Annotated in this window: 52 protein-coding genes and 1 tRNA gene (2 of these 53 cut by a window edge); 31 read left to right on the top strand and 22 right to left on the bottom strand. The window is 72.0% G+C overall.

The annotated features are described in order from the left end of the window. Positions 1-548 carry the 5' portion of a DUF2470 domain-containing protein gene (locus tag QSK10_RS04310; protein ID WP_285661260.1) on the bottom strand. It extends 178 nt beyond the left edge of the window, so 548 of the gene's 726 nt are visible here — the first part of the coding sequence; the start codon lies at positions 546-548; its stop codon lies beyond the left edge, outside the window. A 72-nt stretch (positions 549-620) separates the two neighbouring features. On the opposite strand from QSK10_RS04310, the gene rpsD reads away from it, so the two are divergent. Next, entirely contained in the window at positions 621-1,229 is a 609-nt protein-coding gene (rpsD, locus tag QSK10_RS04305; protein WP_285661259.1) for a 30S ribosomal protein S4, read from the top strand. 73 nt (positions 1,230-1,302) lie between these two features. Here the strand turns inward: rpsD and QSK10_RS04300 are convergent, their stop codons facing one another. Next, a complete protein-coding gene (locus QSK10_RS04300; RefSeq protein WP_285661258.1) occupies positions 1,303-2,046 on the bottom strand; it encodes a 3-oxoacyl-ACP reductase family protein in 744 nt (247 codons plus the stop codon). Between the two features lie 268 nt (positions 2,047-2,314). Here QSK10_RS04300 and QSK10_RS04295 point away from each other — a divergent pair, with 268 nt between their 5' ends. After that, positions 2,315-2,872 (top strand): hypothetical protein, encoded by a 558-nt coding sequence (locus QSK10_RS04295; protein ID WP_285661257.1) that lies wholly within the window; start codon positions 2,315-2,317, stop codon positions 2,870-2,872. A gap of 7 nt (positions 2,873-2,879) precedes the next feature. Here the strand turns inward: QSK10_RS04295 and QSK10_RS04290 are convergent, their stop codons facing one another. From QSK10_RS04290 to QSK10_RS04280, 3 genes are read right to left on the bottom strand one after another with little or no spacing between them, the layout of a single operon-like run. After that, on the bottom strand, positions 2,880-3,131 hold the full coding sequence (locus tag QSK10_RS04290) for a hypothetical protein (protein ID WP_285661256.1): 252 nt from the start codon (positions 3,129-3,131) through the stop codon (positions 2,880-2,882). A 14-nt stretch (positions 3,132-3,145) separates the two neighbouring features. Then, positions 3,146-4,666 carry a hypothetical protein gene (locus tag QSK10_RS04285; protein ID WP_285661255.1) on the bottom strand — a complete coding sequence of 507 codons (1,521 nt, stop codon included), beginning with the start codon at positions 4,664-4,666 and terminating at the stop codon, positions 3,146-3,148. Next, positions 4,663-6,057: a hypothetical protein gene (locus QSK10_RS04280; RefSeq protein ID WP_285661254.1), complete on the bottom strand. Its 1,395-nt coding sequence runs from the start codon at positions 6,055-6,057 to the stop codon at positions 4,663-4,665. The genes QSK10_RS04285 and QSK10_RS04280 overlap by 4 nt, the downstream gene beginning before the upstream one ends. 130 nt (positions 6,058-6,187) lie before the next feature. On the opposite strand from QSK10_RS04280, the gene QSK10_RS04275 reads away from it, so the two are divergent. Further along, positions 6,188-6,970 (top strand): N-acetylmuramoyl-L-alanine amidase, encoded by a 783-nt coding sequence (locus QSK10_RS04275; RefSeq protein WP_285661253.1) that lies wholly within the window; start codon positions 6,188-6,190, stop codon positions 6,968-6,970. Here QSK10_RS04275 and QSK10_RS04270 read toward each other — a convergent pair. Then, positions 6,967-7,596, bottom strand: coding sequence for a nucleoside/nucleotide kinase family protein (locus QSK10_RS04270; RefSeq protein WP_285661252.1), 630 nt, complete (start codon positions 7,594-7,596; stop codon positions 6,967-6,969). The genes QSK10_RS04275 and QSK10_RS04270 overlap by 4 nt on opposite strands. Positions 7,597-7,723: 127 nt before the next feature. On the opposite strand from QSK10_RS04270, the gene QSK10_RS04265 reads away from it, so the two are divergent. After that, positions 7,724-7,796, top strand: a tRNA-Arg gene (locus QSK10_RS04265). Between the two features lie 245 nt (positions 7,797-8,041). Here QSK10_RS04265 and QSK10_RS04260 read toward each other — a convergent pair. The 3 genes from QSK10_RS04260 to QSK10_RS04250 form a co-directional block, all read right to left on the bottom strand. Then, positions 8,042-8,791 (bottom strand): SDR family NAD(P)-dependent oxidoreductase, encoded by a 750-nt coding sequence (locus QSK10_RS04260; RefSeq protein WP_285661251.1) that lies wholly within the window; start codon positions 8,789-8,791, stop codon positions 8,042-8,044. Positions 8,792-9,211: 420 nt separating this feature from the next. After that, positions 9,212-10,024, bottom strand: coding sequence for an ArsR/SmtB family transcription factor (locus QSK10_RS04255; protein WP_285661250.1), 813 nt, complete (start codon positions 10,022-10,024; stop codon positions 9,212-9,214). Positions 10,025-10,167: 143 nt separating this feature from the next. Beyond that, positions 10,168-10,623: a single-stranded DNA-binding protein gene (locus QSK10_RS04250; RefSeq protein ID WP_285661249.1), complete on the bottom strand. Its 456-nt coding sequence runs from the start codon at positions 10,621-10,623 to the stop codon at positions 10,168-10,170. 313 nt (positions 10,624-10,936) lie between these two features. On the opposite strand from QSK10_RS04250, the gene QSK10_RS04245 reads away from it, so the two are divergent. Both QSK10_RS04245 and QSK10_RS04240 read left to right on the top strand, forming a co-directional pair. Further along, on the top strand, positions 10,937-11,530 hold the full coding sequence (locus QSK10_RS04245) for a uridine kinase family protein (protein WP_285661248.1): 594 nt from the start codon (positions 10,937-10,939) through the stop codon (positions 11,528-11,530). A gap of 190 nt (positions 11,531-11,720) precedes the next feature. Then, positions 11,721-12,626, top strand: coding sequence for an LPXTG cell wall anchor domain-containing protein (locus QSK10_RS04240; RefSeq protein ID WP_285661247.1), 906 nt, complete (start codon positions 11,721-11,723; stop codon positions 12,624-12,626). Positions 12,627-13,596: 970 nt separating this feature from the next. Here the strand turns inward: QSK10_RS04240 and QSK10_RS04235 are convergent. From QSK10_RS04235 to QSK10_RS04225, 3 genes are read right to left on the bottom strand one after another with little or no spacing between them, the layout of a single operon-like run. Beyond that, positions 13,597-14,949, bottom strand: a complete 1,353-nt coding sequence (locus QSK10_RS04235) for a dipeptidase (RefSeq protein ID WP_285661246.1) — start codon at positions 14,947-14,949, stop codon at positions 13,597-13,599. Positions 14,950-14,953: 4 nt separating this feature from the next. After that, positions 14,954-15,487, bottom strand: coding sequence for a hypothetical protein (locus QSK10_RS04230; RefSeq protein WP_285661245.1), 534 nt, complete (start codon positions 15,485-15,487; stop codon positions 14,954-14,956). Next, entirely contained in the window at positions 15,484-16,269 is a 786-nt protein-coding gene (locus QSK10_RS04225) for an SURF1 family cytochrome oxidase biogenesis protein (protein WP_285661244.1), read from the bottom strand. Before QSK10_RS04225 ends, QSK10_RS04230 begins: the two co-directional genes overlap by 4 nt. A gap of 124 nt (positions 16,270-16,393) precedes the next feature. Here QSK10_RS04225 and QSK10_RS04220 point away from each other — a divergent pair, with 124 nt between their 5' ends. The 5 genes from QSK10_RS04220 to QSK10_RS04200 all read left to right on the top strand — a co-directional run bounded on the left by QSK10_RS04220 (position 16,394) and on the right by QSK10_RS04200 (position 21,339). Continuing rightward, positions 16,394-17,752, top strand: coding sequence for a cobyrinic acid a,c-diamide synthase CobB (locus QSK10_RS04220; protein WP_285661243.1), 1,359 nt, complete (start codon positions 16,394-16,396; stop codon positions 17,750-17,752). A 106-nt stretch (positions 17,753-17,858) separates the two neighbouring features. Continuing rightward, positions 17,859-18,785 carry an ABC transporter ATP-binding protein gene (locus tag QSK10_RS04215; protein ID WP_285661242.1) on the top strand — a complete coding sequence of 309 codons (927 nt, stop codon included), beginning with the start codon at positions 17,859-17,861 and terminating at the stop codon, positions 18,783-18,785. Then, entirely contained in the window at positions 18,778-19,671 is an 894-nt protein-coding gene (locus QSK10_RS04210) for an ABC transporter permease (protein ID WP_285661241.1), read from the top strand. The genes QSK10_RS04215 and QSK10_RS04210 overlap by 8 nt, the downstream gene beginning before the upstream one ends. Further along, entirely contained in the window at positions 19,668-20,588 is a 921-nt protein-coding gene (locus QSK10_RS04205; protein WP_285661240.1) for an ABC transporter ATP-binding protein, read from the top strand. The genes QSK10_RS04210 and QSK10_RS04205 overlap by 4 nt, the downstream gene beginning before the upstream one ends. Positions 20,589-20,619: 31 nt before the next feature. After that, complete coding sequence (locus QSK10_RS04200) at positions 20,620-21,339, top strand: ABC transporter permease (protein WP_285661239.1); 720 nt, start codon at positions 20,620-20,622, stop codon at positions 21,337-21,339. A 61-nt stretch (positions 21,340-21,400) separates the two neighbouring features. Here the strand turns inward: QSK10_RS04200 and QSK10_RS04195 are convergent, their stop codons facing one another. Next, a complete protein-coding gene (locus QSK10_RS04195) occupies positions 21,401-23,554 on the bottom strand; it encodes a transglycosylase domain-containing protein (protein ID WP_285661238.1) in 2,154 nt (717 codons plus the stop codon). 134 nt (positions 23,555-23,688) lie between these two features. On the opposite strand from QSK10_RS04195, the gene cobA reads away from it, so the two are divergent. The 7 genes from cobA to QSK10_RS04160 all read left to right on the top strand — a co-directional run bounded on the left by cobA (position 23,689) and on the right by QSK10_RS04160 (position 33,321). Beyond that, complete coding sequence (cobA, locus tag QSK10_RS04190; protein WP_285661237.1) at positions 23,689-24,900, top strand: uroporphyrinogen-III C-methyltransferase; 1,212 nt, start codon at positions 23,689-23,691, stop codon at positions 24,898-24,900. 94 nt (positions 24,901-24,994) lie between these two features. Next, complete coding sequence (locus QSK10_RS04185) at positions 24,995-27,550, top strand: fibronectin type III domain-containing protein (protein WP_285661236.1); 2,556 nt, start codon at positions 24,995-24,997, stop codon at positions 27,548-27,550. A gap of 12 nt (positions 27,551-27,562) precedes the next feature. Further along, entirely contained in the window at positions 27,563-28,534 is a 972-nt protein-coding gene (locus QSK10_RS04180) for an AAA family ATPase (protein ID WP_285661235.1), read from the top strand. Between the two features lies 1 nt (position 28,535). Beyond that, on the top strand, positions 28,536-29,672 hold the full coding sequence (locus QSK10_RS04175; RefSeq protein ID WP_285661234.1) for a DUF58 domain-containing protein: 1,137 nt from the start codon (positions 28,536-28,538) through the stop codon (positions 29,670-29,672). After that, positions 29,669-31,876 carry a transglutaminase TgpA family protein gene (locus QSK10_RS04170; RefSeq protein WP_285661233.1) on the top strand — a complete coding sequence of 736 codons (2,208 nt, stop codon included), beginning with the start codon at positions 29,669-29,671 and terminating at the stop codon, positions 31,874-31,876. Before QSK10_RS04175 ends, QSK10_RS04170 begins: the two co-directional genes overlap by 4 nt. A gap of 32 nt (positions 31,877-31,908) precedes the next feature. Next, positions 31,909-32,502 carry a TIGR03086 family metal-binding protein gene (locus QSK10_RS04165; RefSeq protein ID WP_285661232.1) on the top strand — a complete coding sequence of 198 codons (594 nt, stop codon included), beginning with the start codon at positions 31,909-31,911 and terminating at the stop codon, positions 32,500-32,502. Between the two features lie 132 nt (positions 32,503-32,634). Then, positions 32,635-33,321 (top strand): trypsin-like serine protease, encoded by a 687-nt coding sequence (locus QSK10_RS04160; protein WP_285661231.1) that lies wholly within the window; start codon positions 32,635-32,637, stop codon positions 33,319-33,321. Here QSK10_RS04160 and QSK10_RS04155 read toward each other — a convergent pair whose 3' ends face one another. Continuing rightward, positions 33,322-34,923 (bottom strand): serine/threonine-protein kinase, encoded by a 1,602-nt coding sequence (locus tag QSK10_RS04155; RefSeq protein WP_285661230.1) that lies wholly within the window; start codon positions 34,921-34,923, stop codon positions 33,322-33,324. A gap of 110 nt (positions 34,924-35,033) precedes the next feature. Between QSK10_RS04155 and QSK10_RS04150 the strand changes: the two genes are divergently transcribed. After that, positions 35,034-35,765, top strand: coding sequence for an alpha/beta hydrolase (locus tag QSK10_RS04150; RefSeq protein ID WP_285661229.1), 732 nt, complete (start codon positions 35,034-35,036; stop codon positions 35,763-35,765). A gap of 39 nt (positions 35,766-35,804) precedes the next feature. Here the strand turns inward: QSK10_RS04150 and QSK10_RS04145 are convergent, their stop codons facing one another. Next, the gene (locus tag QSK10_RS04145; RefSeq protein WP_285661228.1) at positions 35,805-36,329 is read right to left on the bottom strand and encodes a PadR family transcriptional regulator; all 525 of its coding nucleotides are present in this window, start codon (positions 36,327-36,329) and stop codon (positions 35,805-35,807) included. A 111-nt stretch (positions 36,330-36,440) separates the two neighbouring features. Between QSK10_RS04145 and QSK10_RS04140 the strand changes: the two genes are divergently transcribed. The 4 genes from QSK10_RS04140 (at position 36,441) to QSK10_RS04125 (ending at position 41,569) form a co-directional block, all read left to right on the top strand. Next, positions 36,441-37,922, top strand: a complete 1,482-nt coding sequence (locus QSK10_RS04140; RefSeq protein ID WP_285661227.1) for an MDR family MFS transporter — start codon at positions 36,441-36,443, stop codon at positions 37,920-37,922. 90 nt (positions 37,923-38,012) lie between these two features. After that, the gene (locus tag QSK10_RS04135) at positions 38,013-40,001 is read left to right on the top strand and encodes an N-acetylmuramoyl-L-alanine amidase (protein WP_285661226.1); all 1,989 of its coding nucleotides are present in this window, start codon (positions 38,013-38,015) and stop codon (positions 39,999-40,001) included. A gap of 192 nt (positions 40,002-40,193) precedes the next feature. After that, positions 40,194-40,826, top strand: coding sequence for a DedA family protein (locus tag QSK10_RS04130; RefSeq protein WP_285661225.1), 633 nt, complete (start codon positions 40,194-40,196; stop codon positions 40,824-40,826). A 236-nt stretch (positions 40,827-41,062) separates the two neighbouring features. After that, complete coding sequence (locus tag QSK10_RS04125; protein ID WP_285661224.1) at positions 41,063-41,569, top strand: winged helix-turn-helix domain-containing protein; 507 nt, start codon at positions 41,063-41,065, stop codon at positions 41,567-41,569. Here QSK10_RS04125 and egtA read toward each other — a convergent pair. From egtA to QSK10_RS04110, 3 genes are all read right to left on the bottom strand, one after another. Next, entirely contained in the window at positions 41,556-42,752 is a 1,197-nt protein-coding gene (egtA, locus tag QSK10_RS04120; RefSeq protein WP_285661223.1) for an ergothioneine biosynthesis glutamate--cysteine ligase EgtA, read from the bottom strand. The two genes, QSK10_RS04125 and egtA, sit on opposite strands and share 14 nt — an antisense overlap. A gap of 134 nt (positions 42,753-42,886) precedes the next feature. Next, positions 42,887-43,393 carry a DoxX family membrane protein gene (locus tag QSK10_RS04115; protein ID WP_432705314.1) on the bottom strand — a complete coding sequence of 169 codons (507 nt, stop codon included), beginning with the start codon at positions 43,391-43,393 and terminating at the stop codon, positions 42,887-42,889. Positions 43,394-43,907: 514 nt separating this feature from the next. Next, positions 43,908-44,450 (bottom strand): DoxX family membrane protein, encoded by a 543-nt coding sequence (locus QSK10_RS04110; RefSeq protein WP_285661222.1) that lies wholly within the window; start codon positions 44,448-44,450, stop codon positions 43,908-43,910. A 193-nt stretch (positions 44,451-44,643) separates the two neighbouring features. On the opposite strand from QSK10_RS04110, the gene QSK10_RS04105 reads away from it, so the two are divergent. Both QSK10_RS04105 and QSK10_RS04100 read left to right on the top strand, forming a co-directional pair. Beyond that, a complete protein-coding gene (locus tag QSK10_RS04105) occupies positions 44,644-45,408 on the top strand; it encodes a TerC family protein (RefSeq protein WP_285661221.1) in 765 nt (254 codons plus the stop codon). Beyond that, complete coding sequence (locus tag QSK10_RS04100; protein WP_285661220.1) at positions 45,405-46,022, top strand: LysR substrate-binding domain-containing protein; 618 nt, start codon at positions 45,405-45,407, stop codon at positions 46,020-46,022. The genes QSK10_RS04105 and QSK10_RS04100 overlap by 4 nt, the downstream gene beginning before the upstream one ends. Positions 46,023-46,060: 38 nt before the next feature. On the opposite strand, the gene QSK10_RS04095 is transcribed toward QSK10_RS04100, so the two are convergent. Then, a complete protein-coding gene (locus QSK10_RS04095; RefSeq protein WP_285661219.1) occupies positions 46,061-47,242 on the bottom strand; it encodes an MFS transporter in 1,182 nt (393 codons plus the stop codon). Positions 47,243-47,283: 41 nt separating this feature from the next. Beyond that, positions 47,284-48,456, bottom strand: coding sequence for an MFS transporter (locus QSK10_RS04090; protein WP_285661218.1), 1,173 nt, complete (start codon positions 48,454-48,456; stop codon positions 47,284-47,286). Between the two features lie 151 nt (positions 48,457-48,607). On the opposite strand from QSK10_RS04090, the gene QSK10_RS04085 reads away from it, so the two are divergent. The 6 genes from QSK10_RS04085 (at position 48,608) to QSK10_RS04060 (ending at position 55,416) form a co-directional block, all read left to right on the top strand. Then, entirely contained in the window at positions 48,608-49,744 is a 1,137-nt protein-coding gene (locus tag QSK10_RS04085) for an ROK family transcriptional regulator (protein ID WP_285661217.1), read from the top strand. A gap of 72 nt (positions 49,745-49,816) precedes the next feature. Continuing rightward, positions 49,817-50,785: a GNAT family N-acetyltransferase gene (locus QSK10_RS04080; RefSeq protein WP_285661216.1), complete on the top strand. Its 969-nt coding sequence runs from the start codon at positions 49,817-49,819 to the stop codon at positions 50,783-50,785. Between the two features lie 12 nt (positions 50,786-50,797). Further along, positions 50,798-52,246: an MFS transporter gene (locus QSK10_RS04075; RefSeq protein ID WP_285661215.1), complete on the top strand. Its 1,449-nt coding sequence runs from the start codon at positions 50,798-50,800 to the stop codon at positions 52,244-52,246. A 10-nt stretch (positions 52,247-52,256) separates the two neighbouring features. Continuing rightward, positions 52,257-52,709 carry a GNAT family N-acetyltransferase gene (locus tag QSK10_RS04070; protein ID WP_285661214.1) on the top strand — a complete coding sequence of 151 codons (453 nt, stop codon included), beginning with the start codon at positions 52,257-52,259 and terminating at the stop codon, positions 52,707-52,709. A 67-nt stretch (positions 52,710-52,776) separates the two neighbouring features. Beyond that, positions 52,777-53,982 (top strand): right-handed parallel beta-helix repeat-containing protein, encoded by a 1,206-nt coding sequence (locus QSK10_RS04065; protein ID WP_285661213.1) that lies wholly within the window; start codon positions 52,777-52,779, stop codon positions 53,980-53,982. Between the two features lie 159 nt (positions 53,983-54,141). Beyond that, entirely contained in the window at positions 54,142-55,416 is a 1,275-nt protein-coding gene (locus QSK10_RS04060; protein WP_285661212.1) for an ABC transporter ATP-binding protein, read from the top strand. Here the strand turns inward: QSK10_RS04060 and QSK10_RS04055 are convergent. Both QSK10_RS04055 and QSK10_RS04050 read right to left on the bottom strand, forming a co-directional pair. Next, entirely contained in the window at positions 55,402-56,331 is a 930-nt protein-coding gene (locus tag QSK10_RS04055) for an SAM-dependent methyltransferase (protein WP_285661211.1), read from the bottom strand. The two genes, QSK10_RS04060 and QSK10_RS04055, sit on opposite strands and share 15 nt — an antisense overlap. Next, a protein-coding gene (locus tag QSK10_RS04050) for a DUF362 domain-containing protein (protein ID WP_285661210.1) crosses the window boundary here: on the bottom strand, positions 56,328-57,132 show its 3' end. Its footprint extends 989 nt past the window's final position; only the last 805 of its 1,794 coding nucleotides appear in the window; its start codon lies beyond the right edge, outside the window — the gene reads right to left on this strand; the stop codon is at positions 56,328-56,330. Before QSK10_RS04050 ends, QSK10_RS04055 begins: the two co-directional genes overlap by 4 nt.

Below are 57,132 nucleotides of genomic sequence, written 5' to 3'. Positions count from 1 at the left end.
GCCGCCAGCCGCTTCCCGGCGAAGGCGCCGATCTGCTCGGCGTGGTGATCGGCCAGGTCGGCCAGCAGCTCGGCCTCCCAGGCGGCGACCGGATCGGGCTCGGCGGCCAGGTAGGCGTCCACGTCGACCTCGGCGAGCCCGGCCGAGCGCTCCAGCCGGACCTCGGCGACGTCCAGGCGGTGCAGCGTGTAGCCCTCGCCGAGCGACAGCAGGTCCCCGGCGGGGTTGACCTCGGCGAACTCCACGGCGGCCGCGCGGGCCTCCTCGCCCTCCAGCGGGCACGCCCAGCCCGACAGCCACAGGCGGCCCAGGCTCGGTGAGCCGGTGAGCGGCGGGACGTCGTCCACGCACAGCACGGCCGCCACGTCATCGCCGGGCCGGGCCAGGGACTCCGCAGCGGCGCCGCCGTCGCGGACCAGCATCAGCGTGGTCCCGTCGCGGAGGGTGGCGTGCCGCAGCCGCGCGGGCGCGTTGCGGGGCGTGCGGACGTAGCCGCCCAGCCTTCCGGTGGCGAGTGTGCGGGTGATCTCGGCCGGGCTCGGGTGCATGGGACCGCCTCCTTTGCTAAGTTAGGTCAGGCTAACCTAAGCATCGAACATCCGTCGAGGAGGAGGAACCGGGTGAACCAGTCCAGGCCCAAGGTGCGGCTCTCACGCGCTCTCGGGATACCGCTCACGCCCAAGTGCGTCAAGTACTTCGAGAAGCGCCCGTACCCGCCGGGCGACCACGGTCGCGCCCGCCGCAAGGCCTCGGACTACTCGGTGCGGCTGCTGGAGAAGCAGCGCCTGCGGCATCAGTACAACATCGGCGAGCGCCAGCTCCGCCGCGTCTACGCCGAGGCCGTGCGCAAGCCCGGCAAGAGCGGCGAGAACCTGGTCACGCTGCTGGAGCGCCGCCTGGACGCCGTCGTGCTGCGCTCCGGGCTGGCCCGCACCATCTACCAGGCGCGCCAGCTCGTCGGGCACGGCCACATCGAGGTCGACGGCCGCAAGGTCGACATCCCGTCCTACCGGCTCAAGCCGGGCCAGGTCGTGGGCGTGCGGGAGAAGAGCCGCGCCAAGCTGCCCGCGCTGACCGCCGCCGCCGGTGGCTACGCGCCGGCGAAGACGCCCGGCTACCTGTCGGTGGCCCTGTCCGACCTGCGCGTGACGCTGCTGCGCGAGCCGGAGCGGGCCGAGGTGCCGGTGCTGTGCGAGGAGCAGCTGGTGGTGGAGTTCTACTCCCGCTGAGTCTTGATCCGGAGAACAGAAGGGGAGCCCCGGCCACAGGGGGCTCCCCTTCTTATTGCGCCTTGAGGGCCGGTCAGGCGGCGGTTCCGCCGTCGACCGCGATCGCCGCCCCGGTGATGTAGCTCGCGGCCTCGGAGGCCAGGAAGGCGACGGTGCCCGCGATCTCCTCCGGGCGGCCGTAGCGTCCCAGCGAGGTCAGGCCGCTCTGGTACTCGGCGGAGGGGCCGTCGGCGGGGTTCATCTCGGTGTCGATCGGTCCCGGCAGCACGATGTTGGCGGTGACGCCGCGGCCGCCGAGGTCGCGGGCCAGGCCCTTGGTCATGCCGATCAGCGCCGACTTCGTCATCGTGTACAGGGTCAGGCCGGGGCCGGGCGACCGCAGTGACGCGGTGGAGCCGATCGAGATGATCCGCCCGCCCTGCCCGAGGTGCCGGATCGCCGCCTGCGTGGTCACCACGATGGAGCGGACGTTCACCCCGATCAGGTGGTCCAGCTGGTCCAGCGGGAGGTCCTCGAAGGCGCCCATGGTCGCCACGCCCACGCTGTTGACCAGGATGTCGAGGCCGCCCAGCTCGGCGACCGCCGTCTCCAGGACCGCCACGGACGCCTGCGCGTCGGCTGCGTCGGCGCGGTAGGCCTTCGCCCGTCCGCCCTTGGCCGCGACCTCGGCGACCACCGTCTCGGCGCGCTCGGGCGAGCCGAGGTAGGTGAAGGCGACGGTGGCGCCCCGCGAGGCCAGTTCGGCGACGATGGCGGCGCCCATGCCGCGGCTTCCGCCGGTGACGAAGGCGATCTTGCCGGTGAGGTCCATGCTCATGGTGAGTCCTTACGTACAGGGGTCATTGACTTGCACCCCTCAGAACACCGCCCTCCCCGGAACGGTTGCAGTGTCGGCGATCCGACACCTGACCTGCGACATCGTCCCGGCGTGCCGCTATCGTGGTCGCAGCCGGAATTGTGACGAGCGTCGCAACTCCGGTGACGTTCCGTCCCGCCGGGAGCACCCAGTGTCCACGTCGGACGGTGTCCGTGGGTCGGCTATGCTCCGTCGGCCCCGTGTTTCCCTTAGCGCAAGGATCGACGACGTGAGTGCTGACGCCATCATCGAGGCGTACCTGAAGGACACCGAGGACGGCCTGCGATGCAGACGTGCCGGGACCCTCACCGTCAACAGTGGACAGCTCTATTTCTTCGGGCCCGACACCGAGGACCTGGACGGCTACTTCGGCGGAACCGAGGGCTCGCTGCCCAAGGGCGACTGGCCCGTCTACGTCGTCATGGAGCCCGGTGAGGACGCCATCGTCCGCATGGTGCTGGTCCTGTTCGGCAAGGGCGACCCGGTTCGCTTCGAGTGGCGCCAGCACGGCCCCACACACCTCGACGACGGCGGCAGCCTGGTCGCCTTCAGCCCCGAGTGGACCGACTGGGAGCCCGACGTCGACGAGGCCCTCGATGAGGCCGGCGGCATCGACCTGGAGGACGGGCCCGCCTACCGGCCGGTGTTCACCGTCGACTCCGGCGACACCGTCCTGGTGGTGAACGTGCAGTCGGACCTCTTCTACCCCTACGAGGTCTTCGACGCCGATGGCGAGCTGCTCGCCGTGCTGGTGAACTTCACCGACGGCGACGCCCCCGCGCACTGACGTAGCGCTACGGGGCGCGCAGCTCCACGTCCTCGCCCGCCGCGATCGCCTCGGCGGTACCGCGCCAGCTCCCGCCGGTCACGCCCGCAGAGGCCATCCGGCGGGTCAGCTCGGCCTCGATCTCCTCGACGGACCGCTTGCCGTGCGTCTCGGCGACGGCGTCGATGATCGCGCTCAGCCGCTCGGCCACACCGTGGCCGAGCTTGCGGGCGGACTGGCGGTCGGTGCTGACGCGGGAGGACTTCTTCTTGGGCGGCACGGGTCCATCATCCCTCACCACGGGCGGAGCCGCCGGGACGTGACGCGGGCCCGGCGCGGCAGGGGCTTCCCCGCCGCCCACCACGACACCGCCAGGGACGCGCAGGCGGCGACACCGGCGGCGATGAGCCCGATCCGGTTCGCGTCGTCCCTGGCGGCGGGCGCGCCGAGCGACCAGCCGAAGAAGGGCGCGGTGTAGGCCGCCGCGACCAGCACGGGCGATCCGAGGACGGCGAGGGCGCGCCCGCGCGGCAGGACCCGCTGGAACCAGGCGGCGAAGAAGCCGCCGATGGGCAGCACCAGCGCCAGCAGGAGGCTCGCGCGGCCCTCCACCCAGGCGCCGTAGCCGGTCCCGAACACCAGCACCGGAACGATGAGCAGCGGCCAGGCGATCACTCCCGCCCCGCCCCGCCGCGAGCCCGCGCGCGCGGCGATGACGACGCCGCCGACGATGGCCGTCAGGAGCGCGATGGCCATGCCGTTGTTGCCGGGCACGCCGGTGGCGGCGGCGAACGCGCGCAGTGCCAGCGGCCGGATGGAGGGGCCTTTGGGCACGTCCACCGCGACCCGCCGCCACGTTCCGTCGGCCTCGCGCACGGCCAGGCCCTCCACGCCGTTGGCCACGATGACCTGGTGGCCGCCGGGAACGGCGCGCACGAGCAGATCGGTGCTCACCATGAGCGGCGCGTCCCGTCGCGTGTAGAGCTCGTGGCGCGCGGCCAGGAACTCCCAGCGCGCGGGCGGGACCTCCCACGCCATCGCCCAGGTGGCGCCGCCGTCGAGGGTCTCCTCGACGCCGAGGAGCGCGCCGCCGCGCGGGATCTCGCCCTGCCGCCCGTCCCACTCGGGCAGCCGGTCGCTCACCCGGTAGCAGTGCCGGGCGTCGGCGGGGTCGCAGCCCTCGGGCCGGGCGGCCTTGAGGGCGTCCTCGACCCGCGCCCACTCGGTCGTGAAGCCGGCCGGTTCCGCGCGGCCCGCCACCGTCCAGCGCGTGAGGTCGGGGCTCACCACCGTGCCGAAGGGCCCCGAGACCGCGATGCCCTCGGGCGTCTCACGCACGTGCAGAGCCGCGTCGGGTATCGCCGGGGCGCTCGTCGCCGCCGTGGCCACCAGCGCGAAACCCAGCGCGGCGAACAACCGCGCCCGCCGCGCCCACGCGTCCGGCACCGGCCTCACCCGCCCGGCCGCCCACCACGCGAGGACCACCGCCGGGAGCGCCACCAGGTCCGAAGGGTCGCGCAGGACCACGCCGCCCCACGCCGCCGAGGCCGCGGCCGCGCCGGCCACCGTCGCCTTCACCCACGCGAACCCGGCCGCCGTCACCACCGGCGCCGCCCAGCGCGACACCCGCAGCGGCACGCCCACCAGGCCCGCCATGGCGCCCAGCAGCGCCGGGAACATCACCATCCCGGCGACGTCGCTCAGCTTGCCCGTCACCGGGCCGGGCCACGCCTGCTTGAACACGTGATCGTTCAGGTACAGCACCGCCGTCGCCGCGACGGTGACCGGATGGGCGACCCAGCACAGCGCCCTCACCGTGTCCTCCGCCCGGCCCAGCGCGCCACCTTGACCGTCACCGGCAGCAGGACGACCGTCGTCGCCGCGCCCAGCACGACCGCCGCCTTCATCGTCCAGAGCGTCCCCGTCACGTACAGGCCGTACGGGACGGCGTGCGCGACCGCGGCCACCGTCCCGGCCAGGCCCGCCACCGCCGCGCGGGGACCCAGCAGCGAGAACACCACCGGCAGCAGCAGCGAACCGGCCACCAGGACCATGATCGCGGGGAGACCGTCGGCCGTCAGGCCCACCAGCGGCAGGGCCGCCGAGCACAGCACGATGCCCGCCCGCACCGGCGCCACCAGCCGCCGCGCGCGCCACAGCACGACCGCCGCCAGCAACGTCACCACGATGAAGGCCAGCAGCGGCGGCCCCGGCCAGTGCGTGATGTCGAAATCGTAGGTCAGCGGGTGCGGGCTCAGCCTCAGCCCGATCCGGCCCTCGATCCGCACCTCGACCCGCTCCCACGTGCCGTCGGTCTGGCGGACCAGCAGCCCGTCGGAACCATCGGCGACGAAGACCCGGAAACCGTCCTCGACCGGCACCACCGCCAGCGAATGACTGACCATGCCCTCCGTGCCGATCACCGACGCGCGCTCGATCGCGTCCCACCGCTGCGACGGCAGCCCCCACGACGTCGTCCACGTCAAACCGTCGGTGGTCTCCTCCACGCCCAGATCGCCGACGTCGCGGCGCGGGCTCTCCCCGGCCACCCGGAAGCAGTGCGAGGGCTCACTCGGCACGCACGCCGACCGCGTCCGCCGCGACAGCATGTCCGGCAGCGCGGGCGGCTCCTCCGCGTCGAGCACCCAGTTCCCGAGCCCGTCGGGACTCGTCGCGACACCGAAGGTCCCTTCGAGCCTGATCCCCTCCGGCCCGGCCGAGACCACGATCACCTCATGCGGCTGCGGAGACGACGTCGCCGCCGTCGCCAGCACCGCCAGCCCCAGCCCCGCCACGACACGGACACGCGAAAAGGTCTCCACCGCGAGCGGACGGCACCGCCCCGCGATCCACCACGACAGCACCAGCGCGGGCAGCGCCAGCAGATCCCACGGATCGCGCAGCACCGTCCCCGACCACACCGCCGACGCCACATCGGCGCCCACGTCGGTCAGCTTCACCCACGCGAACACCACCCCCGTCAGCACCGGAGCCAGCCACCGCACCGGCAACCGCGGCACCGCCAGCCCCAGCACCACCGCCAGCAGCGCCGGAGCCACCACCAGGCCCGCGACGTCACTCAGCTTGCCGGTCACCGAACCCGGCCACGCCGGCTTCAGGACATGGTCGTTCACCAACAGGACGACGGACGCGGCGAACACGGCGGGGTGGGCGGCCCACCGGATCGCCGCACGGGCACCGGACATCAATCCAGTGTCGATGCCATCGGTCACACCCCGATCACGTCCCGAAGACGGCTTGAACCCATCGCCCCCGCCCTCGCGGGCACCCGGTACCGTCGGGCCAGCCACCGCCGACCGACGAGGTGACCGACACGTGAGCCACCGCAAGCCGTCCCGACCGCTCGCCGTGCTCGCCGTGCTCGCCCTCGCGCTGGCGGGCTGCGCGTCCCCGGCGGCCACCCCCGCGGGCGGCTCACCGACACCGGGCCGGGCGGGCGACGGGCCCCTCGCCGGGATCACCGTCGCCATCGACCCCGGCCACAACGGCGGCAACGCCGAACACCCCGAGGTCATCGACGCGCAGGTCGACGTCATCACCAAGAAGAAACCCTGCGACACCACCGGCACCGAAACCGACGACGGCTACGCCGAGCACGCCTTCAACTGGGACGTCGCCGCGCGCCTGCGCGAACTCCTGGAAGCCCAGGGCGCCACCGTCCTCATGACCCGCGCCGACGACAACGGCGTCGGTCCCTGCATCACCGACCGCACCGCCACCACCAACAAGGCCGACGTGGCGGTGTCCATCCACGCCGACGGCGGATCCAAGGAAGGACACGGCTTCCACATCATGGAGCCCGTCCTCATCAAAGGCCACACCGACGACATCGTGCAGCCCTCACACGAACTCGCCCTGGCCATCCGCGACGCCTACCAGGACGGCACCGGCCTCTCACCCGCCAACTACATCGGCGACCACGGCATCAACCCGCGCGACGACATGGGCGGGCTGAACCTCTCCGAGGTCCCGAAGGTCATGGTCGAGTGCGGGAACATGCGCAACAAAGGCGACGCCGACAAGCTCACCGACCCGGGCTGGCGGCAGCGCGCGGCGCAGTCCCTCGCCGCGGGCATCACCGCGTTCCTGAAGCGCTAGGGCCGCACCACGACGTCGGCCCGGCCCCGCGAGGCGGCCACCAGCGCGGCATTGCGCTCGTCCGAGCCGTGCGCCCACTCCCGTGCGGCCTCCGGGGACTTCCCGTACACCCGGTGCCGCTCGACCAGCCGCGCCAGGCGCAGCCCGTCCTCGACCTCGACGTACCAGGACTCGTCCAGCAACGCCGCCACCCCCGCGAACGGGCCCTCGTCCAGCAGCAGGTAATTGCCCTCGGTCACCACCAGCGGCACCCCCGGCGGCACCGGGACCGCCCCCGCGATCGGCTCCTCCAGGTCCCGGCGGAACTCCGGTGCGTAGACCACGGCCCCGCCCGGCTCCCGCAGCCTGCGCAGCAACGCGACGTAACCGTCGGCGTCGAACGTGTCCGGCGCGCCCTTCCGCCCGGCCCGCCCCAGCCGCGCCAGCTCCGTCTGCGCCAGATGGAAGCCGTCCATCGGCACGTACACCGCCGCCGCCCCCAGCGCGGCCACCACCCGCCGCGCGATCGTGGACTTCCCCGCCCCCGGCGCCCCCACGACCCCGAGCACCCGCCGACCACCGGACGCCGCCAGCCGCGCCGCCCGTTCTACACACGCCGTCACCGAACCGATCACCGCAGGAGCCACCCGGCGAGTGTGCCAGGCCGAAAGACCACGACACCGCTCACCCGTTCGTGTAGTCGCTAGCAGGGGCGGGGGAGGGAACGATAATCTTCCATCGGCATGCATCATGGACCAACATGATCATGTCCGTGCCCTCGTAGCTCAGCGGATAGAGCAGGAGACTTCTAATCTCAAGGCCGCAGGTTCGAATCCTGCCGAGGGCGCTGCCTTTTCAGCGAGCGGAGCTCGCGGTGGGGGAGACTCCGTCTCCACCCACACCCCCTCTGACCTGGCGTTACGCTGGCCAGGTCGCGACCGGGTGAGCGGTCTGTGGTTTTGCGGACCGGCGTCGGCTCCGGTGTGAGTCCGGCGCGATGAGGTCACTCGTGCGGGCCCCGGTGTCCCCGGTTCCGGCGCCGGAACCCGATCGGGTGGCGTCGGGAGGCAGTGATGGTGGCCACTGTCTTCCCTAGTGCGCTTCGGGGTCGTCGCCGCTGATCGCGCGTCCGCCGTCGACGGGGAGGGTCACGCCGTTGATGAAACTCGCGGCGGGGGACAGCAGGTAGGCCACCGCGTCTGCGACTTCGGCGGCCTCGCCGATCCGGCCGAGGGGGTGCAGGCGGCGCATGTGGTCGATCGTGCGGCCGGGGTCCTCTTGTGCCGCGAGGAGTTCGCGGTAGCGGTCGGTGGCGATGGAGCCGAGGGCGACGGTGTTGGCGCGGACGCCGTGGGGGCCGTACTCGACGGCCAAGGCGCGGGTCATACCCTCGATGGCGGACTTGGCGGTGACGTAGGGCAGGCAGCCGGGGACGGCGCGCTGCGCCTGGTGGGAGGACACGTTCACGATCGCGCCACCGGTGCCCGCGGCCAGAAAGGCGCGGACGGCGGCGGCCACGCCGGTCACGGCCGGGGCGAGGTTGGCGGTGATCAGGGCGAGGATGTCGGCGGTGGGCGCGGTGTCGAGGGATGCGTCGCGGAACACCGCCGCGTTGTTCACCCAGCCGGTGAGGTCCCCGGCGAGGGCGGCGGCGCGCTCGCAGACCGCCTCGTCGTCGGCGGCGCCGGCCAGTGGGGTGACGAGAGGGTGGGGTTCCGTCCAGGCGAGGGCCTCGGCGTCGATGTCGACGGCGATGACGCGGGCGCCGTCGGCGGTGAGGCGCTCCACGATGGCGCGGCCGATGCCGCGCCCGGCTCCGGTGACCACATGAGATGGGCTCATCGACTCGACGCTAGCGCGCTGGCCGCCGGGCCCTCCACGACGTCCACAAGGGTCCGTCGGGCGCCCGTCCTCTAACGCTCCCGCGCCCACTCGTCGTCTCCCGGGCCGTAGACCACCGGGGACGGGCGGGTCGCCTCAGCGCGAACGGACCGGCCAGGGGCCGCAGCGGTGCCGGAAGCGGGCACGTCGGCAGCGCCCGCGCCGGGATCGGCTCGGGGGCGAGGAACGCCACCGGCCGCCGCAGCGGGACGGGGCCGGCGGCCGAACCGCACGAGCCGGGGAGCGGCGACGTGGCGCAGTGGCGCGGTGGGCCGTGGCGTGTGCGCGACCACATGCCTCTGGACGCACCGGTGGGCCGCTCCCGGTCCGTCGCCGCGAGGGGGGACGGTCGGTCGCGCGGGGCCGACCGTCCCCGTCCCGTCACACCGTCAGCGCGTGCCCCAGCTCCAGCATCGACTTCAGGCTCGACAGGATGCCCGGCCAGCCCTGGTTGATGCTGGCGAGCATCTCGCTGCCCGGCGCGAAGCCGTCGTGGGTGACGGTCAGCTTCACCACGCCCTCACCGGCGGGCTCGATCTCGAAGGTCACCTTCGAGATCGGCTGCTCGCGCATCTCGTCGAGCCGTCCGGCCCAGTCCGGGAAGTACTGGAGCATCTCGGGCTCGTAGTTGTGCCACGTGTACGAGAGGAGCCGGTTCGGCTCGGCGGCCAGGACGCGCTGGCCCCAGTCGTGCGCGCCGGTCTGGCCGTCCATCCGCCAGATGACGGGGGAGCCGGGCGCCCACTCGGAGGTGGGGCCGCCGCCGCCGAAGTACTGGGTGATGAACTCCGGCTCGGTGAGCGCGCGCCAGAGCTTCTCCGGCGTGGTCTGGATGTAGGTGACGTAGACGAAGGCGGTGTCGCTCATCGCGGGTTCCTCCAGTGCTCGTTTCAGGTCGGCGAGCGCGCGGACGCGCCCCAGGTTGTAGCGGCCGATCCACCGGTCGGCGATGTCGTTGATCGGCGCGGCGTTCAGGTGGTGGAACTTCTCGCGTCCGCGCCGGACGGTGTGGACGAGCCCGGCCGCCTCCAGAACGGCGAGGTGCTTGGTGACGGCCTGCCTGGTCATGTCCAGTTCGGCGCAGAGTTCGCGCAGGGTCTGGCCGTTGCGGCGGTTCAGGCCGTCGAGCAGGGCGCGGCGGGTGGGGTCGGCGAGGGCTTTGAACACCGCGTCGAATGCCGCGTCGTGGTCCATGTGGTTCCGCTCCTGACAGGCAACTGCTTGGTTGCCTATTCGATAATAGGCAACTCGAAGGTTGCCTGTCCAGGTTTCGGGGAGGATGTGGGCGGGGTCTCGGCCGGACGGGCCGGTGCCTCCCCGCACCGGCCCACCGCACGTCACGCCTGCGAGCCGACCTTCGCCGGGCCGAAACCGGTGACGACCCGGTCCAGCTCCGGCGGCCCGTCGTCCGGCCACGTCAGCGCACCCGCGTCACCCCGGCTGAACACCGCCGTCCCCCTCGACAGGTCGTGACCCACGTGAAGCGCCTCCACCTCGTAGACCGTCCGGCGCCTGCCGGTCACGGGATCGGGCGACTCACGGCCGTGAAAACTCCCGTGGACGATCACCGGGTCCCCTCTGGACACCGACGCGAACACGCGCTCGCCGAGTTCGCGCCGGGCGAGGACTCGCATTGAGAGCGTTTCGTCTTCGGGCCACGCGTCGCCGCGCGTGTGGCGGCGCGACTTGGCGGCCAACCCGAATTCCACGAGGGACGCCCCGTCGGGCGCGGAGGTGTGCCGCACCGGTTTGGTCGTCACGTCCCCGATGAGCGTGATGAAGGTTTCGAACATGACCGCTCCATTCGTCGTCCGGTCGATGCCGTCGACGATCGCGCAGGTCGGGGGAGGGCGCAAACCGGAGGCCGGTGAGCCTGTGGATTACTCGCGGGTTGTGGATAACCCGGCCGTCCGGGCGCGGATACGGCGTGGGGCACCGGAGAGATGGATGATTTCTCTCCGGTGCCCCACGCCGTTTCGCTGACCCACAATACGAATAGCCGCAATTGGACACGGCAGTCAAGTCGCAGCGCCGTAGATGTTATGCGGATGTTACTCAGATGGGGTCCCGGGACCGCGACGGTGACGGGTTTGAGCAGGAGGTTCGGTGGGCGAAGTGGACTATCCGGCGCTGGTGCGCGCCACACTCGGAGCACCGCCACGATTGGGGGACGTCCGGCTCGTCGCCGTCGACGGCGGGACCGGCGCGGGCAAGTCCACAGTGGCCGCCGGACTGGCCGCCGCGCTGGCCGCCGCCGGCCGGACGGTCGCCGTGGTCGCCGCCGACGACCTCCTCGACGGATGGTCCGATGTGGAGGGTGCGGGCTCGCGCATCCGCGACCTCGTCCTCACCCCGCTCGCCGCCGGGGCCACCGCCCGCTACCATCCCTACGACTGGCACGCCGGGCGCTTCGGCGACAAGGTGCGCGAGGTCGCCCCACCCGGCGTCCTCATCCTGGAGGGCGTCGGCGCCGGACGCGGCATGTTCCGGCCCTACCTGTCCCTGCTGATCTATGTGGACGCTCCTCTCGAACTGCGGTTCGCGCGCGTGCTCGCCCGCGACGGCGAGGAGATCGCCGGGCCCCTCCGGGACTGGATCGCCGACGAGACGGCGCATCTGGCCGCCAACGGCACGCGGGAGGCGTCCGACGTATACCTGATACCCACTGAATGTCCGGATGACCCGAAAGAAGATGTTTAGCCAGTATTTGAGAACCGAAGGTATCGAGATCCATTAGCCGGTAAGGCATCCCCGTAACCAAAACTTCCCAGGTCACGTTAGTCCACCGATGGGATCGCACACGATCCGTACGCGTCAGGCGACCGTCAGTGCGAACGGCCGGTGCGAACAGTCAGTGCGACAGTGAGTGGGGAGTCACATGATCAGCACATTGCGAACGACCTTGGCCGTGGCCGCCATCGGCGTCCTCGGCGCCCTGGCCGCCACCGCCCCGGCCTCCGCCGAGGAAGGCGGGCTCAGCATGACCGGCACGTCGACAGTGGACGGACCGGTCACCCTGCTCGTCGAGAACGTCGGCAGCCACGCCGCCACCCTCACCGGCGTCGCCGCCCCGGCCGGATTCCGCTGCGCCGACGAGCCACGGCGGCTCGAACCCGGCGCGCACGCCACCCTCACCTGCGAAAGCGACCGCGACCTGACCGGACCATCGGAGTTCCGGCTCGGCACCGTCGTCGACGGCACCGCACGCACCCTCCGCGCGGTCGTCGACCCGCCCGCGGCCTCCCACAGCGACGAGGCCGCGTCCTCGCCACTGCTCTACATCGACGTCAGCGCCGACAAGACCCAGGTCGCCCCCGGCGAATTGGTCACCTACACGATCAACGTGGAGTACCGCGGCAAGGACTTCACCATCCGCAACGTGGTGGTGCGCTCGCCCGACGTCCGCCAGTGCGACAAGGACCTCGGCGACATGCCGCCCGGTGACAAGCGCACCTTCACCTGCTCGGCCACCGCGCCCTCGGCGACCTTCACCGTCCGCGTGCGAGTACGCGGCTACGACTCCGGCGGCGGAGTCATCGCCGCCCACGACAACGACATCGTCATTCACGTAGTGCAGCACGGACCGGGCCACACGCCCACCCCCACGCCATCCAAGTCGACCGGCTCGGAATCCTCGCCAACCCCCGGCGGGACCACCTCCACTCCGGCCGGACGCGGCCCCGGCCTCGCGGTGACCGGCGGGACCGCCGTGATCCTCGCGTCGATCGGCGGGCTCCTGCTCGCCGGCGGCGCCGGACTCTGGCTCCTCGCCCGCCGCCGTCGCGCGACCGGCTGACGGACGCGGCACCTCCCGGGGACGGCCTCTGGCCGGGTCGTTCCCGGGAGGGTGATGGATGGCGATCGGGCTGCGGGGGCGGGGGGCTGGGGGACCGGCTCACACCGGCTTACCAGCTCGGCGGCTTACCGGCTCACCGGCTCACCGGCTCACGGTGCTCTGCTCATCGGCACACTCGGTGCCGTGGCAGGGCGGCTCACCGGGCCACGGCTTGTTGGCTCGTGGTTTCTGGGGGCTCGGCTTGATGCCGCTCGGTCCCGGCTGGATGTGCCGCAGGTGTTGGTCGGCGGGCGGCGGCTGGTGGTGGGCCCGGGGTTCGGCCGACGGCTGGTGGGGGCAGCGAGTGGGCTTGTCTTGCGGCTCGCCCTTGACGGTGGCCACCCAAGTGGTCGAGCTGCCGCGTGTTCCGGCCGTGGCCGGCCGGAACACTTGCCCTCGGTTTCCGTACCCGGCGTTGCTGCCTCTAAAGCTGAGACTCACGCTGGCCGCAGGGCTTGCGGCTCGGCGTGTGGTTGCGGTGACCGCGATGGTCTTTAGTTCGACGACGGAGGAGATGGAGAAATCTGCTCTTTCACCGTTGCCCCGGCCGGTCGTGAAGGGTGAGCTTTTAAGACCTGGCTTCAAACACGAACGGGGTGGCTTGGCTTGTGGTTTTGCACAGGCTGGGTACGGGGCACTTCAGTGGCAAGCATCCGGGTCGCCCTGCGACCCGGATGCGCGGCAGCCCAGACGCAAGCCCGCGACCTACGGCCGTAAACCTGCGCGGGTACCTGAAGGGGCTTGAGGGGTACGGCCCGAACCGCGTCCACCGGCGTAGAAGCAGCCCCATCCCGAACGGCTCATGCCCTCGCCATCCTCTCGGGCAGGTGATGTCCGGGTGCCAGCACCGCCCCCAAAAAGCACCGGGGCCACCGGTGATGCTCCACCGGTGACCCCGTTCGATCAGCGTTCGATTGCGGTACGACTACCTCTACTTCACCAAGTTCCGCAGCAGCAGCGCCTCCGCCAGGCACACCCGCGCGAACTCACCCAGGTGCAGGCTCTCGTTCGGTCCGTGGGCGCGGGCGTCGGGGTCTTCCACGCCCGTCACCAGTACGGCGGCGTTCGGGAAGAGCTCCTGGAAGGTGGCGATGAAGGGGATCGAGCCGCCCACGCCGATGTCGACGGGACGGACCCCGTCCCAGGCCTCGGCGAAGGCGTCGCGGGCGGCGTCGTAGGAGGGGCCGGTGGCGTCGATGACACAGGGGTTGCCGCCCTGGTCGAGGCTCACGGTGACCTGGGCGCCCCAGGCGTTCTGGGACTCCAGGTGCGCCTTGAGGGCGGCGTAGGCGTCCATGTCCTTCTCGCCGGGGGCGATGCGGACGCTCACCTTGGCGCGGGCGTAGGGCTGGAGGGCGTTGGCCGACTCCTGGGCGCCGGGCGCGTCGATGCCGAGGACGGTCGCGGTGGGCTTGGTCCACATGCGCTCGACGATGCGGCCGGTGCCGATGAACTCGACGCCGTCGAGCATTCCGGCCTCGGTGCGCAGGCGCTCCTCGGGGTAGTCGAGGGGGGACGCCTCGGTGCTGACGAGACCGGGGATGGCCACGTCGCCGTTGTCGTCGTGCAGGCTCGCCAGGAGGCGGCAGAGGATGGTCAGCGCGTCGGGGACGGTGCCGCCGAACATGCCGGAGTGGACGGCGTGCGTCGAGGTGCGGACCTCGACGTAGGCGTTCACGATGCCGCGCAGGGACGTGGTGAGGGCCGGGTGGCCGATGTCCCAGTTGCCGGAGTCGGCGATGACGATGACGTCGGCGGCGAGCTCGTCGCGGTACTCCTCGATGAGCTTCTCCAGGGACGCCGAGCCGTACTCCTCTTCGCCCTCGACGAAGATCGTCAGGCCGACGGGGAGGTCCTCGCCCCAGGCGCGGACGGCCGCGATGTGGGCCATGACGCCGGCCTTGTCGTCGGCGACGCCGCGGCCGTAGAGGCGGCCGTTGCGTTCGACGACCTGGAACGGGTCGTCCTGCTCCCAGGCGGTGAGGTCACCGGCGGGCTGGACATCGTGGTGCGCGTACAGCAGGACGGTGGGCGCGCCCTCGGGCGCGGGCTTGCGGGCGATGACGGCGGGCTGGCCGGGGGTGCCGTCGGGGGCGGTGGTGGACACGATCCGCACATCGGGCATGCCCGCCCCGCGCAGCAGTTCGGCGACCGCGTCGGCGCTGTCGCGCACGTGCGAGTGGTCGAATCCGGGGAAGGCGACGCTGGGGATGCGGACGAGGCGCTCCAGGTCGGCGCGCACGCCGGGCAGCACCGCCTCGACAGCGGCATGAAGATCGATCATGGAGTCATCGTATGACCCGGCGAGATCCCTTGGGTCCCCACTGCCGGGCCCATTGGACGACCCAGTGGAGATGGTGGAGTTCGGCGAAGCTGCGCACGGGCACGCGCGTCACGTACGAGGCGTCGCGGTGGGAGACCTGGATCTTCACGTAACCGTCCACGCGCACCTCTTTGACCAGCCAGAACAGCATGGACAGGCCGAGGCTGAAGGGGATGCCGGCGAGCCCGGACAGGCGCGCCCACTCCGGTGTCTCCTCCACGTAGACGATCTTGTCGCCGATCCACCAGCGGACCTCGTTCAGTGGATACGCGCCCAGCGGGGTGTACACGCGGGCGTTGGTGACCCGGATCGGTCCCAGCAGGCCCACGTGGAACTCGGGGACCGGCATGGGCGCGGGGCGGTGCTGCGCGCGGCGGCGCGGCCTCGACGACGGGATGCCGGTGACGGGTTCGGGGAGCACGGGCTCCCGCCCGTAGGGGGCGGTGTCGAGCGAGAACTCCAGATCCGGGTCCTGCGGGTCGCGCCAGAGAGTCCTCATACCGCGGACGGTACCGACTCGTCCTCATCGGCGCGGTCCCCGATTCGTGCCGTTCGCTTGTCCCCTCGGGCCTCTTTCCGGGCCAGGATCACCAGCCCGATCGGGATGAGCCCGGCGAACAGCCACCACTGGTAGGCGTAGGCGAAGTTCTGCCAGCTGCGCTCCTGGGGCACCGGCAGCCCGGTGAAGCCCTGATCGGGCTCGTCGGGCGTGAGGTAACCGCCGGTGAGCAGGGGCAGGGCGACCTGCGCGGCGATCTGCTCGGGGTTGACGCGGCGGCCCTGGAGGACGCCGTCCTTCACCGCCACCTCGCCCACGGCGGTCTCGGCGGGCCGGACGCGGCCGGTGAGCGTGACCGTCCCGGACGGCGGCGCGGGCACCGTCGGCGGCTTCATGCCGTCGGCGGGTTCCACCCAGCCGCGGTCCACGAGGACGACGGTGCCGTCGGTGAGGGTGAAGGGGACCACGACCTCCCAGCCGGTGGAGCCGTTGACCGTGCGGCCGCGCAGGAAGACCTGCTTGGCCGGGTCGTAGCTGCCGGTGGCGGTGGCGTGGGTCCACTGATCATCTTTGGCGAGTCTCCCGCCCGGCATCACCTCGGTGAGGGGACGCGGGGCGGCCTCGGCGCCGTGCGCGACGCGGTCGTTGGCCTCGGCGCGCTCCTCGTAGCGCCCGTACTGCCATTGGGCGAGGAAGGCGCAGAGAATGACGGCCGCGATGCCGCCGACGATGATCCCCAGCCAGCGGGGCGTGGCGAGGAAGCGGTAACCGGTCGACGACACGGCGGGGAGTTTACGCCCCGGGCCTGATCGCCAAGCTGGCGCGCCCGGCGGGTGTGCGACCCGGTACAGCGGGGGTGGCCGGGCCGGGGCACTATGTAGTTCCCCGCTCACCCACGGAGGAGCCATGACGCACATCCCCCGCTTCGTCGTCGCCGCACCCGCTTCCGGGCACGGCAAGACGGCGGTCACCGTCGGGCTCCTGGCCGCGCTGAGCGCGCGGGGTCTCAAGCCGGCGCCGTTCAAGATCGGTCCCGACTACGTCGACTCCGGCTACCTGGGCCTGGCCGCCGGGCGCGTGGGCCGCAACCTCGACCCGCTGCTGACCTCGCCGGGCCTGGTGCCGCGCCTGTTCGCGCACGGCTCGCAGGGCGCCGACGTCGGCGTCGTCGAGGGCACCCTCGGCCTGTTCGACGGGCTGGGCGGGCGCGCCGACACCGAGAGCACCGCGCAGGTTGCGGGGATGCTGCGCGCGCCGGTCATCCTGGTCGTGGACTGCGGTTTCACCGGGCAGTCGGTGGCCGCGCTCGTGCACGGCTTCAAGAGCTACCAGGAGCACCTGTGGCTGGGCGGGGTCATCCTCACCCGCGTCGGCTCCGACCGGCACGAGGAGATCCTGCGGGAGTCGCTGGAGCCGGTGGGCGTGCCCGTCCTGGGCGTCCTGCGGCGCCGCGCGCAGGTCGTCCTGCCGCCCCGCCAGCACGGGCTGATGCCGGTCGCCGAGCGCTCGCTGGAGGCCGTCCGCGCCATCCGCCGCCTGGGTGAGCAGATGCTGGAGTCGGTGGACATCGACCGGCTCCTGGGCATCTGCCGTTCGGTGCCGCCGCTGACCGCCGAGGCGTGGTCGCCGGAGGAGGAGGTCGGCGAGCCCGTCTCCGAGGGGCCCGTGGTCGCCGTGGCCGGTGGGAGCCTGTTCAGCTACTCCTACGCCGAGCACGTCGAGCTGCTGGAGGCGGCCGGAGCGCGCGTCGCGGTGGTCGACCCCGTGCGCGACACCGTCCTGCCGGAGGGCACCTCCGCGCTGGTCTTCGGCGGCGGGTTCCCCGAGGGCTACCTGGACGAGCTGTCGGCCAATGAGCAGCTGCGCGAGGAGGTCGGCAAGCTGGCCCGCGCGGGTGGCCCGGTGGTCGCCGAGTCCGGCGGGTTCCTGTGGCTGACCAAGGAGTACGAGAACCGCCCGATGGTGGGCGTCCTGGACGCCGAGGCGCACCCCTCGTCGCAGCTGGTCCTCGGCTACCGCCGCGCGGTCGCCGCCGCGTCCAGCGTCATCGCCGACGCCGGGACCGAGGTCACCGGCCACAAGGCGCACCGCTCGACGGTCATGCCCCGCACCGGCGACAGCGCCGCGTGGGAGTGGGCGGGCGGCAGCCCGGAGGGCTACGTGTGGCGGAACGTCCACGCGTCCTACCTGAACCTGCACTGGGCGGGTCTGCCGGACGTGGCGCGGCGGATCGTGACGGCCGCCACCGAGACGGTCCTGGACTGAAACGGCGCGGCCCCACCCCTAGGGGCCGCCTCCCAGGGAATCCTCAGGAACGCTCTCCCTCTACGGAACGATCCCCGGTGCGGGCGGTGGCACTAGCGTCATAAGCGTGTCTGTCATCGCCACCGAGGAACTCACCAAGCGGTTTCCGCGGGTGACCGCCCTCGACCGGCTCACCGTAGAGGTGCCGACCGGGGTCACCGGCCTCGTCGGCGCCAACGGCGCCGGCAAGTCAACCCTGATCAAGATCCTGCTCGGCCTCGCCCCCGCCACGGAGGGCAGGGCCCAGGTGCTCGGCATGGACGTCCGGACCGACGGTCCGGCCATCCGCGAGCGCGTCGGCTACATGCCCGAGCACGACTGCCTGCCCGCCGACGTCTCGGCCACCGAGTTCGTCATGCACATGGCGCGCATGTCGGGCCTGCCCTCGACGGCGGCGCGCGAGCGGACCGCCGACACGCTGCGGCACGTGGGCCTCTACGAGGAGCGGTACCGCCCCATCGGCGGGTATTCCACCGGCATGAAGCAGCGCGTGAAGCTGGCGCAGGCCCTCGTGCACGACCCGCAGCTGGTGCTGCTGGACGAGCCCACCAACGGCCTCGACCCGGTCGGCCGCGACGAGATGCTGGACCTGATCCGGCGCGTCCACACCGACTTCGGCATCTCGGTGCTGGTCACCTCCCACCTCCTCGGTGAGCTGGAGCGCACCTGCGACCACGTCGTGGTCGTGGACGGCGGCAAGCTCCTGCGGGCGCAGGCCACGCGCGAGTTCACCCGCACCACCGGTGTCTTCACCGTTGAGGTCGACGCCCTGGCGGACGGCAGCGACGGCACCGACGAGACGCACCGCGCGCTGGCCGAGCTGGGCCTGCCGGTGGAGCGCGACGGGCGGCTCCTGCACGTCACCGTCGACGACGAGCGCGGCTACGACCTGATCCGCGACGCCGTGGACGGCCTGGGGGTCGGCCTGGTCCGGCTCCAGCAGCGCCGCCACCGCATCGCCGAGGTCTTCACGAAGGAGAACGCCGGTGTCTGAGTCCAACTTCGCCGGGCGCGGAACCGGCGTCATCCACGACATCGGCTACCGGCACTACGACGGGCGCCGGGGCGGGCGGCCGCAGATCCGCCGCGCGCTGTACGTCCAGAGCCTGCGGGGAGTGTTCGGGCTGGGCCGGGCGGCGCGGACGAAGATCCTGCCGTTCACGCTGGCCTCGTTCATGGTGCTGCCGGCGGTGATCCTGGTGGCGGTGCAGATGGTCATGGGCTCGACCACGCCGGTCCTGCCCTTCGCGTCCTACGCGATCGTGGTGCAGGCGATCCCGGCGCTCTTCCTGGCCGCGCTGGCGCCCCAGACGGTCTCGCGGGACCTGCGGTTCCACACGATGCCGCTCTACTTCTCGCGCCCGCTGACCTACAAGGACTACGTGGCCGCGAAGTTCGCGGGCATGACCTCGGCGCTGTTCATCCTGTTCGCCGTCCCGATCGTGGTCCTGTACGCGGGGGCGCTGCTGGCCAAGGCGCCGTTCCTGTCCAACACCGGCGACTTCCTCATGGCGCTGGTCGCGGCGGTGTTCCTCTCGGCGCTGCTGAGCGTGATCGGCCTGCTCATCGCTTCCCTGACGCCGCGTCGCGGCCTGGGCGTGGCGGCGATCATCACCCTGATGGCGGGCAGCTTCACGGTGGTCAGCGCCGTCCAGGGCATCACGACCGGCCTGGACCAGCAGGGCGTGGCCGCGTGGGCGGGCCTGTTCTCGCCGATGACGCTGTTCGCCGGGGCACAGGACCTGCTGCCGGGCGTGCGCTACGAGGGAGTCGCCGAGCCGTCCACGGCCGGGCAGGTCGTCTTCGCGATCGTGCTCCTCGCGCTCATCGCCGGCGGGTACGCCCTCCTCTCGCTGCGTTACAAGAAGGTGAGCTCATGACCGTCATCCAGGTCGACCACGTCTCGCGCTGGTTCGGCAACGTGGTCGCCGTCAACGACGTGACCATGACCATCGGGCCCGGCGTGACCGGCCTCCTCGGCCCCAACGGCGCCGGGAAGTCCACGCTCCTGCACATGATGGGCGGGTTCCTGTCGCCCTCGACCGGGACGGTCACCCTCGACGGCGCGCCCACCTGGCGCAACCAGGAGATCTACCGGCACATCGGGCTGGTCCCCGAGCGGGAGTCGATGTACGACTTCCTCACCGGGCGCGAGTTCGTGGTGGCCAACGCCGAGCTGTTCGGGCTCGCCACGCCCGGCGCCGACGCGCAGGTCGCCATCGACACCGTGGAGATGGAGTACGCCGCCGACCGGCGCATCGCCACCTACTCCAAGGGCATGCGGCAGCGCATCAAGATGGCCTCGGCGCTGGTGCACCAGCCGTCGGTGCTGCTGCTGGACGAGCCGTTCAACGGCATGGACCCGCGCCAGCGCATGCAGCTGATGGACCTGCTGCGCAAGATGGGCGCCGAGGGCCGCACGGTGCTGTTCAGCTCGCACATCCTGGAGGAGGTCGAGCAGCTCGCCCACCACATCGAGGTGATGGTGGCGGGACGGCACGCGGCCTCCGGCGACTACCGGCAGATCCGGCGGCTGATGGTCGACCGGCCGCACAAGTACACCGTCCGCACCAGCGACAACCGGGCCCTGGCCGCCGCGCTCATCGCCGACGCCAGCACCAGCGGCGTCGAGTTCGACCCGCGCGAGGACGTCCTGCACGTCCAGGCCGTGGACTTCGTCGGCTTCACCCGGCGCCTGCCGAAGGTGGCGCGCGAGGCCGGCATCCGCCTCTTCGAGGTCTCGCCGACCGACGAGTCCCTGGAAAGCGTCTTCACGTACCTGGTGGGCGCGCGATGAACCGCCCCACCCGAGTTTTGGAGCTCACGCCATGAACCGCACCATCGCCCGCCTGACCCTGCGCGGGCTGCTCTCGCCGCGGCGGCTGATGCTGCTGGCGCTGATCCCGCTGGTGCTGCTCGGCGTCGCCGTCCTGCTGCGCCTGCTGGTCACCGACATGCCCGTCGACCTCGGCGTCGGCGTGGTCTCGTCCCTGGCGATCGGGACGATGCTGCCGCTGGTCGCGCTCATCTGCGGCACCGGCGCCATCGCCACCGAGATCGACGACGGGGCCATCGTGTACCTGCTGGCCAAGCCGATCCCGCGGGCCACCATCGTGATCACCAAGTACGTCGTCGCGGTCGGCGCCACGATCCTGCTGGCGGTGATCCCCACGGCCCTGGCCTCGGTGATCCTGCTCGGCGCCGACGCCGGTCTCGTCGCCGGATACGGCGTCGCGGCCCTCGTCGGGGCCCTCGCCTACTGCGCGCTGTTCCTGCTGCTGGGCGTGGTCACCAAGCAGGCCGTCGTCGCCGGTCTCCTCTACGTCCTGCTGTGGGAGAGCCTCATCGGCGGCGCCGTGCCCGGCGCGCAGGCCCTGAGCATCCAGCAGTGGGCCCTGTCGATCGGCGCGAAGATCTCCGGGGACGGGCTGCTCAGCGCGGCCGTGAAGATGCCCGTCGGGGCGGCCCTGCTGGTCGCGGTGGCCGGCTTCGGGCTGTACTTCGCGATCAACCGGCTGCGGTCGCTGACCATCGCCGGCGACAGTTAGGCCAAGGGGGCAAGGGGAAGGCCCCGGCGCTTTCGCGCCGGGGCCTCATCGCGTTCGGACGTCAATGGCCGTAGGAGATGACGTTGCCCGGCTTCGTGAAGTACTTCTCGGGTCTCTCGTCCCCGTTCTGTTTCAGCGCCGCCGCCACGGCGTTGATCGGTTTCATCGAGTTCCCGTCGCCGACGGCGTGGAACGGGTTGTCCGGGTCGGCGATGAAACTGGCCGAGGCCAGGTAGGGCGTGAAGCCCACGAACCAGGCCGCGCGCGTCTGGTCGGTCGTACCGGTCTTGCCCGCCACGGGGTGGCCGACCTGGCGGTAGACGCCCGGGGCGGTGCTCCAGCCGCCGCAGCTGCCGCGGGCGGCGCCGTAGCCGGTCACGCAGCGGGCCGCGTCGGTGGCCGCGCGGGCGACCTCCTCGTCCAGCTCACGGTGGCACTTCGGGGAGCCCGACTCCAGCTCCTGGCCCTGCGAGTCGATGATCTTCATGACCGGCGTCGCCTCGCAGTAGATGCCGTCGGCGGCCAGCGTCGCGTACGCGTTGGCCATCTCCAGCGGCGTGGTGTCGGCCACGCCCAGGGTGAACGAGCCCCAGCCCGAGGACCGCGCCGGGTCGGCGAAGTACTTGTCGGTGGAGCTGCGCCAGCGCAGGCCCAGCCGCTCGGCCATCTTCACCGCCTTGTCCGCCCCGACCTGCTGGATGAGCTGCGCGAAGTAGGTGTTGACCGACTTCCCGAAGCCCGACCACATCGTCTGCGTGCCCGTCATCGCCTTGCTCGCGTTCGACGGGCACCACAGGCCACCGCAGGACGCCGGTCCCGACGCCACCGGGTAGCGCGTGGTCACCCGGTTGGGGGCGTAGATGCGGTGGTCGAGCTTCTTGCCGTCCTCCAGCGCGGCCAGCATGGTGAACATCTTGAACGTCGAACCCGCCTGGTACCCGGCCAGCGTCCCGCCGCCCATCAGCGCGTTCACCGTGTTCGGGTAGTTGCCGCGGACGCCGTCGGCGCGCGCGATCGGGTTGGAGTGGTCGAGGTTGCCGCTCTGGTCCAGGCTGAACGTGCGGTTCACCGCCATCGCCGTCACCCGGCCCGTCCCCGGCTCGACCGTGGTCACGCCGAGGGCGAACTTGCTGTTCTTCGACTCGCTCTTGTCGACCGACTTCTGCGCGGCCTCCTGCGTGTCCGGGTCGAGGGAGGTGATGACGGTGTAGCCGCCCCGGCGCAGGTTGTTCTCGCGCTCGCGCGGGTTGTCCCCGAAGGCCTTCTGCTCCCGCCACCAGTGCCGGACGTAGTCGCAGAAGAAGCCGTAGCCGATGTCCTTGCCCTCGGGGATCATGCAGGAGTTGATCGGGTCGCGCAGGTCCAGCTCGATCTTCTCGCCCTTGAGCGTCTCGGCCTCGGCCGCCGGGACGTTCCCCTGCTTCACCATCTGGTCGATGACGTAGTTGCGGCGGTTGGTGGCCGCCGCCTTGTCGTTGGCCGCCGGGTCATAGGACGACGGGGCCTGCACGAGCCCGGCGAGCATCGCCGCCTCCGGCAGCGTCAGGTCCCGCGGCGACTTCGAGTAGTAGATGTAGGCGGCGGCGTAGATGCCGTAGGCGCGGTGCCCGAAGTAGACCTGGTTGAGGTAGCGCTCCAGGATCTGCTGCTTGGACAGCTCCTTCTCGATTTGCACCGCCAGCCGCATCTCGCGGATCTTGCGCTCCGAACTGCGCTCGGTGGCCGCGAAGACCTGCTCGGCGGTCTTCGCCGACTGTTTCAGCGCCCCGCGCACGTACTGCATCGTCAGCGTCGAGGCGCCCTGCGAGACCTCGCCCGCGCTCCGGTTGGCCGTCACCGCCCGCACGATGCCCTTGAGGTCGACGCCGTTATGCGTGTAGAACCGCGCGTCCTCACTGGCCACGATCGCCTGCTGCATCACCGGCGCCACGTCCGACAGCGGCACGTACCGGCGGAACTCGTCGTAGAACATGCTCAGCAGCGTCTTGCCGTCATTGGCGTAGACGTAGGTCGTCTGTGGCGGCGGATCCATCGCGAGCGTCTGCGAGACGTTCTGCAGATGATCCACGCTCGACTTCAGCTGCAACCCGCCGAACGCCACCAGCGGGAAGACCATGACCGCGACCAGAAGCCCCGCGATGACCCCCACGCGAACCAGACTGCGCAGCCCGAGGGCGGCCCCCCGCGCGCCTTTGCGAATCCCCTCCAGAGTCATGGGAAAGACGCTAGGACACCTCGGACGAAAGAGTGCCGTAACGCGCCAAGTGGGTGAGAATGGATCATCCGGACAGGTGGTGAGCCCGCCCCCGCACCCACCCGCCAAGATCCCCGCCCGACTACCCTCGACCTGTGAACCTCTACCCCCTCGGCCTCCGTCTCGCCGGCCGTCGTGTCCTCGTCGTCGGCGGGGGAGTGCTCGCCACGCGGCGGGTGGCGGGGCTGCTCGACGCGGGCGCGCACGTGGACGTCGTGTCGCCGGTGGTGACGCCCGCTCTGCAGGACCTCGCCGACTCGGGCCGGCTCGGGTGGCACGGGCGGGCCTTCGCGCCCTCCGATGTCGATGACGCGTGGCTGGTGCTGGCCGCCACCGATGACGCGGCGGTGAACGCGCAGGTCTCGGCGCGGTGTGACGCGCTGCGGGTGTTCTGCGTGCGCGCCGATGACGCCGCGGAGTCCACGGCGTGGACTCCGGCGGTCGCGCGGCATGAGCCGGTGCTGGTCGCGGTGTTCGGCGGTGGTGATCCGCGGCGGGCGGCGCGGTTGCGCGACGACATCGCCGAGCGGATGGCCGACGGGTCGCTGGCGGCGAAGGCGCACCGGGGTGTGGCCGGTGGGCGGGTGACGCTGGTCGGCGCGGGTCCGGGCGACCCGGAGCTCATCACCGTCAAGGGCCGCCGGGCGCTGGCCACGGCCGACGTGGTCGTGGTGGACCGGCTGGCGCCGCACCTGTTGCTGGACGAGCTGCGGCCCGAGGTCGAGGTCTTCGACGCGGCCAAGATCCCGCACGGCCGCTACGCCGCGCAGGAGACCATCAATGAGTACATCGTCGAGCGGGCGCTGGCCGGGCGGCACGTGGTGCGCCTGAAGGGCGGCGACTCGTTCGTGTTCGGGCGGGGCGGTGAGGAGGTCGCCGCGTGCGTCGCGGCGGGGGTTCCGGTCACCGTCGTGCCGGGGGTGACGAGCGCCATAGCCGCGCCGGCGTCCGAGGGCATCCCGGTGACGCACCGGGGTGTCGTCCACGAGTTCACGGTGGTCTCGGGGCACGTGCCGCCGGGGCACCCGAAGTCGCTGGTGAACTGGCCGGCGGTGGCGGGCATGCGGGGCACGCTGGTGCTGCTGATGGCCATCGAGAACCTGCCCGCGATCGCCGCCGAGCTCATCGCGGGCGGCAAGGACGAGCACACGCCCGTCGCCGTGGTGGCCGACGCCACCACCGGCCACCAGACGGCCGCCCGCGCCACCCTCGGGACGGTCGCCGAGCTGGCCCTGCGCCCGCCGGCGACGGTGATCGTGGGTGACGTCGTGAGCCTGGATCTGTGGGCGAAAGGAACGGTTCGGTAAAAGTCCGCATCGACGCCTGGCAATGCCTTGCGTGGCCTCGGTAGGCTGCGGCTCGTCTGTTTTTCCGCGCGTGTCCTGGGGAGGACGGCCGATCATGCCCGGCGCCGCCGTACGAAAGCTCAAGAGCAAGGGCGCGGTGATAAGCCTCGTCACCACGATCGGGCTCATCGCCGCCATCGTGGCGACGCTGCTGGGCGCCGGCTTCTTCAGCCAGGCCGCCGCCACCAACGACGCCGCCGCCTGGCTGTGGACGTCCACCACCGGTGAGCTGTCGCACGTCAACGGCGACAACGGGCGGGTCGACATCCGCCAGCCCGTGCCCGACGCCAAGGGGCACGACGTCGAGGTCGTGCAGACCGACAACCAGATCCTCCTGCGGGACCTGAGCACCGGCCGCGTCAACGCGATCGACCCGGCCACCCTCCAGATCACCGGCACCGCCGAGACGCCCCCCGGCAAGGGCGTCAACATGGCCCTCCACGACGGCAAGGCGTTCATCGTCGACACCGTCCAGGGCGTCGTGCGGCAGGTGGACCCGGTCTCGCTCCAGGCCATCGGCGAGCCCCTGCGCTTCGCCGCCGGGCTGTCCGGCGGTGTCTTCGACAATGACGGCAAGCTCTGGTTCGCCGTCTCCAAGGAGGGCACCCTCGTCTCGGTGAAGCCGGGCGAGGAGGGCAAGGCCGCCGCCGTCGACAGCACCCACGGCGTCGCCGAGCCGCAGCACCAGCTGATCATCTCGGTCCTGCGCAAGGGCGTCGCCGTCCTCGACACCACCGGCTCGCAGCTCACCACCGTCGACGGGCAGGACGTGCGGAACGTCCCGGTGACCCTCGGCGGCAGCGCGATCATGCCGACCGCGACCGACTCCACCGTCCCGACCATCACCGTCACCGACGGCCGCCGCGTGCTGGCCGTCGACGGCACCAGCGTCCAGGAGATCCCGGTGCCCGGCGACGGGCCCGACCTCGGCGCGGCCGTGGAATGGTGGGGGCGCATCTACGTCGCCGACAACGCCACCGACAAGGTGTACGTGTTCAACCGCGACGGCTCCATGGCCGACTCCCTCGACATCCCGGCCGGTGACGGCCCGATCGAGATGCAGGCCAATGACGGCTTCCTGTTCGTGAACGCCCCGCACTCCAAGAACGCGCTGGTCATCGACGAGGGCCACAAGGTCAAGCCGATCGACAAGGGCGTGGGCGGCGTGCTCGGCGCCGAGGTCCCGCCGGAGGAGAAGAAGGAGACCCCGCCGGAGAAGAAGGAAGACGCCCCCGGCGCTCCCCGCAACGTCAAGGCGGTCCCCGGCGACGGCAAGGCGACCCTGAGCTGGGACGCCGCGCCCAACAACGGCTCGGCGATCCTCAAGTACGTCATCGAGGGCATCCCGGGCAAGACCTTCGAGGTCGCCGGTAACCAGCAGGTCTACAAGATCACCGGGCTGGAGAACGGCACCGAGTACCGGCTGACCGTCTACGCGGTCAACGCCCTCGGCAACGGGCCCAAGGCCAAGTCGAACCCGGTGGTCCCGACCGCCTCGGTCCCGGACGCGCCGAAGTCGGTCGACGCCGTGGCCAAGCCCGACGGGACCGTCGAGATCAGCTGGCCCGAGGCCGACGGCCAGGGCAACAAGATCACCGGCTACAAGATCGACTCGGTCGGCGCCGGTGGCGCCTCCCAGCCGGTCGGCGAGACCGGCGGCGAGACGAAGCTGGTCACCGAGCCCGGCAAGCTCGCCTACGGGCAGCAGTTCGCCTTCACGGTGACCGCGATCGCCGAGAGCGGCGCGGCCTCCGAGCCGTCCCCGCTCAGCCCGACGGTCGTGCCGTTCACCAAGCCCGGCGCGGTCCAGGGCCTCCAGGCGCCCACGGTGTCCTCGCAGAAGGGCCAGGCCCAGGCGTCCTGGTCGCCCGCCGCGGCCAACGGCAGCGCGATCACCGGCTACAAGGTCACCGCGTCCAACGGCTTCAACCAGACGGTCACCGGCACCTCGGCGACCATCACCGGCATCCCCGACGGCACGACCGTCACCGTCACCGTCGTGGCGATCAACCAGGCCGGTGAGGGCGACCCCGCCAACACCACCGCCCAGGCCGTCGGGCAGCCGACGGTGAGCATCAGCGGCCACTCCGCCAACACCAACAGCCTCACGGTGAACTTCTCCGCCAGCGGCAACGGCGGCGACCTCACCTGCACCGCCACCATCAACGACAAGTCGGCCAGCGGCAACTGCGGCCAGCTCACCATCGGCGGGCTGCGCGCCAGCAGCGGCTACACCGTCAAGGTCACCGTGTCCAACGCGGCCGGCTCGGCCGAGGCGACCCGCGACGTGGTCACCGACAAGCTCTCCGGGACCGTGACCTGCAAGAACTACGGCACCGGCGACACCGCCACCTACTGCAACAACGGCATCAACACGTACTCGACGCCCAGTCAGAACGGCAACAGCAAGGGCAAGCTCCAGCACGGCACCCGCGCCGACGCGCTCTGCAAGGCCGGTGGCGACAAGGAGCTCTTCGCGTACGGCTACAACAACGACAAGAAGAGCTCCCTCTGGATCAAGATCAACAGCGGTGGTGGCGAGGTTTACATCCCCTGGGTCTGGTTCAACCTGGACTCCGGCGATAACACTGGACTCCTCGCAGACTGCTAGCCGGAGGATTCAGTGAGTCAGCCCCTCTCCCCACAGGAGGCCCAGGCCTTCGCCGACCTCTTCGACCGGCTCGCCGGGCAGATCGGCCAGATCGTGCTCGGCAAGCCCGAGGTCGTCCGGCTCGCCCTGGTCGCCCTGTTCGCCGAGGGGCACGTCCTCCTGGAGGACGTGCCCGGCACCGGCAAGACCACGCTGGCGCGCGCCATCGCCGCCAGCGTCCACGGCCGGTGGCGGCGCGTCCAGTTCACCCCGGACCTGCTGCCCTCCGACGTCACCGGCGTCACGATCTTCAACCAGGCCAGCCGCGAGTTCGAGTTCCACCCCGGCCCGGTCTTCGCCAACATCGTCATCGGCGACGAGATCAACCGCGCCTCCCCCAAGACCCAGGCCGCGCTGCTGGAGGTCATGGAGGAGAAGTACGTCACCGTCGACGGCACCCGCCACCCCGTCCCGCAGCCGTTCCTCGTCGTCGCCACCCAGAACCCGGTGGAGATGGACGGCACCTACCGGCTGCCCGAGGCGCAGCTCGACCGCTTCCTGATGAAGCTCTCGGTCGGCTACCCCACCGAGGACGTCGAGGTCGAGGTCCTGCGCGGCGCCGTCCACCGCTCGCCGGAGGACCTGCGCCCGCTGGTCAACACCGACACCGTGGCGCTCATGGCGCAGGAGGCCCGGCGCACCTACATCGCCGACCCCCTGTACACCTACCTCGTGCGACTGGCCGCCGCCACGCGCGAGCTCCCCGAGGTCCGCGTCGGGGTGTCCCCGCGAGGCGTCATCGCGCTGTCGAAGGCCGCGCGGGTCTACGCCCTGTCCGCCGGGCGCACCTACGTCCTGCCCGAGGACGTCAAGGCGCTCCTGCACCCGGTGTTCGGCCACCGCGTCCTGCTGTCCCCCGACGCCGCCATGCGCGGCGTGACCACCGCCGAAGTCCTCGACCGTATCGCCGCGCAGGTGCCGGTGCCCGTCCCCAGCAACGCCTGACATGGGACTGGTGACCGGCCGCGGCTGGGGCCTGGCGGTCTCCGGCGCGCTCATGTTCGTCCTCGGCTACTGGCTCGACTACACCGAGCCGGCGACCGTCGGCGGGGCCGCAGTGACCGCCTTCGTCGTAGCGCTGCTGGTCGCCGGCTGGCGCCCGAAGCTGACCGTGACGCGCAGCGTGGAGCCCGAGCGCGTCGAGCGCGGGCAATCGTGCCGGGTGGCCCTGAGCGTCCGCAACGACGGCCGGTTCCGCGCCGTCAGCATGGTCGCCTACGACTCCATCGACGACGTGCGCGTGGCCGTGCCCCTCCAGCGGGTGCGGCCCCGCAAGGAGGCCGTGGTCGAGTACGACGTGCCCACCCACCGGCGCGGCGTGTTCACCCTCGGGCCCCTCACCGTCGGGCGGCGCGACCCGCTCGGGCTGGTCAAGCTGTCCCGCTCCTACGGCGACACCGGCACCGTGTGGGTGCACCCCGTCGTCCACCCCCTCTACACCTCGCCGCAGGGCGTCGCGCGCAGCATGGACGGGCAGTTCGACCGCGTCGAGCACGGCTCCCTGACCTTCCACGCGCTGCGCGAATACGTCATCGGCGACGACCTGCGCCACGTGCACTGGCGCACCTCCGCGCGCATCGGCGAGCTCATGATGCGCGAGAACGTCGACACCTCTCTGCCCCGCGTCGTCGTCCTGCTGGACGACCGGCGCGGCTCCTACCGCGGCGAGGGCTTCGAGACCGCCTGCGACGCGGCGGCCTCCATCATCGTGGCCGCCCTGCGCGAGGGGCTGTCCATCGCGCTCGCGCTCACCTCCGGGGCCGTCGTGGCCGCCGGTGGCCGCGACGACTACCTTGACGCGCTGGCCGAGGCGCGCCCGAACGAGGACGAGAACGCCCTGAACGACACCGTCGTCCGCCTGCGCCACCAGCGCCTCGGTGACACCCTCATCTACCTCACCGGCTCCGGCCGGCCCCTGGAGACGCCGCAGCTGGCGTCCCTGCGCGGCGGGCACCCGGCGCTGCTGGCGGCCGTCCTGGGGCCGGACAACCCGGGCCACACCACCGTCTCCGGCATCCCCGTGCTGGGCGCGGCCGACGGCGCGGAGTTCGTGGCCGCCTGGCACGGGGCGGGCGCCTGGTGAACCGGCTGAGGGCCTTCGCCGTCCCGCTCACCCTCGTCGGCACCATCGTCATGGCGGGCAGCGCGCTCGGCCGCATCTACGTCAATGAGCTGCTGGTCTACCTCGTCGCCGGGGCCGCGGTCCTGTCGGTGACGGTGGGCGCGCTGCTGCGCAACCGCAGCGCCGCCCTGCTGCCGCCGATCCACATCGCGCTGCTGTTCGGGTACACGATCCTGTGCGTGCGGTTCACCGCCGGGCGGGCCACCGTCGACGGGACCTTCACCGACATCTACCTCGACGCCGTCCGCAACAGCGTGCCGCGCCTGCTGACGTCGATGATCCCCGTCGAACCGCAGCCGGACACCGTCCTGGTGCCGGTCGTGGCGACGTGGGCGGTGGGCCTGCTGGCCGCCGAGTTCGGCGTCCGCTACCGGCGGGTGCTGCTGGGGTACCTGCCGCCGGTGGCGCTCTACGGGTTCTCGCTGTACCTGGTGGGTCCCAACGCGGCCGGTTCGGTCTGGTACGGGCTCGGCTTCGCCGGGCTCGCCGGGCTCGGGCTGGCGGCCTCGGCGGTGGAGCCGGAGACCGAGGGGACGGTGATCCGCGCCGACCGCAAGGTCCGGATGCGCGCGATCACCACCGGCGCCGCCGGTGCCGCCGTGCTGATCGCGGCGGTGGCCGCGCTCGGGCCGCTGGCCGGGGGAGCGGTGACGGGCAAGCCGTCCGACCCGCGCGAGTACGTCGTCCCGCCACAGCTCACCGACGTCGACAGCAACCCGCTGATCCGCATGTCGGGCTGGGCGCAGAACCCCGACCAGCCCCTGTTCAGCACGAAGATGTCGGCCGACGCGCGGCTGCGCCTGGCCGTCCTGAGCGACTACGACGGCGTGACCTGGAAGATCGGGCAGACCTACCGCGCGGCCGGTCGCGTGCTGACCCCGCCGGACAGCACCGTCGCCCCGACCAGCGAGATCACCCAGAAGATCACCATCGGTGAGCTGACCGGGCGGCTCACGCCCTCGGTGCCCGACCCGGTCCTCGTCGACGGCATGCGCGTCGCCTACGACAAGGAGACCGGCACCCTCATGAACCCCGCCGGGCTCGTGCGCGGGGAGACCTACACGGTCACCTCGCAGCTCCCGGCGCCGCAGGTGAACAAGCTCGCCACGGCCTCGGTCGGCTCCGGCGAGCCCGTCGCGCGGTTCCTGGCGCTGCCCGGGCAGCTGCCCGAGGAGATCACCCGGCTCGCCGAGTACATCACCGAGCAGGGCGGCGGTCCCTACCAGCGGGCCACGAACCTGGAGACGTTCCTGTCGACGCACTACGCGTTCAACGCGAAGGCGGCCAGCGGGCACTCCCTGCCGAACCTGAAGTTCTTCCTGGGCACGCCCCCGCGCGGCGGCGGCCAGCAGGGCACCTCCGAGCAGTTCGCGGCGGCCTTCGGCGTCGTGGCGCGCAAGGTCGGGCTGCCCACGCGCGTGATCGTGGGCTTTCGGTCCAGCGCCGGGGACTACACCGTGCGCGGCGGCGACGCGATCGCCTGGCCCGAGGTGTACTTCCAGAACATCGGCTGGGTCGCGTTCAACCCCATGCCGCAGCCCGACGAGACGATCACCCCGCCCGAGGACGAGATCAAGCCGCCGGAGGAGACCAAGCCGCCGTCCTCGTCGGCGCCGCCGCAGAACTACGACGACCCGGCCGCCAGCGCGCCCTCCGACAGCGGGCAGGCCGCGCCCGGGGCGACCTCCTCCCAGGGCGGCGCGATCCCGGCGTGGGTGTTCGCGGCGGGCAGCGCGGCGGTGATCCTGCTGGCGTGCGTCATCACCGTGCTGACCATGAAACGCGCGCGGACGCAGCGGCGCCTGTGGACCGGTGACGCCGCCGCGCGGGTGCGCGGGGCGTGGCGGGAGACCTATGACGCCATGCGGCAGGCCAGACGGCGGCCACCGCCCTCGCTGACCGCGACGGAGGTCGCCGGGTACGCCACCGAGGCCCTCGGCGGGCGTCCCGGGCCGTCCCTGGCGTCCCTTGTGGACGCCGTCAACGAGGTCACCTTCGCGCCCGCGGCGGTGCGCCCGGAGAGCGCCGAGGCCGCCGCGCGGGCCGCGCAGGCCTACACGGCCGCGCTGCGGGCGGCCCGGCCCGGCTGGCGGCGTCTCCTGTGGACGCTCACCCCGCGCCCGCTGTTCTGGACCGACGCGCCACTGCCGAAAACGGACCGGTGACGGGGAGGGGCCCGGGCGATACCCTCCCCCTCATGACCGACCCCTTCCTGAGCCTGCACGCGCGCGCCCTCGCGCGCACCGACGACCTCGTGCGGACCGTCTCCGCCGCCGATCTGGACCGCCCCACGCCCTGCGCGGACTGGACCCTGGCCCAGCTGCTGGCGCACATGGTGGGCCAGAACAACGGCTTCGCCGCCGCCGCGATGGGCGAGACCGAGGACCGCACGGTGTGGGCCGACAAGCCCGTCCGCCACGACGCCGGGGGCGTCTACGGCACCTCGGTGAAACGCGTGGTCGGCGCGTTCAACGAGCCGGGCGCGCTGGACCACCCGTGGCTGATCCCGCCGATCCGCGAGGACCGGCCCTTCCCCGGGCGGGCCGCGGCGGGCTTCCACCTGCTGGACTACGTCGTCCACGGCTGGGACGTCGCGGCGGCCATGGGCGTGCCGAGCGGCTTCGACGCCGAGGTGCTGGCGGCGGTGCTGCCGCTGGCGGAGGAGGTGCCCGACGGCGCCGACCGGCAGCGGCCGGGCGCGCTGTTCCGGCCCGCGCTGCCGCCCGGGGACGGGGAGGCGCTGGAGGCGATTCTGCGCATGCTGGGGCGGGATCCGGGGTGGCGGCCCTGAGAGCTCGACGGTTACGATCCGCAGACGCCGGGTCCACCGGCGATCTGCCCGTCATGGCGCTCATGCCCGAGCGTCCCTTCACCGCTCATGCCCGAGCGCGTGCGCCCATGCCCGACCGCGGAGGTACCTTCCGTGTCCAAGGTCATTGCCCGACCTGTCCTTTTACTCGTTCTCACCGTCATCACCTCCTTCGCGCTGCTCCTGCAATCCGCGCCCGCCGGCGCCGCCGTCTGGTACTGGTACAAGCCCGGCCACCCGATGAACATCGCCGGGGCGGGCTGCACTGGCTCGTGGGCCCTGCGGGGAAGCGACGGCATGTTCTTCCTGACCGCCGGTCACTGCGCGAGCGGTGTCAACGCGGTGGTCAGCGGGACCGACACCCGCTTCGGCTTCGTCCGCCGCAACGAAGACCCTTCGATGGACGCCCTGCTGGTGCAGCCCGACTCCGGCGTCGACGCCTACCAGATCGTCGAGGTCAACGGCATCACGGTCGGCCGGACCACCGGCATGGTGCACAACTGGAGCCTCACACCGGGAACGGTCGTCTCCAAGGGCGGCCGGACGACCGGGATCACCAGCGGGACCATCCGCGTCCAGTCGACGTGGGACGGCCGTGAGCGCGTCTACTGCGGTGATTACGCCGCCTGCGCGGGTGACTCGGGCGGCCCGGTCTACCAGAAGGCGGGTTCGTCGGTGCTGGCCGTCGGCGTCCACGTCGGCAGGCAGCGGCAACCCAGCGGTGTCCTGTATTCCTGCTTCATCTCCATCGACGACCTGCTCGCCCGTTTCGGGGCGTGGCTGCCGGTCTTCTCCGGGTAGCTACGACCTGCTCGTGCACGCCTGGTTGGAGCGCGGCACCGAGTCGATGGAGTAGAGCGCGCCGACCATGAAGCAGTAGTTCGCCTCCGGGTTCAGCCCGGAGATGGTGGCCGTGGTGGTGCCGGCCGTGATGGTCTGCATCGCCTCGGCCGCCTCGCCTTTGCGGCCGCCGAAGATGATGAACGAGAGGGAACCGGCGCTGGGGTCGCCCCAGGACAGGCGGACGCCGTTCTGGTCGTCGGTGACGATGGTGAGGTCGCTGGGGGGCGCGTCGAAGCTGGACAGGCCGACGGTGCCGTCCACCTTGGGCGGGTCGTTCGCCTTGTCGCCGCCCTTGAGGCCCGGGACCACGAAGACGATGACGCCGATGAGCACCACCAGGGCCAGGACCGCGCCGGTCAGGCCGAGGATGAGGGGCGCGCGGCTGCCCTGGGACTCCGGGGCGTGCGCCGGCACGGGGGACGGCGCCGGTGGGTGAGCGGGTGGCAGGGTGGGCGCGACGGCGGGTCCGGGCGGGCCGACGCGCATGGTGCCCTCGGGCTCGACCGGCGGCGGCGTGTAGGGCTGGTACGCCTGCGGCCGGGGGGCCGGTGGCGAGTAGGCCGGGGGAGGCGGCGGTGGCGCGTAGGCGGGCGCGGCGGCCGCGAAGGGGTCGGTCGGGGCGCCGGGGTGCCGCGTGGGCGTCGTCGGGAAGACGAAGGCGGTCATCTCGTCGTCGGTGGGGCCCGCGGGGGTGGCCACGGACGCCGCTCCGGCCGCGCCGGTGCCGATCGCGCCGTAGGAGTGCCGCCGCAGCTCCTCGGCGAAGGCGTAGGCGCTCTGGTGGCGGGCCGCGGGGTCCTTGGCCAGGCCGCGCGCCAGGACGCGCTGGAGCCAGTCGGGGACGTCGGCGCGTGGCACCGAGGGCGCCAGCGAGTACTCCACGCGCTGGCGGAACTCGTCGGGGTCGGTGCGCCCGTTGGGGTTGGAGAAGGGCCCGCGGCCGACCAGGAGGTGCCACATGGTCGAGGCGAGCGAGTACACGTCCGAGGCGGGGGACTGCTCGTCGCGGCGCAGGGCCTCGGGCGCGGAGTGGAGGGGGGTGAGCTTGTCGATGGTGCCGGTGGCGGCCAGCTCGTCGGCGGCGCGGGCGATGCCGAAGTCGGCGAGGGCGGGACCGAACTTGGTGCGCAGGATGTTCTGCGGCTTGACGTCGCGGTGCAGGATCGACACCGAGTGCGCCGCGTGCAGCGCCTCGCCGATCTTGACGCCGACCTCGACCACGTCGGCGACAGGCAGGGGCCCGTTGGCCTTGAGGATCTGCGAGTACGAGCCGCCCTCGCAGTACTCCATGACGATGTAGGGCTGCCCGCCCATGGTGGTGCCGGTGTCGATGATGGAGACGATGTGGGGGTGCGCCGACAGCGCGACGGTGGTCTCCAGCTCCTTGGCCACCGAGGCGTGGGTGGTCATGACCTCGTCGACGCTCAGGACCTTGATGGCGACGTCCCGGTCGAGCCGTTCCTGCCTGGCCTTGAAGACCAGTGCGGTGCTGCCGTGCGCGATCAGCTGCAGATCGCGGTAGCCGGGGATGTCGGGCCCGGCCGCCAGGTTTCCGGTCAAGGTCGTTGCTCCATTCGCGCCCTCGGCAGGGTATCCCACCCGTCAAGGCGGCGACGAATGTCCATCTTTCGATGTGATGGCCGGTTGGCGGGGCCGACTACGTTTGCCGCATGACACAAGCGAACCCACCGTGGGTGGCACCGTTCGTCCTGGACACGCCCGAGGTCACGCGCGAGCGCGTCGGGCATTACGACCTCTATCTCCCCGAGCCGACTCCTCTTTCTGAAACGGGCCCTCGCCCGGCGGTGATCATGCTGCACGGCGGCCCGGTCAACCCGGCCTGGCCCGCCTCCCCGCGCGACTGGCTGGGCTATCGGGGCCTGGGCGCGCAAATCGCCTCGCGCGGCTACGTGGGCGTCGTCGTCGACCACGGGCTGCACTCCTTCGGGCATTACCCGCAGGCGTGGGCGGACTGCCGGGCGGCCATCGACGCCGTGCGCGCCGACCCGCGCGTGGACGGCGACCGCATCGTCGTGTGGGTCTTCTCCGGCGGCGGCCCCTTCGTGGTCCCGCTGCACACCGAGCGCGTCGAGGGGCTGCGGGCCGTGGCCCTCACCTACCCCTTGCTGGCGCACCCGGAGCTGGCCGAGGGCTTCGACGTCCTGGACGCCATCGACGCCCTGGGCGCGCTGCCGCTCATCTTCACCCGCGTGGGCCTGGAGCACCCGCCGCTGGTCGACGGGCAGGAGAAGTTCCTGGCCGCGGCGGCCGAACGCGATTTCGAGCTGGACCTGATCGACGTCCCGAACGGCCATCACGGCTTCGAGCAGATCGACCACACCGAGGAGTCCCGCGAGGCGCTGGAGCGCGCCTTCGAGCTCATCTTCGCCCGCCTGGCCTGACCGGTCCCGGTACGCGCGCCGCCCCGCGCGTGCCCCGTCTCAGACGTCTTCTCCCTCGGCCGCGCGGCGCTCGATGTCGTCGGCGGTCTCGGCGGCCCAGTCGGCCATCGCGGCCATCATGTGCTCGCCCATCCGGATCTGGTACCGGTCGATGGGCTTCGGCTTGTTCGGGCACAGCTCCCGCAGGCGTGCCTGGCGCGCCCGGTAGAGCAGCTCCTCGGCCCGCAGTAGCGGGACCGCCTCCTCGGCCCGCAGCAGCGGCAGCAGGAACATCCGCAGCCCGGACTCGCTGCGCACGTTGCGCATGGGCTCGGTCTCCACCAGCCAGCGCCGCAGCTCCTCGCGTCCCTCCGGGGTGAGCCGGTAGACGCGTTTGCCGCGCGCACCGCTCTCCTCGGCGGTGACCGCCCCGTCGGCCTCCATCTTGCGCAGTTCGGGATAGATCTGGCTGTGCTTGGCCGACCACATGTTGGCCGCCGACAGCTCGAAGTGCTTGGTGAGGTCGTACCCCGAGGCGCATTCGGACTCCTGGAGCAGCCCCAGCAGGGCGATGCGAAGTGACATGGCCTCATCGTAATGCAAGATTCGACATGTTGGAGTTGACAGGTCGAACTTCATATGTAAATCTCGACAGGTCAAACTTTCCGTGTGCTTGAACAGGTCCCTGGAGGATCCGTGTCGACTCAGACGGCCCCACCCCCCGTCCCCACCGCCCTCGCGCGGCCCGCCGTCAAGGGCATGGGCCTGCTCCTCGTCGCCGTCTTCGGTGGCATGTTCCTGGCCCTGCTGGACAGCACCATCGTCGGCACCGCGCTGCCCCGCATCGTCGGTGAACTCGGCGGCGGATCCCTCTACACCTGGACCGTGACCGCCTACCTGCTGTCCTCGACCATCACCGTGCCGATCTACGGGCGGCTGTCGGACGTGTTCGGGCGCAAGAACCTGCTGATCACCGGGCTCGGGTTGTTCCTGCTGGGTTCCCTGCTCTGCGCGTGGTCGCCCGACATGGGCTGGCTGATCGCCTTCCGTGCCCTCCAGGGGCTCGGCGCCGGCGCGCTGATCCCGCTGTCGCTGGCCCTGGCCTCCGACCTGATCCCGCCGGAGAAGATGGGCCGGATGCAGGGGATCATGGGCGTCCTGATGGGCACCAGCATGGTCGGCGGCCCCTACCTGGGCGGCGTCCTCACCGACAATGTCTCCTGGCACTGGATCTTCCTGATCAACCTGCCCGCCGGTGTGCTGATCCTGGCGGTCATGCTGTGGAAGCTGCCGAAGACGACCCGGGACCGCTCGGTGAAGGTCCGCATCGACTACGCCGGCATCGCGGTGTTCGCGCTGGCCATCTCGGCGCTGCTGATCGGGCTGACGCAGAAGTCGGCCTCCGAGGGCGGCACCGGTGAGCTGCGCGAGTGGACCGACTGGCAGGTGGCCGGGCCGCTCGGGGCGTCGGTGGTCCTGCTGGCCCTGTTCGTGCTCATCGAGACGAAGGTCGCCGAGCCGCTGATTCCGCTGGGGCTGTTCAAGAACCGCGCCTACACCACGTTCAACCTGGCCTCCTTCTTCGGCGCCTTCGGGATGATGACGGCGATGGTGTTCCTGCCGCGCTTCTTCCAGGACGCCCACCGGGTCTCGGCCACCGACTCCGGCCTGCGGGTCTACCCGACGATGATCGGGATCGTGGTCGGCAGCATGGTCGCCAGCGTGGTCATCGCCCGCACACGCCGGTTCAAGGCGCTGCTGGCCGGATCGGCGCTGCTTCTGCTGGCCGGGTGCGTGCTGTTCTCGCAGCTGTCCTTCACGACGCCGACGTGGACCACGGCGATCTGGATGGGCCTGCTCGGGCTGGGCATCGGGCCGATGCTGTCGGGGCTGACCATCGCCATCCAGGGCACCGTCGCGCCCGAGCACATCGGGCTGGCCACCGGCAAGCTCTCCTTCTTCCGCCAGGTCGGCGGCTCGGTGGCGCTGGCCGTCGCCGGCACCCTGTACATCCAGGACGTCCGGGCCGACGCGCCGGTGAAGGGCATCGCCGAGGCGGCCTCGGGGGCGACCGGCTCGCTGCTGGCGTGGGTCGGCGGCATCGGCGCGCTGATCATGCTGGTGGCGCTGCTCGCGGCGCCGGGCGGGAAGCTCAAGCTGCGCGGCGCGCCGCGCTAGTCACCACTCCACAAGGGACCGTTCCACGGGGGCGGTCCCTTGAAGTTTTCCTACTTCCCTGCGGGCGGTGAGGTAGCTAAAGTGCGCTCCATGACCCGTTCACCGCTTTTAACCGAGGACACCATGGCCCGACACGCACCACCGCGCCGCCGGATCGCCGCAGGTCTGGCCGCCTCCGCCCTCATCGCCACCGGGCTCGCCGCCCTCTCCGCCGCCCCCGCCCAGGCCGCCGGAAGCGAGCGCCAGCAGCAGTACAGCCGGGCCGCCGCCGAGTTCGGCGTCCCCGAGAGCATCCTCCTCGGCGTGTCCTACATGGAGTCGCGCTGGGCCGACCACGCCGGGCAGCCCAGCACCGGCGCCGGATACGGGCCGATGCACCTCACCGACGCCGCCGAGGCCAACGCGTCGGGCACCCACCACGACGGTGACGAGGACGCGCGCGGCGACGAGTCGCGCCCGCTCATCACCACCCCCGAACTCGCCCCCGCCGCCGCCGACCCGGCCTTGCAGACCCTCGACGCGGCCGCCGCGCTGACCGGCGCCGACGAGGCGTCCCTGCGCGCCGACGCCGCCCAGAACATCCGCGGCGGGGCCGCCCTGCTCGCCGCCCACCAGCGGGACCTGGGCGTGACCTCGTCCAGCCCCGCCGACTGGTTCGGCGCGGTCGCCCGCTACTCCGGCGCCACCGACGCCGGTACCGCCGGCCGCTTCGCGCAGGACGTCTTCGAGCTCATCCGCACCGGCGCCGCTGAGGACACCGACGCCGGCCCGGTGTCGCTGGCCGCGCAGCCCGACCTGGAGGCCGCCGAGCCGCAGCTGTCCGAGCTGGGCCTGCGCTCCTCGCACGCCCCCGAGGCCACCGACTGCCCGGCGAACCTCGGCTGCGAGTGGATCCCGGCGCCCTACGAGCAGTACGGGCCCAAGCCCGGCGACTACGGCAACCACGATCAGGCCAACCGCCCGACCGACATGAGCATCGACTACATCGTCATCCACGACATCGAGGGCTACTACTCCTCGGCGGTGGACATGGTCCAGGACCCCACCTACGTGTCCTGGCAGTACACGATGCGCAGCACCGACGGCCACACCGCCCAGCACGTCAAGCCCGAGGACGTCGCCTGGCACGCCGGTAACTGGTACGTCAACTCGCACTCGATCGGCATCGAGCACGAGGGCTTCGCGGCCAACGGCGCCTGGTACACCGAGACCCTCTACCGGACCTCGGCCCGCCTCGTCCGCTACCTCGCGCACCGCTTCAACATCCCGCTGGACCGCGCCCACATCATCGGCCACGACAACGTGCCCGGCACGATCCCGTCGACGATCCGCGGCATGCACTGGGACCCGGGCCCCTACTGGGACTGGTCCCACTACTTCGACCTGCTCGGCGCGCCCTTCTGGGGCATCGGCTGGCAGGGCTCCGGCCAGGTCGTGATCGACCCCGACTTCCAGCGCAACCGCCCCGCCATGGTCGGCTGCGACAGCAAGAAGCCCGCCGACCCCTGCCCGGACCGGGCCAGCAGCACGGTGTTCCTGTACAGCGGCCCGAGCTTCGACGCGCCACTGCTGTACGACATCGGCCTGCGCCCCAACGGCGACCGCTCCACCCGCCACGTGTCCGACCACGGCTCCCGCGTGGCGACCGGGCAGCAGTACTCGGTCGCCGACCGCCAGGGCGACTGGCTGGCGATCTGGTACCTCGGCCAGAAGGGCTGGCTGTACAACCCCGCCGACAACCCCGTGGCCAAGCAGACCCTCGGCCTCATCGTGACGCCCAAGAAGGGCAAGGCGACCGTCCCCGTCTACGGCCGCGCCTACCCGGAAGAGGCCGCCTACGCCGGCACCGGCATCGCCTACCAGACGATCACGCCGCTGCCGTACACCTTCGCGGCCGGGCAGCGCTACACCATCGGCGACCTGTCGCCCGAGACGAACTACTTCTGGGCCAAGACGATGGCCGGGCCGAACGTCGTGGTCAACGGCCAGATGCGCTACTACGAGATCCAGTTCGGGCACCGGATCATGTACGTCAACGCCGCGGACGTGGACGTGCTGCCGTCGTTCTGGAAGTGGTAACGGCTGGATGAGAGTGGGGCCGCTCCTTCGGGGGCGGCCCCTTTTTGCGGCCCGTCCCTGAGTCGCCACCGCCCTCTCACCTAGGGGACACTTCCTCCTCCGGGCCCATGCCGCCCTTGCCCACACCGCTTACCGTGTGTGGAACGCCCACCGACCGATTGGCCGCAGATGAAAGATCAGATCATCCACTTCATGGACGGCATCATGGCCACTCCATGGGTCTACCTCGGCATCTTCACGATCGCGCTGCTCGACGGCTTCTTCCCGGTGGTGCCCGCCGAGACCGTCGTCATCACCGCCGGTGTGTTCGCCAGCGCGAACGGGAAGCCGATCCTGGTGCTGGTGATCCTGGCGGGTGCGGCCGGTGCCTTCGCGGGCGACCACATCTCGTATCTGATCGGGCGGACGGCGGGCGGCGCGATCCGGCGCAAACTCAAGTCGGGCAGCAAGAAGGGCAAGCTGTTCGACTGGGCCGAGAAGGCGCTCGCCGAGCGCGGCGGCATGGTGCTGGTGATCTCGCGGTACATCCCGGGTGGGCGGACGGCGACCACGCTCATCACGGGGACGGTGGGCTACCCGCTGCGCCGGTTCTCGTCCTTCGACGCGATCGCGGCCCTGTCGTGGGGCGTCTACAGCGCGTGCATCGGCTACTTCGCCGGTGAGGCCGTGGAGGGCGACCCGGTGAAGGGGCTGCTGCTCGGGTTCGGCATCGCCATCTCGATCACGATCATCATCGAGGTCGTGCGTTTGGTGATGAAGCGCGCGAAGAAGAAGGACGCGCCGGTGGAGGCCGCGCCGATGCCGGTCGCCGCTGAGGCCGACTAGCCGGCCCGGTGGGCCGAAACCGGCCGAAACCCGGCTGAAACCTGAGAGGCGGGCGCGCCAGGGGCCGTCCGCCTCTCTCACGTCCTTGTTTCCTACTTAACCGATAGGATATGGTGGGCACATGACCAGGGCCATCATCCACAGTGGAGCGACTCGCCGAGGGGCGTTCCACCCCCGGGGCTGTCCGGGCCGCCGTAGCTAGCCGCCACCGACCCGACCCCGACCCTGGAGTGACCATGACCATCCAGCTGGAACGCCCACCCGCACTCAACGGACTGACCGTCACCATCGAGCTCGCCGCCGCCGGGGCGAGCCTGAACGAGGACCTCGTCCAGACCCTGGACGCCGTCCGCGACCAGATCGCGCACCTCGGCGCGGTCACCGTCACCGTCCGGGCCGCCGAGCCCTACGAGATCGAACCGGCGCCACGCATCGACACCGGCGCCGAGATCCACATCTACCCCGACTCGCGGGTGGTGCGGCAGGGCACGCGGGAACTGTCGCTGAGCCGCCTGGAGTTCGACCTGCTGCTCTTCTTCGCCGATCACCCCGGCCAGGTCTTCAGCCGGGCGCAGCTGCTCCACTCGGTGTGGGGGGACGCCCACGTCGGGCGCCGGACCATCGACGTGCACATCCGCCGCCTGCGCATGAAGGCCGGGGACCGCTTCCCGCTGGTCACCACGATCAGGGGCGTCGGCTACCGCTTCGACGGCCAGGGCCGGGTCAGCGTCACGCGAGGCTGAGGACGTCGTCGGCGGGGCACCGGCCCCGCCGCGCGTACCGCTCGGCGAACTCCCCGACCGGATCGGCCAGGGCACCCGCCCCCAGCCGCGCCAGCGCCGGGATCGCCGCGTCGAAGCACGCCCGGGCGGCGCGCGCCAGGGACGGGTCGTCCAGCCCGTGCCGGGCCGCGCGCTCCCACACGTCCACCACGGGCAGCGAGCGCAGGGCAGCGCGGGCCTTGGCCCCGGCCTCGGGGTCGTCGAACAGGGCGGTGGCCAGCGCCAGGGGCACGATCCAGTCGTCGCCGGACTGCGCGTCGACCATCCGCAGCTCCAGGTAGCCGCGCGGGCGCACCGGCGGGAACAGCGTCGACAGGTGGTACTCCAGGTCGTCGAGGCTCGCCCCGCCCGAGGCCAGCCAGTCGCGCAGGCGCAGGCCGCGCGGGACGTCCCAGGGCCCGTCGTCGCGGCGGATCATCATGACGTGCGCGTCGAGGGCGTAGCGCGCCCAGGCCGCGCGCGGTTCGCCCGTGCCGATCGGCGCGGTGCGCCGGGGGTCGACGCGCGACCACACGCGCATCCGGGTGGACTTCCAGCCGCTGGGCGCGCCCAGCCGCAGCGGCGAGTTGGCGAAGGCGGCGGTCAGCACCGGACCGGCCAGCCGCGCCAGCTCCCAGCGTTCGGCGTGACCGAGGGGGCCGGGCTCCTCGTGCCCGGCGTCCAGGCAGATCTGCACCGAGGCGGTGTTGGCCATCATCCACCGCCCGGCGCGGCCGTCGCGGTCGAAGTAGGCCTCCATCGCCGAGTAGCGGGGCGAGCGGCGGACGCGGCGGGGACGCCGGTCCGGGTCGAGCCCGAGGCCGACCAGCGACAGCCCCAGCGGGTCCAGGGCCGCCCGCACGCGCGCGAGATCGGCGGAGGTGCGCCGGACGCATTCGGCGAGCCCGGAGGCCGGCAGCGAGCTGAGTTCTAAGGCGCCGCCCGGCTCGAAGGTGAGGGAGCCGTGCCGGGGCGCGCCGGTGGCGGTGACCTGCGCGGCCAGGCGGGCGGGGTCGGCGCGGTCGAGGCGGTCGCGCCCGGGACGCACCAGCCACTCCAGTTCGACCCCGACGCGTCCGGGTGTTCCGGTGCGGAAGGCGCCCGCGGCGATGTGTTCCGCGGCCTCCCCGACGGTGAGTGCGGTTCGAGCGCTCAGGGCGGTCACGGCGGCACCTCCGATGTGGACGCTTTTCAACGACCATAGAGGCACAGCTCACGCACGGCAATACCCTAGTTACCCGATAGGAAAAAGCGGGGCCGGTCCAATCGTGTGGACCGGCCCCGCGTGGGATGGCGGCGTCAGCGCAGGAACGGCAGAGTCCGCACCAGGCCCGTGCGGGCCCAGGGTTTGCCGAGTCCGAGGTAGTCCCCGCCCCGCACGAACGCCAGGCCCAGCAGGACCACGGCGTAGATGAGGTGCTCGTCGAGGAAGGGGTTGCTGGACAGCGGCAGCGAGGCCATCCACATGAACACCAGGAGCACGGTGCCGCCGATCGCGGCGATCCACATGCCGATGCCGAGGATGAGCGCGGCGCCGATGCCGGCCAGGCCGATCATGAACAGCCAGTCGGCCCAGCCCTGTCCGGCCATGGAGTTGAAGAAGCTCTTGAAGGGGCCGCCGACGTTGCTGAGGTAGCCGTCGGTCGGGCTGCCGCCGTTGATCCAGGACCGGTCGGAGGGGGTGGCCTTGCCGAGCCCGAAGAGCTTGTCCAGGAAGGCCCAGAGGAACACCCAGCCGAGCAGCAGCCGCGCCAGGCCGAAGAAGAACTTGCCGCCGGAGTTGGTGACGGCCATGCCGACCTTCATCGACTTCAGCGGCACCGTCTCGCCGGTGTCCACGGGCGCCGACACGGTGGCGGTGGCCGGTACGGGGACGGGCGTCGCGGCCGGTACGGCCTCCTCGACGCGCGAGGTGGCGGCGGTGCGCGCGTCCTCGGCGGCCGTGGTCGCCTCGCTCGCGGCCGCGTGGGCCTCGGCGGCGGCCTCGCTGGCCTCACCGGCGGCCGAACGCGCCTGCTCGGTGGCCTGGTTGAAGGCCGAGATGCCCGCGGAGGTGCCCTCGTCGGCGCCCGACGGGGCGGCGGGCGGGTTGAGCTGATCGGGGTCCGGGGCCGCGCCCGCGGCGGCCTGCTCGGCCTGATCCTTCCAGGACTCGTGACCGGTCGTGCTCATGACGCACCCGCCTCTCACGTCCACTACCTGGGACGATGTCAAGTCTAGGAGTGATCGGTGCGAATCGGCGCGCTTCGATCAAATGGTGTGTATGAGGCGAATGACACGGGGCCCGGCCACCGGCCGGGCCCCGCCTGCGCGTCGCCGCCTACCGCAGGATCGGCACCTTGCGCACGAGGCCTGTGCGGGCCCATGCGCGGCCGAGTCCCCAGGTGTCGCCCGCGTTGGCGAAGGCGAGCGCGACGATGGCCAGCCAGTAGACCAGGTGCTGGTCGAGGAAGGGGTTGGCCATGAGGGGCAGCGAGGACGCCCACAGCAGCACCAGCAGGAAGAACCCGCCGATGGCCGCGACCCGTAGTCCGATGCCCAGGACGAGGGCGATGCCGAGCCCGGCGAGCCCGCCCACGAAGAGCCAGTCGGCCCACGCCTGGCCGCTGAGGTTGTGGAAGAGGCCGCCGAGGGGACCGTCGACGCTCTTCAGGTATCCGGCGGTGGGGCTGGCCCCGTCGATCCATCCCTTGCCCGCCGGTGTCGGTTCGCCGAAGCCGAAGAGCTTGTCCAGGAAGGCCCACAGGAAGATCCAGCCGATCGCGATCCGCAGGACGGCCAGTGCCCGGCCGGTCGCCGTGGAACGTGCCGCCGTGTCGTCGCCTAAATGATCTGTCGCGTTGTGCGCCGCGATGCCGGTCATGGTGCACCTCTCACATTAGTGGGGGTTTGGGAGGTCAGTATGACGATTGAGCATTCAACTGTAAAGACGTCGGTGGGATCAATCGGACAGTGACTGCCGAGGGTCCATGGACGTCTTGACACCCGGGTGAATGCGGGTATGAGTCGTGCCGTTTCGGTATTCGCTGACCGATTGATCCGATTAGGCTCCCGGCATGAGCGCCGACGTGATCGCCGGATTCGTCAGCCTGGTCCTGCTGGAACTGGTCCTGGGCATCGACAACATCGTGCTCATCTCGATCCTGTCGGGGAAGCTGCCACCGGCCCAGCAGGACCGCGCTCGCCGCATCGGCCTCGGCCTGGCGATGATCATGCGGCTGCTCCTGCTGCTGGCCCTGTCCTGGGTGGTCAAGCTGACCGAGCCGCTGTTCGGGCTGTTCGGGCAGGGCATCTCCGGGCGGGACCTGATCCTCATCCTCGGCGGCTTCTTCCTGCTGGCCAAGGGCACCTACGAGATCCACGACAGCCTGGAGAACGCCGAGGGCCACGACAACCCGGCCAAGGGCGCGGCGAGCTTCGCCGGGGTCCTGACCCAGATCGTGCTGCTGGACATCGTCTTCTCCCTCGACTCGGTCATCACCGCCGTCGGCATGGTCGACGAGCTGTGGGTGATGGTCGCGGCGGTCGTGGTCTCGGTCGGGGTCATGCTGGTGGCCGCCGGGCCGCTGGGCCGGTTCGTCAACCGGCATCCCAGCGTGAAGATGCTGGCCCTGTCCTTCCTGCTGCTGATCGGTGTCACGCTGATCGCCGACGGCTTCGAGGTGCACGTCTCGAAGGGCTACATCTACGTGGCGATGGGCTTCTCGCTGGCGGTGGAGCTGCTGAACATCAGGGCGAGCACGCTGCGGGCGCGGCGGGCGGCCCGCAAGGAGCGGGAGCCGGTGCGGCTGCGGCAGCGCTACAGCGAGGACGAGGCGTGATCGAGGTCCGCGCCGGGACCACGCCCAGCCTGGCCCCGCCGGTCTTCGCCGCCCTGGAGGGCGCGACGTACATGCGCGCCGAGGTGCGGCCGAGCCTGGGCGAGCCGGACGGGCTGCTGCGCGCGGTGGCCGCCGGTGAGCTGGACGGCGCGGTCGTCCCGCTCGGCGAGGTCCCGGACGGCACGCGCGCGCTGCGGCTCGGCCACGACCGGCTGGTCCTGGTCGTCCCGCGCGGCATCGACCCGGTCGGGCCGGGCCGCCGGGGGCTGTCGGGGCGGCGGGTCGTCCTCTACGCCCACGTGGACGCCGGGGCGCTCGCCGCGCGCCTGGAGCGCGCGGGGGCCGAGGTGCGGCGGGCGGTGACGGCGCAGACGGCGCTGGCGATGGCGCGGCGCTCGGGGACCCCGGCGGTGGTGCCGGGCAGTACGGCCCTGTGGGGCGCGTGGGAGGAGGCGGTGCCCTCGCCGGTGGGCGCGCGGGTCCCGCTGGGGCTGGTGGTGCCGGTGGCCGATTCGGCGGCCGGGCACGTGCTGCGCTCGTCGGTGCTGGCACTGCGGGGAGCCGTTCCCGGCCCGCGGAAGGCCTCCGCGGGCCGGGCGCCGTCGGGCGGGTGACCCGCCGCCCGATGGACCGCCGCCTCACAAGCGGACGACTAGGCGGCCGTGGTGAATTCCGCGGCCGTGGGGGCGCGGCCGCGGTCGAGCACGGTGGCGAAGACCGCGACGGCGACCGTCACCACGGTCACCACCGCGAAGGACGCGCGCAGGGTGCCCAGGTCGCCGACCCGGCCGATGACGCTCGGCCCGATCAGCCCGGCCAGGGACGTGAAGGTCATGACCCCGGCGACGCCGCGCGCGGGGGAGGGGCCGACGCGGCCACCGGCGGCCGCGGCGAGCGGCACGGTCAGCGCCGAGCCGAAGCCGATGAGCACGAAGCCACCGATCGCCACCGCCGGTGAGGGCGCCAGGACGACGAGGACTCCGCCGGTCCCGGCCAGGCTCGCGCCGATGCGGACCGTCCCGCCGGGGCCGACGCGGGTGACGAGGAGGTCGCCGAGCATGCGCGACAGCGACATCGCGCCGACGTAGCAGGCGTATCCGGCGGTGGCCACCGCGTCCGAGGCCTGGGTGACGTCGCCGAGGTAGATCGCCGACCAGTTCATCGAGGCGCCCTCCACGAAGGCCGAGCACAGCCCGACCAGGCCGATGGCGACCACCGAGCGCGGCGGCATGGCGAAGCGCCTGGGGGAGTCCGGGGTGGCGTCCTCTCTACCGGCGGGCAGGTCGCGGCCGGAGATCCACGCGAGCGGCACGATGACCAGGGCGACGGCGGTCATGTGGATGCGCGCGTCGAGCCCGGCCCAGGTGGCGAGGGTGCCGATGCCCGCCCCGGTCAGGGTGCCCACGCTCCACAGGCCGTGGAGGCCGGTCATGACCGAGCGGCCGAGGTGCCTCTCGACCACCACGCCCATGGCGTTGGTGGACACGATGGACACGCCGAGGACGACGCCGACGGCCAGCATCGTGGCCGAGAACAGCGCGAGGTTCGGCATCAGCATGGGCAGCGGCAGGGCCGCGCACCACAGGGGCAGGGACAGCCGCAGCGCGCCGCGCACGCCGAAGCGGTGGACGAGGCGGGTGGCCATCGACATCGCCAGCAGCGAGCCGATCGCCTGGCACGTGAAGGCGACGGAGAAGGCGCCGGCGGTGACGCCGAGGTGCTGCTCGGCCCAGTTCACCCGGGAGGCGAAGGTGCCGGCGACGACACCGTGGACGAGGAAGCCGAGGGAGATGGACAGGCGGGTCCGGGAGGGCCCTGGGGGCGCAGGGGGCATGGCGGTAAATTATCAGGCAGGGTCCCTGAAAGAAAGGTGTTTCAGGACACCGCCACCTCCGCGTCCCGCTTCGCGTCGTGCCTTCCTACCGACCCGGCCAGCGACAGCATCACCAGCGCGATGACACCGAGCATCACGAAGCTCCACGGCAGCGAGGTCAGGTCCGCCACCGCGCCCATGACACTGGGGGACACCAGTCCGGACGTGTACATGATCGTCACGAGACTGGAGATGCCCTGACTGGGGACGGCACTGGTGCGGCTGGCCGCGCTGATCGCCAGCGGGATCGTCACGGCGATGCCGAGGGCGATGAGCACGAAACCGGCGATGACCGGCACGGGATGCCTGGTGGCCGCCACCAGGAGCGCGCCGCCCGCGGTGACCGCGCCGCCGACCCGGACGGTCCGCACGCCGCCGAACCTGCGCACCACCGCATCTCCGGTGATGCGGGCCAGCGCCATCGTACCGGCGAAGACGCCGAAGCCCACCGCGGCCGTCCCGTCGTTGGTGCCCACCACGTCCGACAGGAACACCGTGGACCAGTCGTGGGTGGCGCCCTCGATGAGCGAGCCGCAGAACCCGACCAGGCCCACCCCGATGATCGCCTTGCCGGGCAGGGTGAACTTGGGCGGCTTGACATCCCCGGTGGACGCCGAGGGCGAGGGCAGCAGCGAGCACACCCACCAGCCCGCGACCGCCAGCAGCGCCGCCATCGCCGGGAGGTGGACGCGCGCGTCCATCCCCGCGTAGGTGACGCCCGCGCCCAGCCCGGCCGCGGCCAGGCTGCCCACGCTCCACCAGCCGTGCAGGCCGGACATGATCGGGCGGCCCAGTCCGCGCTCGATGACCACCGCGAGCGCGTTCATGGCCACGTCGGAGGTCCCGGCGGCGGCGCCGTAGAGGAACAGCGCGACGCACAGGGTGGCCAGGTTCGGCATGAGCGCCGGGAGCGCCAGGGACGCGCCGAGCAGCACGATCAGCAGCCGGGTGGCCGCGCGGTAGCCGAGGCGGTGGACGACGCGGGCGGCGGTCGGCATGAGCAGGAACGCGCCCGCCGCCGGGCACAGCAGCGCGACGCCGAGCTGGCCGGGGGAGAGGTCCAGATGCTGCGAGATCCACGGGATCCGGGTGACGAAGCTGGCGCCGACCATGCCGTGCACGGCGAATACCATGGTGATCGTGACCCGGTCGCGCCTGGTCATCCGCTCTGCCATGAGGGGCCTCCCTGGGGTGGGCATGAGGGAGCGGCACGGTCCCGTCTCCTGGGCGGGGCCGCGACGCGGGCTCAAACTATCAGGTAGGTTCCCTAATGACTAGAGTCTCGTCTAGTCTCTTGAAGTCGAGTTCCCAGTCGAGAGGACGGCCGTGAAGACCGCGACCCCCAGCCTGGCCCGGGCGATCAACGACCGGGTCGCCCTCGACCTGCTCCTCGCGCACGGGCCACTCTCGGCGCCACGCCTGCGGGAACTCACCGGCCTGTCCCGCCCCACCGTCTCCGACCTCCTCGAACGCCTCGGCCAGGCCGGGCTCGTCCGCGAGGCCGGGGAGGAGGGCGCCGACCGCCGCGGCCCCAACGCCCGCCTCTACGCCCTCGTCGCCGACCACGCCCACGTCGCCGGCGTCGACGTCCGCTACGACGCCGTCACCGCCGTGGTCGCCGACCTCACCGGACGCCACGTCGCCACCGCCCGCCGCGTCATCTCCGAGGGCACCCCGCTGCCCCGCACCATCCGGCAGACCACCATGGACGCCGCCCGCCGCGCCGGGCTCAGCCTCGGCGACCTGCACAACCTCGTCATCGGCGCCCCCGGCCTCATCGACCCCGCCACCGGCGACCTGGAGTACCCCGGCCTGCCCGTCATCCCGCTGCCCGAGCTCACCGACCTCATCGGCGTCCCCGTCGTCATCGAGAACGAGGTCAACCTCGCCGCCATCGCCGAACTCCACACCGGCGCCGCCCGCGGCCACACCGACTTCGTGCTCATGTGGATCGACCGCGGCATCGGCGGCGGCGTCGTCCTCGACGGCCGCCTGCGCCGGGGCGCCTCCGGCGGCGCCGGGGAACTCGGCAAACTCCGCCTGGTCACCGACGCCACCGCCCGGCCGGGCGAATGCGGCGTCCCCGACCTGATCTGCGCCGCCGCCGTCCGCGACCTCGCCGCCCGCCACGGCGTACCCGGCGACCGGCCCGGCGAGATCCTCGACGCCGCCCTCGCCTCCGGCGGCGAGGCCTTCCTCGGCGAACTCGCCGACGGCGTCGCCCTCAGCGCCGCCGCCGCCGTCTGCGTGATCGACCCCGGCCTCGTCGTCCTCGCCGGGGAGACCGGACGCCACGGCGGCACCGCGCTCGCCGAACGCGTCGAGACGCGCCTGAACGCGATGACGCCGGTGACCACCCGGGTCGTGGCCACCGAGCTCTCGGACAACCCGATCCTGGCCGGTGCGGTCCGCACCGCCCTGGAGGTCGCCCACCAGAAGGTCTTCGGCGGCGGACGTCCCTAACCTGTTACAGCACGATGTCCAACACGTACCTCCAGAGTGGACAAGGCCCCGCCCGCCGACGAGAATGACCTGATGCCTCCCGCTCAGACCCCGCTCCCGGCGGGCTATTCGTTCCGGCGTCCCACCGTGGCCGACGCCGAGGCCGTCCTGGCGGTGGCCGAGGCGCACGAGACCGCCGCGATCGGCGAACCCGACATCACCATCGACGACGTCCTCGACGTGATGGAACGCCACGACCCCGCCACCGACGAATGGGTCGTCGAGCACGACGGGGACATCGTCGCCTGGGGCTACGTCGACGACACCTTCGGCGGTGAACGCGCACGCATCCTCGTCACCGTCCGGCCCGGGCACGACGCGACCGCCGGCCCGCTGCTGGACGCCCTGGTCGCGCGCGCCGCCGAGCTCGCCACCGCCTCCGGCGCCGGGGGCGTGGACGTGCGGGCCTCGGCCGTGCACGGCGACACCGCCCTCAGGGACGCCTTCCAGGCCGCCGGATTCGCCGTCGAGCGCTTCTACGGGCGCATGCACCTCGACCTGTCCGGCGACGAGACCGCGCCCGAGCCGCCCGCGGGCATCGAGGTCAAGGTCTTCACCGAGCTGCCCGACCGCGAGGAGGCCGCCCGGGTCCACCACCGCATCATGGACCGCGGGCTCGGCGGCCAGCGGCAGTACGCGGCGGCCGACTTCGAGACGTGGTGGGCCAACATCACCGCCGCGTCCTCGGTGCCGCTGGACGAGTGGCGCGTGGCCTACGTCGACGGCGAGCCCGCCGCCGTCCTGCAGACCTCGAACGTGGGGATCGCCGAGAACGGCGGCTGGATCCGCAACCTCGTCGTCCACCCCTCCTACCGGGGACGCGGGCTGGCGCAGCTGCTGCTCGGCACCGCCTTCGCGCTGTTCGCCTCGAAGGGCCGCACGTGGGTCGGCCTGGCCGTCGACACCGGCGATCCCGCGCGGGCCTACGACATCTACGAAAAGGTCGGCATGCGGCCCAAGTACATGATCGACGTGATGAAGGCGCATGTCCCATCCGTGTGACTTAATGGGCACATGGATCTTCCACTGAAGTCCGCCCAGGGGCGCGGGGTCGTCTTCGCCTCCGTGCTCGGGTCGGCGGTGGCGATGCTCGACGGGACCGTGGTCAACGTCGCGCTGCCGCACATCGGCGCCGAGTTCGGCGCCGACATGAACGGGCTCCAGTGGATAGTCAACGGCTACACCCTCACCCTGGCGGCCCTGGTGCTGCTGGGCGGCGCGCTCGGGGACCGCTTCGGGCGGCGCAAGATCTTCCTCATCGGGGTCGTGTGGTTCGGTGTGGCCTCCATGCTGTGCGGGCTCGCCCCCAGCGCCGGGCTGCTGGTGGCCGCGCGCATCGTGCAGGGCATCGGCGCCGGGCTGCTGACGCCGGGGTCGCTGGCGATGATCCAGTCCTCGATCCGGGAGGGCGACCGGGCCGCGGCGATCGGCGCCTGGTCCGGGCTCGGCGGGGTCGCCTCGGCGGCCGGGCCGTTCCTGGGCGGGTGGATGGTCGACTCCTTCGACTGGCGGTGGGTCTTCTACATCAACGTGCCCGTGGTCGCCCTGGCCGTGGTGGCGACGCTGGTGTGGGTGCCCGAGAGCCGCGCCGAGGGCGACCGGGAGGGGCGCTTCGACGTCCTGGGCAGCGTCCTGGGCGCCGTCGCGCTCGGCGGGATCACCTACGCGCTGGTGCAGACCAAGCCGCTGGGACCGGCGATCGCCGCCGCGGTCATCGGCGTCGGGGCCGGGATCGCGTTCGTGGTGGTCGAGCGCCGCAGCGCCAACCCCGTCCTGCCGCTGCGGCTGTTCCGCTCGCGCCAGTTCAGCGGCATCAACGCCGCCACCTTCTTCGTCTACGCCGCCCTCGGCGGCGTGCTGTTCTTCCTGGTCATGTACCTGCAACTGGTGGCCGGGTTCAACGCGCTCCAGGCGGGCATCTCGCTGTTGCCCTTCACCGTCCTGATGCTGCTCTTCTCGGCCAGGGCCGGTGCCCTGGGCGCCCGGATCGGGCCGCGCAGGCCGCTCACCGTCGGCCCGGCGCTGGCCGGGCTGGGCGTCCTGCTGTTCCTGCGCATCGGGCCCGGTGCCTCCTACTGGACCGACGTGCTGCCCGCCGTGCTCGTCCTGGGCGCGGGCATGACGATCACCGTCGCGCCGCTCACCGCGAGCGTCCTGGCCGCCGCCGGTGAGGGCCACGCCGGTGTGGCCAGCGGCGTGAACAACGCCGTCGCCCGCGCCGCCAGCCTCATCGCGGTGGCCGCGCTGCCGCTGGTCGCCGGGATCACCGGCTCGGCCTACGAGGACCCGGTCCTCTTCGAGCGCGGCTTCCACATCGCCACGATCATCTGCGCGGTCCTGCTCGGCCTGGGCGCGCTGGTCGCGTGGCTGACCGTGCGCGACCCGGCCCGCCCGGCCGCGCCCGACAACCGGATGCACTGCTCGGTGAGCGCCCCGCCGCTCCAGGCCGGCAGCCGCGGGTAGGTTCTCGATCATGGATAACCTCACCGTCCGCCGCGCCACCACCGCAGACGTCCCCGCGATCGTGGCGATGCTCGCCGACGACGTCCTGGGCGCCACCCGCGAGGACGCCGCCGACCTCGCCCCCTACCTGGCGGCCTTCGCGGTCGCCGACGCCGACCCGCACCAGCACATCGTGGTCGCCGAGCAGGACGGCGAGGTGATCGGCACCCTCCAGCTCACCGTGATCCACGGCCTGTCCCTCAAGGCCGCCACCCGCGCGCAGGTCGAGGGCGTGCGGGTGCGCGCCGACCAGCGCGGCACCGGGCTCGGCTCGTACCTGATGACCTGGTCGGAGGAGAAGGCGCGGGAACTGGGCTGCGCGCTCATCCAGCTCACCTCCAACAACGCCCGCACCGACGCCCACCGCTTCTATGAGCGGCTGGGATACAAGGGAACGCACATCGGCTTCAAGAAAGAACTCTAGGGGCGTCCTTTTAGGACGATCTTCGGTAGCCTCCCATCGGGTCCGAACGGGCCAAAGGGAGGAAACCGTGACGGAGACCAGAATCGCGGTCGGCGACCGCACCGCCCTGTGGCTCATCGGGGTGGCCACGACCTTCGGCATGCTGGTGGGCGCGCTGCTGCTGGGCGACGCCCGCCCGGCCGCGGCGGCCACCTACGAGGTGGAGTGCCCGTCCACCTCGCCCGACCACACCGACTACCTCGCCGCCGAGTTCGGCAAGGCCAAGCGCGGCGACGAGGTCGTCGTCAAGGGCACCTGCGTGACGCGCAAGACGCTGTGGCTCAAGGACGGCGTCACCTACCGCGGCGACGGGCGCGACGGCGCGGTCCTCAAGCAGGCCGACGGGGCGAAACTGGCCGCCCTGGTCGCCACCGACTCCTGGGCGCTGACCGGTGAGGCCGGGAAGAGCGGCACCAACGCCAACGTCACCGTCCGCTCGCTGACCATCGACGCCAACGCGGCGGGCAACGCCGGAGCCGCCACGATCGGGCTCGTCGTGCGCGCCTGGGACAGCCGGGTCTACGACGTGGCCGTGTACCGCGCGGGCGGCGACGGCATCCGGGTCACCACGGTGACCTCCGACGGGACCGTGCTGGCCAACGGATCGGGCGTGGACGAGCCGCACACCATGGTCAACTCCATCATCGCCGACTCCTATGTGGAGGAGAGCGGGCGCGACGGGATCTCCGTGGAGGACCCCGGCAACGGTGCCACCGACTGGATCGTGGAGCGCAACTGGATCGCCGGTTCGGCCCGGCACGGCATCGGCTCCGACAACGCCGCCGGCTGGCAGATCCGCAACAACCACGTCTACGGCGTCGGCGAGAACGCCATCGACCTGCGCCGCTGCTACAACACCGGCGTCCACGACAACTACATCGAGGACTTCGGCGGCAACGGCGGCGCCGAGCGCTTCGGCATCCGCTGCGACCTCCAGGGCGACGTCCCGTCCACCATCGCGGGCAACAAGATCAACCAGTTCCGCGGCGGCGGGCACCCGATGAAGGCCGGGACCTACTTCGCCATCGGCCTCGACGGTGTCAACTACGGCAAGGGCTACGCGACGGTCACCGGCAACGCCATCGTGGGCACCGCCGGGACCGTCGGGACCGAGACCGGCCTGGCCTACCGGGGCGGCGCGGACCTGACCGTGGTCTCCACCGGGAACCTGGTGACCGGCTGCGACACCGCGCTGAGCAAGGACACCGGCGTCGTGGTGACCAGCGGCATCTGAGTCCCGCCCCTGACGAGGCTCCGCCTGTTCGGGCCGGTCGCGGCGGCGACCGGCCCGCACGCCGGGACATTCGGCCGATGGCCGCCATTCCCTTAACGGCAATAGTGTCGCAGCACACCATTCGTGTGATCGGCATCTCTTTCGCCCCAGGGACTGACGGTGACCGCGATCCAGCTGAACGGCCTCTCCAAGACCTTCGCCGACGGCACCGTGGCCGTCCACGACCTCAACCTGACCGTCGACAATGGAGAGTTCCTGGTCCTGCTGGGACCCTCCGGGTGCGGCAAGTCCACCGTCCTGCGCATGATCGCCGGACTGGAGCAGCCCACCGCCGGCGAGGTCCTGCTGGACGGCGAGCCCGTCACCGACGTGCACCCGTCCGAGCGGCAGATCGCCATGATCTTCCAGAACTACGCCCTCTACCCGCACATGACCGCCGGGGAGAACATCGGCTTCCCGCTGCGGCTGCGCAAGCACGAACGCGCCGAAGTGGACGCCCGGGTCGCGCACCTGGCCACCATCCTCGACATCACCGACACCCTCGCCCGCCGCCCGGGCCGGCTGTCCGGCGGGCAGCGGCAGCGGGTGGCGATGGGCCGCGCGCTGGCCCGCCGTCCGCGCGTGTTCCTGATGGACGAGCCGCTGTCCAACATCGACAGTGGCCTGCGCGCCCAGCTGCGCGCGGAGATCTCGGCGCTGGTGCGGGAACTGAACGTCACCACCGTCTACGTCACCCACGACCAGACCGAGGCGCTCACCATGGCCGACCGGGTCGCGGTCCTGCGCCACGGCGCCCTCCAGGACGTGGGCACCCCGAACGAGATCTACCACCACCCGGCCACCGCCTACGTGGCCGCGTTCCTGGGCACCCCGCGCATGACGCTGTTCCGGGCGAAGGTGCTGGCCCACCTCGACGACTGGGTGCGGCTCCAGATCGGCGAGCAGTCCCTGGACGTCCCCGGCCACGACGTCACCGCGCACATGCTGCGCCACTACCACGGCGAGGAGATCATCGTCGGGATGCGCCCGGAGGCCCTGCGGCTGCCCGACCGTGAGGCGAACGACCCCGTGCTGCACGCCCGCGTCCGGCACATGGAGCACGCCGGGCACGAGAGCCTCGCCCACCTCGACGTGGGCGCCACCGCCGCCCCACTCGACATGACCGAGGCGACGCCGAAGCGCTCCGCGCCCGCCCGCCGGGGACTGTTCCGCCGGGCCACGGCCGCCGCCGCACACCCGCCGGACGCGCACGTCGAGCGGCACCTGGAGCGGCCCGTCGAGCTGACCCTGCGCCTGGCGCCCTACCCGCGCCTGGCCGCCGGGGACCGCCTCACCGTGCAGGTCGACCCGCGGCAGCTGCACTTCTTCGGCGACCGGGGCGAGCGCATCGGCGCCGGGCAGCAGGGCCGCCGTCCCCGCTCAGGACGCGGTTAGCCCCCAGAACGGCTGCCCGGGGACCAGCCGCCGCGCCCGCCCGGGACCGAACCCGGCCTCGCGCATCGCGGTGGCGATCGCGCCCATGGTGTGCAGGCCCGCGGGTACGTCCTGCACGCGCAGCATGAGGTCGAGGTGGGCCGCCGCGACGGCGTTCTCGCGGGCCATGGTGACCAGGACGAGCCGCCCGCCCGGCGCGAGGAGGCTCCGCACGTGCGCGAAGACCCCGGCCAGTTCGGTGGGGCGGAAGTAGTAGACGCAGTTCAGCAGCGTCACCGCCCCGAACGGGCCGCCGGTGTACTCGCGCAGGTCGGCCGCCTCGACGCTGGCCCGCCCGTCGAGCCCCCAGGCCGTCAGGTTCGCCGCGGCGCCCGCCACGACCTCCGGCGACAGATCGATGCCCACGCCGGTGTTGGCGCGCCCGTCGAGCGCGGCCCGCAGGTACACGCCCGTGCCGCAGCCGACGTCCAGGACGCGCGCGTCCGGCGGCACCGAGGCGCGCACGAACCGCGCGGTGAACGGCTCGGCGGCCCGGGAGACGCCGGCGATGGTCGCGGCGAACTCGCCGAGGTCCCCGCGCTCGGCGCCCGACAGCAGCGCGTCGTAGGTGCCGGTCTGGTACTCGGTGACCGAGCGGTAGTGGTCGCGCAGGAACGGGTCGGCGGCGATCGCGCGCCAGCGGCGCCCGCGTGGGAGGTACCGGCCGTCGCGCAGCCTCAGCTCGCCCAGCGCGACGCCGACCGCCAGCCACGAGCGCACCGTCTCGGCCTCGCCCGCGCCCACGTCGGCGACCGCCTCGGCGAGGGTGAAGCCGGGCCGGTCCGGCAGGCCCGTGCGGGCCGCGCTGGACAGGAACAGCGAGCGCACCACCTGGCGGGAGTCGCGGATGGCCGAGAGCCTCGACAGGGCCCTCATTTCGGCGGCCGCAGGCCGAAGACCCGGCGGGTGACCCACCGGATCGCGCGCGTGGACGCCGATGCCCGGCGCAGGGGCGGGAAGGCTGCCTCGTCCATCTCCGGTGTGAACCTCTCTCCGTGGCGACTCAGGTGCAGGTAGATCGGGTAGGACGCCCGGGCGAAGAACCGGCGCGCCCACTTCGCGTGCGGCAGCCGCAGGTCCGCCCGGATCGGGCCCGGATCGCCGTGCACGGCCCCGGGACGCCCGTCGCGCCCGAACCACGCCAGCGCCCGCCGCACGATCGGCATCGCGCCCGGGTCGGCCACGCCCATGTCGGTCAGGACCCGCCAGTCGACCGCGACCGGGTCCGGGCCCGCGTACAGCCGCTCCAGCCGCACCGGCTTGTCGCAGGCCATCACCCCGAACGCGCCGGTGGCGACCGGGCCCCACGCGTCGACCACCGCGAAATCGGGCGGATGGGCGTCCAGGATCATCATGATCGCGTTCTCGTGGTCCAGCTCGCGATTGGAGTAGGTGGTGCGGTCGGTGCGCTCGCCGGTGCCCACGAGCGTGTTCAGCGAGAGGTGCCCGCCCTGGCGCGGATCGGTGCGCAGCTTCGACAGCACCACCCGCACGTCGGCGTCCCGCCACGCCCGGCTCACCGTCGACTGCGAGACGCCCCGGTCGAAGCGCGTCTCCACCTGGTCGCCCGACACGTCCACCACCCGGTAACCCGGATCGGTGAAGCCCAGCCGCTCGGCGACCTCGTCCACCGAGCGGTTGGCGTAGTAGCGCTCGTAGACGCTCGGCGCCTCCAGC

Source organism: Actinorhabdospora filicis (assembly GCF_030269765.1).
Taxonomy (GTDB): Bacteria; Actinomycetota; Actinomycetes; order Mycobacteriales; family Micromonosporaceae; genus Actinorhabdospora; species Actinorhabdospora filicis.
This window is presented reverse-complemented; position numbering and strand designations above follow the sequence as displayed.

Excerpts from the sequence above, each read along its gene's own strand:
- QSK10_RS04300 (WP_285661258.1), bottom strand. The coding sequence starts at position 2,046 with ATGAGCATGGACCTCACCGGCAAGATCGCCTTCGTCACCGGCGGAAGC.
- QSK10_RS04280 (WP_285661254.1), bottom strand. The coding sequence starts at position 6,057 with ATGTCCGGTGCCCGTGCGGCGATCCGGTGGGCCGCCCACCCCGCCGTG.
- QSK10_RS04260 (WP_285661251.1), bottom strand. The coding sequence starts at position 8,791 with ATGAGCCCATCTCATGTGGTCACCGGAGCCGGGCGCGGCATCGGCCGC.
- QSK10_RS04255 (WP_285661250.1), bottom strand. The coding sequence starts at position 10,024 with ATGGACCACGACGCGGCATTCGACGCGGTGTTCAAAGCCCTCGCCGAC.
- QSK10_RS04250 (WP_285661249.1), bottom strand. The coding sequence starts at position 10,623 with ATGTTCGAAACCTTCATCACGCTCATCGGGGACGTGACGACCAAACCG.
- QSK10_RS04235 (WP_285661246.1), bottom strand. The coding sequence starts at position 14,949 with ATGATCGATCTTCATGCCGCTGTCGAGGCGGTGCTGCCCGGCGTGCGC.
- QSK10_RS04230 (WP_285661245.1), bottom strand. The coding sequence starts at position 15,487 with ATGAGGACTCTCTGGCGCGACCCGCAGGACCCGGATCTGGAGTTCTCG.
- QSK10_RS04220 (WP_285661243.1), top strand. The coding sequence starts at position 16,394 with ATGACGCACATCCCCCGCTTCGTCGTCGCCGCACCCGCTTCCGGGCAC.
- QSK10_RS04205 (WP_285661240.1), top strand. The coding sequence starts at position 19,668 with ATGACCGTCATCCAGGTCGACCACGTCTCGCGCTGGTTCGGCAACGTG.
- QSK10_RS04200 (WP_285661239.1), top strand. The coding sequence starts at position 20,620 with ATGAACCGCACCATCGCCCGCCTGACCCTGCGCGGGCTGCTCTCGCCG.
- QSK10_RS04195 (WP_285661238.1), bottom strand. The coding sequence starts at position 23,554 with ATGACTCTGGAGGGGATTCGCAAAGGCGCGCGGGGGGCCGCCCTCGGG.
- QSK10_RS04185 (WP_285661236.1), top strand. The coding sequence starts at position 24,995 with ATGCCCGGCGCCGCCGTACGAAAGCTCAAGAGCAAGGGCGCGGTGATA.
- QSK10_RS04175 (WP_285661234.1), top strand. The coding sequence starts at position 28,536 with ATGGGACTGGTGACCGGCCGCGGCTGGGGCCTGGCGGTCTCCGGCGCG.
- QSK10_RS04165 (WP_285661232.1), top strand. The coding sequence starts at position 31,909 with ATGACCGACCCCTTCCTGAGCCTGCACGCGCGCGCCCTCGCGCGCACC.
- QSK10_RS04150 (WP_285661229.1), top strand. The coding sequence starts at position 35,034 with ATGACACAAGCGAACCCACCGTGGGTGGCACCGTTCGTCCTGGACACG.
- QSK10_RS04145 (WP_285661228.1), bottom strand. The coding sequence starts at position 36,329 with ATGTCACTTCGCATCGCCCTGCTGGGGCTGCTCCAGGAGTCCGAATGC.
- QSK10_RS04135 (WP_285661226.1), top strand. The coding sequence starts at position 38,013 with ATGACCCGTTCACCGCTTTTAACCGAGGACACCATGGCCCGACACGCA.
- QSK10_RS04130 (WP_285661225.1), top strand. The coding sequence starts at position 40,194 with ATGGACGGCATCATGGCCACTCCATGGGTCTACCTCGGCATCTTCACG.
- QSK10_RS04125 (WP_285661224.1), top strand. The coding sequence starts at position 41,063 with ATGACCATCCAGCTGGAACGCCCACCCGCACTCAACGGACTGACCGTC.
- QSK10_RS04115 (WP_432705314.1), bottom strand. The coding sequence starts at position 43,393 with ATGAAGGTCGGCATGGCCGTCACCAACTCCGGCGGCAAGTTCTTCTTC.
- QSK10_RS04110 (WP_285661222.1), bottom strand. The coding sequence starts at position 44,450 with ATGACCGGCATCGCGGCGCACAACGCGACAGATCATTTAGGCGACGAC.
- QSK10_RS04105 (WP_285661221.1), top strand. The coding sequence starts at position 44,644 with ATGAGCGCCGACGTGATCGCCGGATTCGTCAGCCTGGTCCTGCTGGAA.
- QSK10_RS04095 (WP_285661219.1), bottom strand. The coding sequence starts at position 47,242 with ATGCCCCCTGCGCCCCCAGGGCCCTCCCGGACCCGCCTGTCCATCTCC.
- QSK10_RS04090 (WP_285661218.1), bottom strand. The coding sequence starts at position 48,456 with ATGGCAGAGCGGATGACCAGGCGCGACCGGGTCACGATCACCATGGTA.
- QSK10_RS04080 (WP_285661216.1), top strand. The coding sequence starts at position 49,817 with ATGCCTCCCGCTCAGACCCCGCTCCCGGCGGGCTATTCGTTCCGGCGT.
- QSK10_RS04075 (WP_285661215.1), top strand. The coding sequence starts at position 50,798 with ATGGATCTTCCACTGAAGTCCGCCCAGGGGCGCGGGGTCGTCTTCGCC.
- QSK10_RS04070 (WP_285661214.1), top strand. The coding sequence starts at position 52,257 with ATGGATAACCTCACCGTCCGCCGCGCCACCACCGCAGACGTCCCCGCG.
- QSK10_RS04055 (WP_285661211.1), bottom strand. The coding sequence starts at position 56,331 with ATGAGGGCCCTGTCGAGGCTCTCGGCCATCCGCGACTCCCGCCAGGTG.